The sequence below is a fragment of the Terasakiella brassicae genome (assembly GCF_014641495.1).
GTDB lineage: Bacteria > Pseudomonadota > Alphaproteobacteria > Rhodospirillales > Terasakiellaceae > Terasakiella > Terasakiella brassicae.
In genome coordinates this window covers 794-58,464 of the sequence record NZ_BMHV01000005.1, presented here as the reverse complement: position 1 = coordinate 58,464, position 57,671 = coordinate 794, and the positions used below count along the sequence as shown (strand labels likewise).

Annotated in this window: 48 protein-coding genes and 1 pseudogene (1 of these 49 cut by a window edge); 23 read left to right on the top strand and 26 right to left on the bottom strand. The window is 47.8% G+C overall.

From position 1 onward, the window contains the following. From IEW74_RS04460 to rpmG, 4 genes are all read left to right on the top strand, one after another. Positions 1–1,727, top strand: partial view of a methyl-accepting chemotaxis protein gene (locus IEW74_RS04460; protein WP_188662051.1) — the 3' portion only. Its footprint begins 607 nt before the window's first position; the window shows 1,727 of its 2,334 coding nt (coding positions 608–2,334); the start codon falls outside the window, past its left edge; its stop codon occupies positions 1,725–1,727. Positions 1,728–1,868: 141 nt separating this feature from the next. Next, a complete protein-coding gene (gene rnr / locus IEW74_RS04455; protein ID WP_188662048.1) occupies positions 1,869–4,121 on the top strand; it encodes a ribonuclease R in 2,253 nt (750 codons plus the stop codon). 55 nt (positions 4,122–4,176) lie between these two features. Next, positions 4,177–5,754, top strand: a complete 1,578-nt coding sequence (locus IEW74_RS04450) for a S41 family peptidase (protein ID WP_188662046.1) — start codon at positions 4,177–4,179, stop codon at positions 5,752–5,754. A gap of 233 nt (positions 5,755–5,987) precedes the next feature. Next, positions 5,988–6,155, top strand: coding sequence for a 50S ribosomal protein L33 (gene rpmG, locus IEW74_RS04445; RefSeq protein WP_028877909.1), 168 nt, complete (start codon positions 5,988–5,990; stop codon positions 6,153–6,155). Positions 6,156–6,252: 97 nt separating this feature from the next. Here the strand turns inward: rpmG and IEW74_RS04440 are convergent, their stop codons facing one another. Continuing rightward, positions 6,253–6,618, bottom strand: a complete 366-nt coding sequence (locus IEW74_RS04440) for a response regulator (protein ID WP_188662037.1) — start codon at positions 6,616–6,618, stop codon at positions 6,253–6,255. Positions 6,619–6,769: 151 nt separating this feature from the next. Then, positions 6,770–7,663 carry a transcriptional regulator GcvA gene (gcvA, locus tag IEW74_RS04435; RefSeq protein WP_188662035.1) on the bottom strand — a complete coding sequence of 298 codons (894 nt, stop codon included), beginning with the start codon at positions 7,661–7,663 and terminating at the stop codon, positions 6,770–6,772. 130 nt (positions 7,664–7,793) lie between these two features. Here gcvA and IEW74_RS04430 point away from each other — a divergent pair, with 130 nt between their 5' ends. The 6 genes from IEW74_RS04430 to IEW74_RS04405 all read left to right on the top strand — a co-directional run bounded on the left by IEW74_RS04430 (position 7,794) and on the right by IEW74_RS04405 (position 15,017). Next, positions 7,794–8,972, top strand: a complete 1,179-nt coding sequence (locus tag IEW74_RS04430) for an acyl-CoA dehydrogenase (protein WP_188662033.1) — start codon at positions 7,794–7,796, stop codon at positions 8,970–8,972. 13 nt (positions 8,973–8,985) lie between these two features. Then, positions 8,986–10,215, top strand: a complete 1,230-nt coding sequence (locus tag IEW74_RS04425) for a CaiB/BaiF CoA transferase family protein (protein ID WP_188662031.1) — start codon at positions 8,986–8,988, stop codon at positions 10,213–10,215. 362 nt (positions 10,216–10,577) lie between these two features. Beyond that, positions 10,578–11,681, top strand: coding sequence for an ABC transporter ATP-binding protein (locus tag IEW74_RS04420; protein ID WP_188662029.1), 1,104 nt, complete (start codon positions 10,578–10,580; stop codon positions 11,679–11,681). Positions 11,682–11,771: 90 nt separating this feature from the next. Continuing rightward, positions 11,772–12,818, top strand: coding sequence for an ABC transporter substrate-binding protein (locus IEW74_RS04415; RefSeq protein ID WP_188662027.1), 1,047 nt, complete (start codon positions 11,772–11,774; stop codon positions 12,816–12,818). Positions 12,819–12,910: 92 nt separating this feature from the next. Further along, positions 12,911–14,185 (top strand): ABC transporter permease, encoded by a 1,275-nt coding sequence (locus tag IEW74_RS04410; protein WP_188662025.1) that lies wholly within the window; start codon positions 12,911–12,913, stop codon positions 14,183–14,185. A gap of 7 nt (positions 14,186–14,192) precedes the next feature. Then, positions 14,193–15,017: an ABC transporter permease gene (locus IEW74_RS04405; RefSeq protein ID WP_188662023.1), complete on the top strand. Its 825-nt coding sequence runs from the start codon at positions 14,193–14,195 to the stop codon at positions 15,015–15,017. An 18-nt stretch (positions 15,018–15,035) separates the two neighbouring features. On the opposite strand, the gene IEW74_RS04400 is transcribed toward IEW74_RS04405, so the two are convergent. Next, positions 15,036–15,587 carry a cupin domain-containing protein gene (locus tag IEW74_RS04400; RefSeq protein WP_188662021.1) on the bottom strand — a complete coding sequence of 184 codons (552 nt, stop codon included), beginning with the start codon at positions 15,585–15,587 and terminating at the stop codon, positions 15,036–15,038. Between the two features lie 202 nt (positions 15,588–15,789). Between IEW74_RS04400 and IEW74_RS04395 the strand changes: the two genes are divergently transcribed. Together IEW74_RS04395 and gabT are read left to right on the top strand one after the other, a co-directional pair. Then, positions 15,790–17,256: an NAD-dependent succinate-semialdehyde dehydrogenase gene (locus tag IEW74_RS04395; protein ID WP_188662019.1), complete on the top strand. Its 1,467-nt coding sequence runs from the start codon at positions 15,790–15,792 to the stop codon at positions 17,254–17,256. Positions 17,257–17,284: 28 nt separating this feature from the next. Further along, positions 17,285–18,568, top strand: a complete 1,284-nt coding sequence (gene gabT / locus IEW74_RS04390; RefSeq protein ID WP_188662017.1) for a 4-aminobutyrate--2-oxoglutarate transaminase — start codon at positions 17,285–17,287, stop codon at positions 18,566–18,568. Positions 18,569–18,644: 76 nt separating this feature from the next. Here gabT and IEW74_RS04385 read toward each other — a convergent pair whose 3' ends face one another. Further along, complete coding sequence (locus IEW74_RS04385; RefSeq protein WP_188662015.1) at positions 18,645–19,925, bottom strand: mechanosensitive ion channel family protein; 1,281 nt, start codon at positions 19,923–19,925, stop codon at positions 18,645–18,647. 329 nt (positions 19,926–20,254) lie between these two features. Between IEW74_RS04385 and IEW74_RS04380 the strand changes: the two genes are divergently transcribed. After that, on the top strand, positions 20,255–21,796 hold the full coding sequence (locus IEW74_RS04380; protein ID WP_188662013.1) for a hypothetical protein: 1,542 nt from the start codon (positions 20,255–20,257) through the stop codon (positions 21,794–21,796). Here IEW74_RS04380 and IEW74_RS04375 read toward each other — a convergent pair. Further along, entirely contained in the window at positions 21,793–22,377 is a 585-nt protein-coding gene (locus tag IEW74_RS04375; protein ID WP_188662011.1) for a tetratricopeptide repeat protein, read from the bottom strand. The two genes, IEW74_RS04380 and IEW74_RS04375, sit on opposite strands and share 4 nt — an antisense overlap. Positions 22,378–22,449: 72 nt before the next feature. Here IEW74_RS04375 and IEW74_RS04370 point away from each other — a divergent pair, with 72 nt between their 5' ends. Further along, complete coding sequence (locus tag IEW74_RS04370; RefSeq protein WP_188662008.1) at positions 22,450–22,638, top strand: hypothetical protein; 189 nt, start codon at positions 22,450–22,452, stop codon at positions 22,636–22,638. Here IEW74_RS04370 and IEW74_RS04365 read toward each other — a convergent pair. The 16 genes from IEW74_RS04365 to IEW74_RS04290 form a co-directional block, all read right to left on the bottom strand. Continuing rightward, positions 22,626–23,207 (bottom strand): tetratricopeptide repeat protein, encoded by a 582-nt coding sequence (locus IEW74_RS04365; RefSeq protein WP_188662006.1) that lies wholly within the window; start codon positions 23,205–23,207, stop codon positions 22,626–22,628. The genes IEW74_RS04370 and IEW74_RS04365 overlap by 13 nt on opposite strands. Positions 23,208–23,798: 591 nt before the next feature. Further along, the gene (locus tag IEW74_RS04360) at positions 23,799–24,494 is read right to left on the bottom strand and encodes a Crp/Fnr family transcriptional regulator (protein WP_188662004.1); all 696 of its coding nucleotides are present in this window, start codon (positions 24,492–24,494) and stop codon (positions 23,799–23,801) included. Between the two features lie 168 nt (positions 24,495–24,662). Next, positions 24,663–25,526 carry a formyltetrahydrofolate deformylase gene (purU, locus tag IEW74_RS04355; RefSeq protein WP_188662002.1) on the bottom strand — a complete coding sequence of 288 codons (864 nt, stop codon included), beginning with the start codon at positions 25,524–25,526 and terminating at the stop codon, positions 24,663–24,665. 3 nt (positions 25,527–25,529) lie between these two features. Then, a complete protein-coding gene (gene ggt / locus IEW74_RS04350; protein ID WP_188662000.1) occupies positions 25,530–27,095 on the bottom strand; it encodes a gamma-glutamyltransferase in 1,566 nt (521 codons plus the stop codon). 29 nt (positions 27,096–27,124) lie between these two features. Then, the gene (locus IEW74_RS04345; protein WP_188661998.1) at positions 27,125–28,078 is read right to left on the bottom strand and encodes an L-threonylcarbamoyladenylate synthase; all 954 of its coding nucleotides are present in this window, start codon (positions 28,076–28,078) and stop codon (positions 27,125–27,127) included. A 92-nt stretch (positions 28,079–28,170) separates the two neighbouring features. Further along, positions 28,171–29,085 carry a ubiquinone anaerobic biosynthesis protein UbiV gene (ubiV, locus tag IEW74_RS04340; protein WP_188661996.1) on the bottom strand — a complete coding sequence of 305 codons (915 nt, stop codon included), beginning with the start codon at positions 29,083–29,085 and terminating at the stop codon, positions 28,171–28,173. 2 nt (positions 29,086–29,087) lie between these two features. Next, on the bottom strand, positions 29,088–30,080 hold the full coding sequence (gene ubiU, locus IEW74_RS04335) for a ubiquinone anaerobic biosynthesis protein UbiU (RefSeq protein ID WP_188661994.1): 993 nt from the start codon (positions 30,078–30,080) through the stop codon (positions 29,088–29,090). Continuing rightward, entirely contained in the window at positions 30,077–30,757 is a 681-nt protein-coding gene (ubiT, locus tag IEW74_RS04330) for a ubiquinone anaerobic biosynthesis accessory factor UbiT (protein WP_188661992.1), read from the bottom strand. Before ubiT ends, ubiU begins: the two co-directional genes overlap by 4 nt. A 348-nt stretch (positions 30,758–31,105) precedes the next feature. Beyond that, a complete protein-coding gene (cysQ, locus tag IEW74_RS04325) occupies positions 31,106–31,882 on the bottom strand; it encodes a 3'(2'),5'-bisphosphate nucleotidase CysQ (protein WP_188661990.1) in 777 nt (258 codons plus the stop codon). A gap of 30 nt (positions 31,883–31,912) precedes the next feature. Continuing rightward, entirely contained in the window at positions 31,913–33,370 is a 1,458-nt protein-coding gene (gene amrB, locus IEW74_RS04320; protein ID WP_188661987.1) for an AmmeMemoRadiSam system protein B, read from the bottom strand. Between the two features lie 68 nt (positions 33,371–33,438). After that, positions 33,439–36,774 carry a bacteriohemerythrin gene (locus tag IEW74_RS04315; RefSeq protein WP_188661985.1) on the bottom strand — a complete coding sequence of 1,112 codons (3,336 nt, stop codon included), beginning with the start codon at positions 36,772–36,774 and terminating at the stop codon, positions 33,439–33,441. Positions 36,775–36,808: 34 nt separating this feature from the next. After that, positions 36,809–38,014 carry an EAL domain-containing response regulator gene (locus IEW74_RS04310; RefSeq protein WP_188661977.1) on the bottom strand — a complete coding sequence of 402 codons (1,206 nt, stop codon included), beginning with the start codon at positions 38,012–38,014 and terminating at the stop codon, positions 36,809–36,811. A gap of 327 nt (positions 38,015–38,341) precedes the next feature. Then, positions 38,342–38,785 (bottom strand): cyanase, encoded by a 444-nt coding sequence (gene cynS / locus IEW74_RS04305; RefSeq protein WP_188661974.1) that lies wholly within the window; start codon positions 38,783–38,785, stop codon positions 38,342–38,344. A gap of 63 nt (positions 38,786–38,848) precedes the next feature. Then, positions 38,849–40,588, bottom strand: a complete 1,740-nt coding sequence (locus IEW74_RS04300; protein ID WP_188661972.1) for a bifunctional protein-serine/threonine kinase/phosphatase — start codon at positions 40,586–40,588, stop codon at positions 38,849–38,851. 56 nt (positions 40,589–40,644) lie between these two features. Further along, entirely contained in the window at positions 40,645–41,487 is an 843-nt protein-coding gene (locus IEW74_RS04295; RefSeq protein ID WP_188661970.1) for a formate/nitrite transporter family protein, read from the bottom strand. Between the two features lie 368 nt (positions 41,488–41,855). After that, positions 41,856–42,098 (bottom strand): MliC family protein, encoded by a 243-nt coding sequence (locus tag IEW74_RS04290; RefSeq protein WP_188661968.1) that lies wholly within the window; start codon positions 42,096–42,098, stop codon positions 41,856–41,858. 215 nt (positions 42,099–42,313) lie between these two features. Here IEW74_RS04290 and fliG point away from each other — a divergent pair, with 215 nt between their 5' ends. The 4 genes from fliG (at position 42,314) to IEW74_RS04270 (ending at position 46,522) form a co-directional block, all read left to right on the top strand. Continuing rightward, a complete protein-coding gene (fliG, locus tag IEW74_RS04285) occupies positions 42,314–43,333 on the top strand; it encodes a flagellar motor switch protein FliG (RefSeq protein WP_188661966.1) in 1,020 nt (339 codons plus the stop codon). A 29-nt stretch (positions 43,334–43,362) separates the two neighbouring features. Then, positions 43,363–44,427, top strand: coding sequence for an AmmeMemoRadiSam system radical SAM enzyme (gene amrS / locus IEW74_RS04280; RefSeq protein WP_188661964.1), 1,065 nt, complete (start codon positions 43,363–43,365; stop codon positions 44,425–44,427). A gap of 126 nt (positions 44,428–44,553) precedes the next feature. Then, entirely contained in the window at positions 44,554–46,059 is a 1,506-nt protein-coding gene (locus IEW74_RS04275) for a leucyl aminopeptidase (protein ID WP_188661961.1), read from the top strand. Positions 46,060–46,072: 13 nt separating this feature from the next. Continuing rightward, positions 46,073–46,522, top strand: coding sequence for a DNA polymerase III subunit chi (locus IEW74_RS04270; RefSeq protein WP_188661959.1), 450 nt, complete (start codon positions 46,073–46,075; stop codon positions 46,520–46,522). 211 nt (positions 46,523–46,733) lie between these two features. On the opposite strand, the gene IEW74_RS04265 is transcribed toward IEW74_RS04270, so the two are convergent. Beyond that, positions 46,734–47,942: a HEPN domain-containing protein gene (locus IEW74_RS04265; RefSeq protein WP_188661957.1), complete on the bottom strand. Its 1,209-nt coding sequence runs from the start codon at positions 47,940–47,942 to the stop codon at positions 46,734–46,736. Positions 47,943–48,266: 324 nt separating this feature from the next. Continuing rightward, positions 48,267–48,689 carry a nucleoside-diphosphate kinase gene (ndk, locus tag IEW74_RS04260; RefSeq protein WP_188661955.1) on the bottom strand — a complete coding sequence of 141 codons (423 nt, stop codon included), beginning with the start codon at positions 48,687–48,689 and terminating at the stop codon, positions 48,267–48,269. A 166-nt stretch (positions 48,690–48,855) separates the two neighbouring features. On the opposite strand from ndk, the gene IEW74_RS04255 reads away from it, so the two are divergent. The 5 genes from IEW74_RS04255 to IEW74_RS04235 all read left to right on the top strand — a co-directional run bounded on the left by IEW74_RS04255 (position 48,856) and on the right by IEW74_RS04235 (position 56,107). Next, positions 48,856–50,742 (top strand): ABC-F family ATP-binding cassette domain-containing protein, encoded by a 1,887-nt coding sequence (locus IEW74_RS04255; RefSeq protein WP_188661953.1) that lies wholly within the window; start codon positions 48,856–48,858, stop codon positions 50,740–50,742. 92 nt (positions 50,743–50,834) lie between these two features. Continuing rightward, positions 50,835–52,331 (top strand): CHASE2 domain-containing protein, encoded by a 1,497-nt coding sequence (locus IEW74_RS04250; protein ID WP_188661951.1) that lies wholly within the window; start codon positions 50,835–50,837, stop codon positions 52,329–52,331. 41 nt (positions 52,332–52,372) lie between these two features. Beyond that, positions 52,373–52,786 (top strand): hypothetical protein, encoded by a 414-nt coding sequence (locus IEW74_RS04245; RefSeq protein WP_188661949.1) that lies wholly within the window; start codon positions 52,373–52,375, stop codon positions 52,784–52,786. Between the two features lie 5 nt (positions 52,787–52,791). Next, positions 52,792–54,384 (top strand): M48 family metalloprotease, encoded by a 1,593-nt coding sequence (locus IEW74_RS04240; RefSeq protein WP_188661947.1) that lies wholly within the window; start codon positions 52,792–52,794, stop codon positions 54,382–54,384. A gap of 226 nt (positions 54,385–54,610) precedes the next feature. Then, positions 54,611–56,107 (top strand): IS4 family transposase, encoded by a 1,497-nt coding sequence (locus IEW74_RS04235; RefSeq protein WP_188661945.1) that lies wholly within the window; start codon positions 54,611–54,613, stop codon positions 56,105–56,107. Here the strand turns inward: IEW74_RS04235 and IEW74_RS04225 are convergent. The 3 genes and pseudogenes from IEW74_RS04225 to IEW74_RS17575 form a co-directional block, all read right to left on the bottom strand. Next, positions 56,066–56,728: pseudogene (locus IEW74_RS04225) on the bottom strand (IS982 family transposase). The gene IEW74_RS04235 and the pseudogene IEW74_RS04225 overlap by 42 nt on opposite strands. A 124-nt stretch (positions 56,729–56,852) precedes the next feature. After that, positions 56,853–57,407 (bottom strand): IS630 family transposase, encoded by a 555-nt coding sequence (locus IEW74_RS04220; RefSeq protein WP_188661940.1) that lies wholly within the window; start codon positions 57,405–57,407, stop codon positions 56,853–56,855. Next, on the bottom strand, positions 57,365–57,671 hold a 307-nt coding region (locus IEW74_RS17575), incomplete at its 5' end, for a helix-turn-helix domain-containing protein (RefSeq protein WP_188661938.1). The genes IEW74_RS17575 and IEW74_RS04220, both read right to left, overlap by 43 nt.

Below are 57,671 nucleotides of genomic sequence, written 5' to 3'. Positions count from 1 at the left end.
TTTATATTCAAGGTGAAGGTGGCTTTAAACCCTTTGCTTCTACGCTGGGTGGAACGCCGTTGAACCCATCGGTTAATCTGCAAGCTGTTCTGGAGGGCAAGGCGCAAATGGGCTTGGCGCATTATAATGAAAAAGCCCATGCGGTTTTATATGATGTGATCCGTGATTTTTCACAAAAACCTGTCGGGGTGCTGGAAATTGCAATGGATGCGTCACGTTTTCGCGATATGCGCAGTGCGGCTGAAAATCGCGCCCTTTATATTTCTTTGGCGGCCTTGGTTCTTTCTATTTTGCTTTCTATCGGGATTTCAAAAAGCATTTCCGGGCCTATTTTGCGTATGGCAAATGGCTTGCGATGTATTTCTCACAAGGATTTTGATATGGAAATTGTCGGCCATGAGCGCAGTGACGAGGTCGGGGTGATGGCACAGGCCCTGATGGAATTGCGCGAAAATGCGATAATCCATGATCAACTGGAACGGGAACGCGAAGCCCGGTTTGTGGAATTGCAAAACTGGAAGGATGAGCTTGATAAACAATCCAGGCATCAATTGCATGGGGTTGTTGAAGCGGCGATGCAGGCAAATAGGGCGATTGTTGCAATGGCATCCATGCGTAATGATATTGTCAATGTGCATACGGCCAGTGAGGCAATGGCCTCTGCCGTGGAAGAATTGGTGGCCTCCGTCAACGAAATTGCCCAGAATGGCGAAGCCATTGCCCAAGATGCCCGCCACGCCGAAACCGCATCCAATGAAGGGATGAGCGAAGCGGAAAATGCAACAGCCGCGATGGGCGATATCTATAGCGCGGTGAATAACGCTGTTGATAAGACAGCTCTGTTGGCGCAATCCTCAGAAAAAATTGGTGATATCGTCAGCCAGATTGAAGCGATTGCCGAACAAACAAACTTATTGGCCTTAAATGCGACCATCGAAGCTGCGCGGGCGGGCGATGCGGGTAAGGGATTTGCCGTTGTGGCCAGTGAAGTGAAAAATCTGGCAAATCAGACGGCAGGGGCAACCGAAGATATCAATGCCCGCATTTCGACGTTATTGGATGAAATGGATGCGATCACCAGTTCCATGAGTACGGGCAATGACGCGGTGAATAGCGGACAGAAAGTCATTGGGGAACTTTATAACCGCTTGGGGGAAATGAGCGCCAAGGTCAATAATGTGACCGGCAAGGTCGAAGAGATTGCCGGTATTTTGGCCCAGCAGACAACGGCTGCGAACGAAGTCGCCGCCGGAACCGCCCATATTGCCAAGCTTGCCGAACATAACAATATTGAAATTGATATCGTTCTGGAAGCCATTGATAAAAGCAATGCCGAACTGGATGCCCGTGTGGAAGAGTTTGCCGCAGGTGGGGATGCCTACAGTATCGTCCTTGTCGCCCAAAATGATCATATGGCGTTCAAACGCAAGATCGTAAATACGGTTATGGGGCGCCGCGATCATAAATCAAGCGATATGCATGATCATCACACGTGCCGATTGGGGCGCTGGTATGATGAAGTGACGGATGAAAGATTACTGGCGCATCCCGCATTCAAAAAATTGATCGAACCGCATAAACAGGTTCATGCCTATGGGATTAAGGCGCTTCAGGCCCATGAAAATCGTAATTTCGAAGAGGCCTTGGCCCATTTGACCCAGCTTGATCATTATTCACAGGTCGTGTTGGATATATTGGAGGAATTGTCCAAAGCGGTTGAAGAATAGCGGGGGAAGGTGTACATAGCCTGAAAGAAATCCGTCATGCCATGTGGCTTGCGCGCGTGCGTGTAAACATTATATCTTTAAAAGATAAAACTGACACGCCGCCTTTTTTGCGCCCCGACGGTTACAGGAAAGTACACCATTTTGAACGATACGCCGAGAAAACCCGTTCCGTTTCCCACGAAAAAACAAATTCTGGACTTTATCAAGGATGCCCCCGGTCAAGTGGGCAAACGTGAAATCGCGCGTGCCTTTGCCTTGAAAGGGCCTGCAAAAATCCAATTGAAAAAAGTTCTTAAGGAATTGGAACTGGATGGGAAATTGGGTCGGGGGCGCCAACGCAGTCTTGCAACACCGGATACCTTGCCGGATGTGACAGTTTTGGAAATTACCGGAATTGATACGGATGGCGAACTTCTGGCACGGCCGTTGAGTTGGCAAGGCAAAGATCAGCCACCTAAAATCTATGTATCGCAATCGGGGGGGCGCACCGCATATGGTTTGCGTGACCGTGTTTTATGCCGGATGCGCAAAATTTCGGCCAAAGAATATGAAGCACAGGTTATTCGCCAGATTTCCGAAGCGCCTTCGCGTGTTTTGGGGATTTATCAGGATGGGGGCGAAGGGGGACGTTTGATCCCGACAGACCGCCGCGCCAAATCTGAATTTATCATTGCGCGGGAAAATGCAATGGACGCAGAAAGTGGCGAACTTGTTTTATGTGAACCTTTGCCAGGTCGTGTGTTCGGTTTGAAACCGGCAAAAGTGGTGGAACGTTTGGGTGATACCAATCAACCCAAGGCGGTTTCTTTGGTGTGCATCCATGCCCATGATATCCCCACCGAATTTACAGAAGAAGCCGTTGCCCAAGCGGAAAACGCAAAAGCCGTGCCGCTGGGAAAACGTGTGGACCTGCGCAATATTCCCCTTGTCACCATTGATGGTGCAGATGCGCGCGATTTTGATGATGCGGTTTTTGCCGAACCCGATAACGACCCGAAAAATGCAGGGGGGTGGCATATCATCGTTGCGATTGCCGATGTCTCCCATTATGTGCGCGGGGGCGATGATTTGGATCGCTGTGCTTATGAACGGGGCAATTCGGTTTATTTCCCGGACCGGGTGGTGCCCATGCTGCCCGAAGCCTTGTCAAACGGCTGGTGTTCGCTCGTCCCCCATGAAGACCGAGGTTGTGTTGCGGTCCATATGTGGATTGACGCTGACGGTCATTTGTTGGGGCATAAGTTTGTTCGTGGCTTGATGCGGTCTCATGCCCGTTTTACCTATGAACAGGTTCAAATGGCGCGTGACGGCCAAACAGATGAAACAACGGCCCCTTTGATGGAAAAGGTCATTAACCCGCTTTATGGTGCGTTTGAGAGCTTCCTGCGCTATCGTGAAGAACGTCATGTGCTGGAACTGGATGTGCCGGAACGTAAAATGTCTTTTGATGAAAATGGCAAAGTGGCCTCCATCGACAAGCGCGAACGCTTGGATAGTCATAAATTGATCGAAGAATTTATGATTACCGCTAACGTTGCGGCGGCAGAAGCACTGGAAGCCAAGCGCCAACCCTGTATGTATCGTGTTCACGATGCGCCGGGGCTGGATAAGATGGAAGCTTTGCGCCAGTTCCTCGGTTCACTGGATATCAAATTGGCAAAAGGACAATCGCCAAGTCCGAAAATCTTCAACCGGATTTTGAAGCAGGTAGAGGATACCGATCAGAATACGATGGTGAATACGGTTGTTTTACGATCCCAATCACAGGCGGAATATAACCCTGAAAATATCGGTCACTTTGGTCTGGCGCTGCATCGTTATGCCCATTTTACGTCACCGATCCGGCGTTATTCAGACCTTTTGGTTCATCGTGCGCTGATTCGCGGCTATGGCCTTGGGGAGGGGGGACTGGAGGAAGGCGGACGTGATTTTGCCGATATGGGAGAACATCTTTCCAAAACCGAACGCCGGGCAGCGGCTGCCGAACGTGATGCGATGGATCGTTATACGACCCTTTTCCTTGCTGATCGTGTCGGGGCGAGTTTTGGTGCGCGTATCAATGGCGTTACGCGTTTTGGTCTGTTTGTGACTTTGGACGAAACCGGGGCTGACGGTCTGGTGCCGATCCGCAGTTTGCCACAGGATTATTACGACCACGATGAGCAATTGCATATGCTGGTCGGCAAACGCAGTGGCTTTACATTCCGGCTGGGGGAACGGGTGGAAGCCAAGCTGGTTGAAGCTGATACGATCACAGGCGGCATGGTCTTCCAGTTGGTTTTAAGCCCGGAAGACGTTGCAAAAGCAGCCAAGCTCGGTCGTGGTGGCAATGATAAAAGGGGACCACGCAAAGGACACCGCAAGACCCCCAAGCACAAAAGACGTTCCCGTTAAGGCTTATCCGTATATGTAGCTGGCGGGAAATATATTTTTTTGGCACAATAAAAAGATGAAAAAGGTATGTTCCTATAGGCTTTCGGCTTTTGTCGGCTTAATGCTGATGGCCGGATGCTCGCCCGGTTTGCACGTGTCTGATCAGGTGCAGCAGGAAGATCGTGCCAACGAAATCCGCAGCACTTTACCCCGTGATGAAGTTTCGGCCATTTTGGCATCGGGATTCTATGCGATTTCTGAACGGGCTTTATCCACTGTATCGGTGCGTGAGTTGGGCTTGGAAGGCATGCGTGGTCTGGCGACCATTGACCCGGAAATTTCGATTGTGGAAACCGATGGGGTCATCAAGGTTTTGTATGGTGATCAATGGATCAAGAGTGTGATCGAACCCTTGTCCTATGACAGTGAAAGCTGGGCGGATGCGGTTTATGAGGTCGTTCAGGCGGTCTGGCCTTATTCCAGTGATGTTGGCGCGACCAATGCAGAACGTATTTATGAGGCTGTGTTTGATGCGGCTTTGTCCAACCTTGATATCTTTTCGCGTTATGCGGGTTCCCATGAAGCCGAAGGAAACCGCGACCGCCGCGAAGGGTTTGGCGGGTTGAATATGACCTTGCAAAAAATTGATGAACGTTTCTTGGTCAACCGTGTGGATCGGGACGGCCCCGCCTATGAAGCCGGTGTACGCAAGGGCGATATGCTGATTATGGTGAATAATCAAGCCGTGATTGGACATAGCCTGCATGATGTTAATGAGATGCTGCGCGGTAAAGTGCAAACCGAAGTCACCCTGCAAATTGAACGCCCGTCAACCGGGATTACGCAGGAAGTCTTTGCATGGCGCGAACTAGTGATCGCGCAAACGGTGTGGGCGGATTACGACGATGGTGTTTTGACGCTGCGGGTTGCCCGTTTCAACGAAAAAACATTGAGCAGCCTGTCTCAGGATATCGAAGATGCGGTTCTGATGCATGGCGAAGCCCTGAAAGGCATTATCCTTGATTTACGGGGCAATCCCGGCGGATTGCTGAAACGGGCCGTACAGGTAGCGGATTTGTTTATTTCAGGCGGGCGGATTATTTCGACGAAAGGCCGTCATCCCGATAGTTTTGAAATATTTGAGGCCGACCCGCGCGATATGACCAATGGGCGACCTGTTGTTGTGTTGCTAAATGGCAAAAGTGCATCGGCTTCTGAAATTGTTGCCGCCGCCCTGCAAGATCGCCAGCGTGCGGTCATCGTTGGCAGTTCCTCTTATGGCAAGGGAACGGTTCAGTCTGTTCAACGCTTGCCCAATGATGGCGAGATAACGATCACATGGTCACGCTTGATCGCGCCCAGCGGATATAGCTTTCATGGACTGGGGGTGCGCCCCAGCGTTTGTACAAGCGGCATAAAACAAAATAAGGGCAGGGGACCTGCTTTGTCGGAAAGCAATGGTGCTGATTTACTGGTCCGTTGGCGGACCGTTGGTCTGGATGATCGTCAGGGGCGTAAAAAATTGCGCCAGACCTGTCGCCCCGATAGTAGCAAAAAAGAGATAGATATGGCGGTTGCACGTAATCTGGTTCTGGATCCCGGTCTTTATCAACGTTTTACCGGGTCTACGACGCTGGCAACACTGGCGCAGTAATATATCGGGAATCGATTTTTATTTTGTCTCGAATTTCCTGATTTGCGCGAAGATAAAAGGGAGGGGGCAAGTTAAAATTACCAGTCAAGTACAGCGGCTTTTGACGATATTGCGCCATAGAGGGCGATAGAAACTGAAATTGTCATAAAAACGTACAAAGCGTCTTGACATCGCAAAAAATGCCTGTATTGTCCGGCCCTCACAGACGCATTTTTGCTACAGGAATAAGTAAGATGGCTAAGCCGACCACCATTCAGGTTAGACTGGTAAGCACCGCTGACACGGGCTATTTCTATGTAACTAAGAAAAACCCGCGTAATATCACCGAGAAGCTGGAATTCCGCAAATACGACCCGGTGGTACGCAAGCATGTGCTGTTCAAAGAAGCGAAGATTAAATAATCCAAGCTGATTTGTACCAGAATTTATAAAAAAGGTTTCGATTATGTCGGAACCTTTTTTTTGTGTCTTTGGGGCTGGGGAATGTGTTTAGGATTGTTTATGCCAAAAAATCTGCAACGGCCTGCAAAAAACGCGGCACCGATATAGGTTTTGATAAATAGCCATCGCAACCCCCTTCAAGAATTTTTTCTTCATCGCCTTTCATGGCAAATGCCGTGACGGCAAGAATGGGAATATGTTTCAGGGTGTCATCGCTTTTTAGTTTTTGTGTAATGTCCAGACCGGAGATTTCCGGTAACTGAATATCCATGACAATAAGGTCAGGTTTATGCTGGCGAGCCAAGTCTTCAGCGTCATGCCCGCTGTATGTCTGAATGGTGTTATAGTCATGCGCTTGTAGAAGGTCATTGAACAGTTTCATGTTCATCTGGTTATCTTCAACAATCAGGATGGTTTTTGACATTCTTATGCGTAGCTCTGTTTACGGCTCATTATTTATTCGGCGAATAGGACGTTTTTATTAATATATCAGATTGCCTTAAAAGGGGAGGTGAAAAAGATAAAAAGTTAAAAATATATGTATTATCTATTTAATTACATTTTGTTAAAGTTATTCAATTTTCGGTTAAATTTATACTATCAATCCAGGCGCTAAAGGCTTTTACTTTCTCCATTTTTTTCTTTTTGGCCGTTGTGACCAGATAGTATCCGCGTTGGCTTTTAATTTCCGGCCCAAAGGGGGAGATGAGCCGACCTGAGGCCAGTTCATCTTCAATAAACATCGGTGGAACGATTGCGATACCCAGACCGGAAAGGGCCGCGCGGATCATCATGGAAAAGGTTTCAAAGGTTGGGCCGGTAATGCGTGATTTGATCGTGACATCTTGATGGGCGAGCCATTCCGGCCATGCATACATGCGGGTTTGCAGGTTCAAGAGGCTGAAATCCAGTACGTCTTTGGGTTCTAACCCCGTGCGTCCGTCCACGAGGGAGGGGGCGCAGGCAGCAACAACCGTTTCGTCAATTAGTTTTTTGATCTCGACATCCGGCCAGTTGCCATCGCCATGTTGAATCGCGATATCCACATCCTGTGTGGTGAAATCGAACGCGGTCAGTCCTGTGGTCAGGTTGAGTTGTATGTTGGGATATTTCTGGGTAAAGCGATTGAGTTTCGGGATCAACCAGCGAGACCCGAATGTCGGGAACGTCCCGACATTAAGGCGGATATCGTTTTGATCGTTGGTGATCAATTTCAAGGTTTCGCTTTCCAGTGCATTCAGATGAGTGCTGACGGCTTCGGCGTAACTGATGCCTTCTTCGGTCAATTCCAGTTTCTTTTTAATGCGGTGGAAAAGTTCAGCTTGGACAAATTCTTCAAGATTGCGCACCTGTCTGCTGACGGCACTTTGTGTGAGGTTGAGTTCTTCGGCTGCGCGTGTGAAATTGAGATGACGCGCAGAAGCGTCAAAGCAAAGCAGAGAGGTGAAAGTTGGCAGGTGTCGTCGCATCGGTTTTGAAAGCCTTTGAATATTATCATTCATAAAATGAATGAAATCATGAAAAAACATCGCTTTTATTTTAATTTATCATCATTTAAATGAATGATTAAGTGATTTAACCAATTTTGAGGAAAAGTTTATGGCCGCCAAGGTATCTTTTAAGTGGGAAGACCCGTTCCTGTTTGACGATCAACTGACAGAAGAAGAACGCATGGTACGTGACAGTGCTCGTGCATTCTGCGACGACAAATTGATGCCGCGTATTCTGGAAGCCAATCGAAACGAAACATTCGATCGTGAAATTATGAATGAATTTGGCGAACTGGGCTTGCTGGGTTGTACCATTCCTGAAGAATACGGTTGTGCGGGTATGAGCAACGTTTGTTACGGTCTGATCGGTCGTGAAGTTGAACGTGTTGATTCCGGTTATCGTTCTGCAATGAGTGTGCAGTCTTCTTTGGTGATGCACCCGATTTACGCATATGGTTGCGAAGAACAGCGCAAAAAATATCTGCCGAAACTGGCAACGGGTGAAATGGTCGGTTGTTTCGGTTTGACGGAACCGGATCATGGTTCTGACCCGGGCAGCATGAAAACACGCGCTGAAAAAGTGGATGGCGGTTACCTGTTGACGGGGAACAAGATGTGGATCACCAACTCCCCCATCGCCGATATTGCGGTTGTATGGGCAAAACTGGACGGTGTGATCCGTGGTTTTGTTGTTGAACGCGGTACGGAAGGTTTCTCAACACCGAAGATCGAAGGTAAAATGAGTCTGCGCGCATCCATCACCGGTGAAATCGTTCTCGATAACGCGTTTGTACCGGATGAAAACCTGCTGCCCAATGTCCAAGGTCTTGCCGGTCCGTTCGGTTGCTTGAATAAGGCGCGCTACGGTATTGCGTGGGGTGCGTTGGGTGCAGCGGAATATTGCTGGCATGCCGCGCGTCAATACGGTCTTGATCGCAAACAATTTAATCGTCCGTTGGCGCAGAACCAATTGTTCCAGAACAAACTTGCAACCATGCAGGTTGAAATTACCTTGGGTTTGCAAGCTGCCTTGCGTGTTGGTCGTTTGATGGATGAAGATAATTGTGCGGTCGAAAATATCTCGATCATCAAGAGTAACAATGTGAACAAGTCTTTGGAAATCGCCCGAATGGCGCGTGATATGCACGGCGGCAACGGTATTTCTGACGAGTTCCACGTCATCCGCCACATGGTGAACTTGGAAACCGTCAATACCTACGAAGGAACGTACGATATTCACCGCTTGATTTTGGGACGTGCCCAAACAGGCCTGCAAGCATTCTTTTAAGAAGAGAGCTTAGATGAGCGGACCACTTTCACATATTCGCGTTCTTGATCTGTCTCGTATTCTGGCTGGCCCTTGGGCCAGTCAGACGCTGGGCGATTTGGGGGCAGAGATTATTAAAATCGAACGCCCGCAAGTCGGGGATGATACCCGTCAATGGGGGCCACCCTATATCAAGGATGAAGACGGCAACGATACCCGCGATGCGGCTTATTATATGTCGGCAAACCGCAACAAGCGATCTGTTGCCATTGATATGGCTGCACCGGACGGGCAAGCCCTGATCCGTGATCTGGTCGCCCATTGTGATGTGGTGATTGAAAATTTCAAAGTCGGTGGCCTGAAGAAATACGGCCTCGATTATGACAGTCTTAAAAAAATAAAGCCCGATCTGGTTTATTGTTCAATTACCGGGTTTGGACAAACGGGTCCGTATGCCAATCGGGCGGGTTATGATTTTCTAATTCAGGGTATGGGCGGCTTGATGAGTGTCACCGGCCAACCTGGCAATGGGCCTGAGGCTGGTCCGGTAAAAGTCGGCGTGGCTTTGTCCGACGTAATGACCGGGCTTTATGCTGTCATTGGTGTGCAAGCCGCGCTTGCACACCGTGATCGCACAGGTGAAGGCCAACACGTCGATCTTGCGTTGCTGGATGTTCAGGTGGCAACCCTTGCCAATCAGGCGATGAATTATCTCGCCAGTGGCAATGCCCCCGGATTGATGGGGAACGCGCATCCCAATATTGTGCCGTATCAGGCGTTTGCAACATCGGATGGCCATATGATTTTGGCTGTGGGCAATGACAATCAATTTGCCAAGTTTTGCAAAGTCGCTGGTATGGCGGAACTGGCGGAAGATGAACGGTTCACCACCAATGCCTCCCGGGTTAAATATCGGGACGAGTTGGTGCCCATCTTGCGCGAACGCATAGTCAAGGATGAGCTGGACTGGTGGATTTCGCAATTGGAAACAGCCCATGTCCCATGTGGGCCGATCAATACGATTGATCGTGTATTTGCCGACCCACAAGTACAAGCGCGTGACATGAAGGTTGAGCTTGATCATCCTGTGGCGGGTAAGGTGCCGAGTGTCGGGTCCCCGTTGAAGTTTTCAAACAGTCCTGTTGAGTATCGTAATGCGCCACCGGTTTTGGCGGCAGATACCAAAGACGTGCTGAAAAGCGTTCTATCGTTGAGCGAGGATGATATTACCAAGCTGGCAGAGCGGGGAATCGTTCAACAGTAGATTTGTCGGGGCAGGCGCAAGGCGTCAGGAATCATAAAAAGGGAATGCGGGGATGGGGTGTCTCTGTATTGGTTTTAGCTTCAAAGAACGCAGAAAAGTGGGATTTGAACGATTGAAATGCAGGCTTTTACAGAACAATAAGCAGGCAAAGGCGATGGTCTTTGCCTGTTTTTTGTGCAGTAAAAAAAGATGCACAAAAAATATGACATTTTTAAGAATTGTGTATTGAAATAATAAACGTTCTGTGTTCTGATTTGCAAAATGATTAAACGGGAAGTGGAAGCCTTTTCACTTAATAAAAACAATATAACAGAAAAGGCACTGCTTTTGAGGATAAATCCGATTAAGGGGTACGTTGAGTAATGACGGCAAGCGCGAATGATCCATTGGTTCGTTTTGTAAATGTGCAAAAGACCTATGATGGTGAAAATCTGGTTGTAAAGAACCTGAACCTAGATATTAAGCGCGGCGAGTTTTTAACGCTGCTGGGGCCAAGTGGATCAGGCAAAAGTACCTGTTTGATGATGTTGGCGGGTTTTGAAACACCAACGCATGGGAACATTTTGCTGCAAGGCAATGCCATTAACAATGTGCCCCCGCATAAGCGTGATATCGGGGTTGTCTTTCAAAACTACGCCCTGTTCCCGCATATGAGTGTCGTGGAAAATGTGGCCTTTCCCCTGACGGTTCGCAAAATGAACAAGACCGATGCCAAGGCAAAGGCGCAACGTGCGCTCGACATGGTGCAACTTGGGGAATTTGGTGAACGCCGTCCCGGTCAGCTCTCCGGTGGGCAGCAACAACGTGTTGCACTGGCGCGTTCTTTGGTATTTGAACCGCAACTGGTTTTGATGGATGAACCTTTGGGTGCGTTGGATAAAAAACTGCGTGAGCAAATGCAGATCGAGATCAAGCATATCCATGAAAGCCTTGGTGTGACAATGGTGTTTGTGACCCATGATCAGGATGAAGCCTTGACCATGTCTGACCGGGTGGCGGTGTTCAATGACGGGATTATTCAACAGATTGATGATCCGGCAACGCTTTATGAATGTCCGCAAAACAGTTTTGTGGCGAACTTTATCGGGGAAACAAATACCTTGTGTGGCGAGATTGTCTCTTCTGACAATCAGGCCTGTGCTGTGCAATTACCCAATGGGGTTAAGATCACAGCGCAAAATGTCGCCGGGCATGGGGCCGGGGTGCAAACGGCTGTTTCCTTGCGCCCGGAACGGGTTCAACTGAATGATGTCAAACCCGATTTTGCCAATGTATTTGAAGCAACTGTGATTGAGACGATCTATCACGGAAACCATGTTCGTGTTGCCCTTGATGTCGGGGGGCAAAAAGATTTTCGCGCTATGGTGCGAGCCGGAAACATCCATGCGGATTTGAATCCGGGACATAAGCTCTATGTGGGCTTTTCAGCTGATGACTGTCGGGCACTAGACCCCGCATCGGCTTAATTTGGGAAGGTGGGGCGGTCGAGGGCCTTTGTTATGAATGACCGTATTCACCCTTTAATCACCCTGTCAAATGAAGAGAAAGGGAACTTCATGTCTGTAAAAAAATTGCTTTCTGTTACGATTGCTGCCGGTGCACTTGTGGCCGGTCTGTCCGTAAATGCACAAGCACGTGACCTGACCGTTGTCGGTTGGGGCGGTGCGTCGCAGGAAGTCCATCGTAATGTTTATTTCGATCCGTTTTCCAAAAAATCCGGCGTTGCTTTGACGGAAGACAGCTATAATGGCGGTTTGGCAAAGATCAAGGCAATGGTTGATACAAAATCCGTTACTTGGGATGCTTTGCTGGTTGAAGCACCAGAACTGCTGCGCGGTTGTGAGAATGGTTTGTTCGAACCGATGGCGTGGGACAAAATCGGTAAAAAAGATGATTTCATCGACGCAGCGGTTAGTGATTGCGGCGTTGGTTCTTACGTTTGGTCCATCGCATTGGCTTATGATGGCGATGTTCTGAAAGACGGCCCGAAAAGCTGGGCGGATTTCTGGGATGTAAAGAAATTCGAAGGTAAGCGCGGCATGCGTAAAGGCGCCAAGTTTAATCTGGAAATCGCTTTGATGGCGGATGGCGTTGCCCCCGGTGACGTTTATGAAGTTCTGGGAACACCGGAAGGTCAAAAACGCGCTTTTGCCAAACTGGATGCATTAAAAGAACATATCCAGTGGTGGGAAGCTGGTGCGCAGCCGCCGGAATGGCTGGCATCTGGTGATGTTGTGATGACAACAGCCTATAATGGCCGTATCACGAATGCCAATAAAGAAGGCAAAAACTTCCAGATCTCTTGGGATGGTCAAATCTATGCAGTTGATAGCTGGGCTGTCGTCAAAGGGTCGGAAAACAAAGATAAAGCCTTTGATTTTGTTGCCTTTGCATCTGCTAAAGACAACCAGGCGAAGTTCCCGGAAGGTATTCCTTACGGTGTGACCAACAAAGGTGCGATTGCAGCGTTGCCCGAAGCCCTTGGCAATCAGTTGCCGACTGCTGAAGCCAACCTGAAAAACGCCTTGGCAAACGATACAGAGTTCTGGATTGATTTTGAAGACGAACTCAACGAACGTTTCAATTCCTGGGCTGCGAAATAAGCACCCGGTGGTAAAGAGAGGGGGAGCCTCCCTCTCTCTTTACCTTTTTTGATTGAGCCAAATTGTCCACCCTAACGAAGCGGTAAAGAACAATGGATCAGGCACCTGCCTTAACAGCATCGCAATCGGATGTTTTGCCTCAGGAGGAAAATGGCCTTCCTCTTAAGGTAAAGCTCAGACGCGCTGAGCGGATGAAGAAAATTCGTGCAATGGCGCTTATTGCACCTTTGTTTATTTTCACCTTGCTCATTTTTGCCATTCCGATCGGTATTATGCTTGTGCGCTCTATCGATAACCCGGAAGTGGTTTCTTATCTGCCCAACACCAAGGTCGAGCTGGATAAATGGTCGGGTGAAGGCATGCCGCCGCAAACCTTGACGGCAATTTTTGCAACGGATCTGGTGCAGGCTTACCATGACAAGACGGCAGCCACTGTCGGCAAGCGCTTGAATTATGATGTTTCGGGCATGCGATCTTTAATTATGCGCACGGCTCGTAAATTCAAAAGCCATGTGCCCGTTGATGCGACACTGGATACATTTGTGAAAGCGGACAAACGCTGGAAACAGGAAAAATACTGGAATGCCTTGAAACGGGCATCGGGTTCCCTGACGCCGTTTTACCTGTTGAGCGCGGTTGATAAGAAGATTGATGATAAGGGTGACATTGTAAACGTATCTGAAGGTCAGGCGATTTATGTGAATATCTTCTGGCGCACCATCTGGATTGCCGGTGTCGTTACGGTTATCAGCTTGTTACTGGGTTTTCCGATTGCCTATCTGCTGGCCAATACGTCTTCAAAAGTGTCCAACACGTTAATGTTCTGTGTGTTGCTGCCGTTCTGGACATCTTTGCTGGTGCGCACAAGTGCATGGGTTGTCCTGCTGCAAAAGAACGGGATCGTAAACAGTTCTCTCATGAATTTGGGCCTGATTGATGAACCATTGACCTTGCTGTTTGCCAGACCGGGGGTATACATTGGTTTTATCCACTTGTTGCTGCCCTTTGTGATTTTGCCGCTTTACAGTGTGATGAAATCCATTTCACCGGGTTATATGCGGGCCGCAGAAAGTCTAGGCGCACATCCCGCTGTTGCGTTTGTCCGGGTGTATTTGCCGCAAACACTGCCCGGGATCGGGGCTGGTGGGGTCTTGGCCTTTATTCTGGCCATTGGTTACTATATTACGCCTGCCTTGATCGGTGGTCCCCAAGATCAGATGCTCAGCTATTTCATTGCCAACCACGCCAACAGCACGTTGAACTGGGGCTTGGCCTCGGCGTTGGGGATGATCCTGCTTGGCTCAACATTGATACTCTTTACCATCTATAACCGACTGACCGGTGCGTCCGGCGTGAAAATGGGGTGATTTAATCATGCAGTTACAACCATACGCCACAACCGGCCAGAAAATCTGGCATTATACGTTCCTGACGATTGCTGGAGGGGGGCTGTTGTTTCTGGTCCTGCCTATTCTGGTCATTATTCCGCTGTCGTTTAATTCAACCAGTTTCTTGAGCTATCCGCTCAGTGGGTTTTCTTTTCGCTGGTATGAAGAGGTCTTTACCTCTGATGTTTGGGTCAATGCCATTCAAAACAGTTTGATGATTGGTGCGGCTTCTGCCTTTTTTGCAACTGTGCTGGGGACGCTGGCGGCGATGGGTCTGACGCGAACCGATTTCAGAGGGAAAGGTGCGGTCAATGCCTTGTTGGTTTCACCAATGATCGTGCCGATTGTAATCTCTGCATTGGGGCTTTATTTCTTCTTTGCCGAGCTGGGATTGAATGCGACCTACACAGGGCTGATTTTGGCGCACACTGCCTTGGGCGCACCCTTTGTGGTTATTACCGTAACGGCGACTTTGCAAGGGTTTGACAATAATATGATCCGTGCGGCTGCCAGTCTGGGGGCCAATCCGGTCACGGTTTTCTTCACGGTTGTTTTGCCGTTGATTTTGCCGGGGGTGGTGTCCGGTGCATTGTTTGCCTTTGCCACCTCGTTTGACGAAGTTGTTGTCGTGTTGTTCAGTGCAGGACCGGAACAACGCACATTGCCGCGCCAGATGTTTGACGGCATTAAGGAAAATATCACACCGGCGATTATGGCGGCGGCAACCTTGTTGATTGTGTTTGCCTTTGCCTTGTTGACGGTTCTGGAATATCTGCGTCGTCGTTCGGAAAAACTGAACGGAGCGTCTTAAGGAAAGGGAGCCTGCAAATCAGATGTAGGGCGGTGTACAGGCGCTGATAACCTCACAGGGTTCATTGCTTGTATTATGAAAACGGTGGGGGACGGTGCTGTCAAACAGATAGGACTCCCCTTTACGTAAAACCCGTTTTTGATCACCGACCGTCAGTTCGACACAGCCGCTGATCACAATCCCGCCTTCGGTGGAATTATGACGCAGCATGGTTTTACCGGTATCGGCACCGGGTTCGTAGGTTTCACAAAGAATTTGCAGGTTGTAGCGTTTGGCATCGCCGACTTGTAAGAAAGAAAGATTCTTGCTGGTGCTGAGTTCGCGCAGTTCGTCAGGTTTGAAAAAGACTTTGTCGTTCGGGTGCGCTTCGGTGGCAAAAAAGTCGGATAAATCCATTGGAATGCCTTCCAGGATTTTACGCAACATGGAGACGGAAGGGCTGTTTTGGTTTTTTTCGATCAGGGAAATTGTCCCGTTTGTTACACCGGCACGGCGTGCCAGTTCCCGTTGGGAAAGCTTGTGTTCGCTGCGGACTTGGCGCAAGCGTTGCCCAAGATCGAAATCATCCATAGTCTATCTTCTCCTGTTTAGCCTTTCGCTTGTTAAACGGTAGCGTTTTGAACAAGTTGTTCGATTATAAAAGGAAAATAATAAACAAATAAAGCCTCTTGTTTAAAAAAATAAACGTGCTACTGTGGTGTTTAATATTTAACTAATTTGTGTCTAGTTTGAGTAGAAAAAATAAACGGCACACCTTGTAATGGAGATGCAAATGAAATTGGCGGATCAAGGTTTATTCAAGACCGATGGTTATATCGATGGTGCGTGGGTGCAGAGCGTGCAGGCACAGACATTTGATGTTTTAAACCCTGCAACCGGGGACAAGCTGGCGAGTGTGGCCGATATGGGGGCTGTGGAAACACGTCAGGCCATTGAAGCCGCTGATCGTGCATTTGGTCCGTGGAAGTCCTTGATCGCCAAAGAACGCGCCAATATTTTGCGTAAATGGTTCGACCTGATTTTGGAAAATCAGGAAGACCTCGCCCAGCTTATGACGGCCGAACAGGGAAAACCCTTGGCTGAAGCCCGTGGTGAAGTCATTTATGGGGCATCCTTTGTGGAATGGTTTGCCGAAGAAGGCAAACGGATGTACGGCGATGTGATCCCGTCTCATGGTGCAGACAAACGCATCACGGTTTTAAAACAACCGATCGGTGTTGTTGCGGCCATTACACCGTGGAACTTCCCCAATGCGATGATTACACGCAAGGTGGCGCCCGCCTTGGCGGCAGGTTGCACCGTTGTGGTCAAACCGGGCGAAGATACACCGCTTTCTGCATTGGCTTTGGCCGAACTGGCTGAACGCGCGGGCATGCCAAAGGGGGTCTTTAACGTTGTCACAGGGTGCAAAGCCAATGCGGCAGCAATCGGTGGGGAAATGACATCGAACCCGATTGTGAAAAAACTGTCTTTCACAGGCTCTACACCGGTTGGCAAATTGTTGATGAAACAATGTGCAGATCAGGTCAAGAAGGTTTCTTTGGAATTGGGCGGTAATGCACCGTTCATCGTCTTTGATGATGCCGATCTGGATGCGGCTGTTGCCGGGGCGATGGCGTCCAAATATCGCAATGCAGGCCAAACCTGTGTCTGTGCAAACCGTCTTTATGTTCAGGCCGGTGTCTATGATGCCTTTGCCGCCAAACTGGCTGAAGCCGTTGAAAAAATGCAGGTCGGCAACGGTGTGGATGCTGGGGTGACCCAAGGTCCGTTGATCAACGAAGCAGCTGTTACAAAGGTGGAAGGTCTGGTCCGAGACGCACAGGAAAAAGGCGCGACGGTTGTGACTGGCGGGGCGCGTCATGCCTTGGGCGGGACGTTCTTCCAACCAACTATTTTGACAGGCGTCACAGGCGATATGCGCATTGCCAGCGAAGAGATTTTCGGCCCCGTGGCCCCGCTTTATAAATTTGAAAGCGAAGAAGAAGTCATCCGCGCGGCAAACGATACACCTTATGGACTGGCCGCTTATTTTTACGCCCGTGATATCGGGCGTGTTTGGCGTGTTTCTGAAGGTTTGGAATATGGCATTGTCGGAATCAACGAAGGCATTATCTCAACCGAAGCTGCCCCGTTTGGTGGTGTAAAAGAATCCGGTATCGGTCGGGAAGGCTCCAAATACGGTCTCGATGATTTTATCGAAGTTAAATACCTGTGTCTCGGCGGGATTGACCGCTGATCTTTGGGAATGGAAAGGAAATAAAAATATGTCTCTCTCATCTGATTTGAAAGATCGTCGCCTTAAGGCTATCCCGCAAGGGGTCGGCAATTTGACCTCTATTTTCACACAACGTGCAGATAACGCGGAATTGTGGGATGTGGAAGGTAAACGCTATGTCGATTTTGCCAGCGGGATTGCTGTGTTGAATACAGGTCATTGTAACCCCAAAGTCATGGCAGCTGCCAAAGAACAGATGGACCGTTTTACCCATACCTGTTTCCATGTTGCCATGTATGACAAGTATGTCGAGTTGGCAGAAAAATTAAATGAAATTACACCGGGTGATCATGCCAAGAAATCCATGTTGGTTTCAACGGGTGCCGAAGCTGTGGAAAATGCGATTAAAATAGCGCGTTCTTATACTGGGCGTCCGGCGGTTATCGCGTTTAATGGTGCGTTTCACGGTCGCACCTTGTTGGGAATGGGACTGACCGGTAAGGTGACACCTTATAAAAAAGGTTTTGCACCCTTCCCGACAGAACTCTATCACGCACCATTCCCCGGCGGATATCGTGGTTGCGATATTGAAGAAGCCATTGCGGGTCTGGAAGAATTGTTCCGTTCCGACATTGACCCCGCTCGTGTCGCGGCTTTCATTATTGAACCCGTTCAGGGCGAAGGTGGTTTCAATCCTGTTCCGGCAGAATTTATGCAGGCCTTGCGTAAAATTGCCGATGAACATGGCATTTTGTTGATTTGTGACGAAATTCAGACAGGCTTTGCCCGTACAGGCAAAATGTTTGCTACAGAATATGCGGGCATTATCCCTGATATGATGACCTTGGCAAAAAGTCTGGCCGGTGGTTTCCCGCTGTCTGCGGTTGTTGGTCGTGCCGATGTGATGGATGCGGTTCATCCCGGTGGCCTTGGCGGTACCTATGCGGGTTTCCCCCCGGCATGTGCGGCAGCGTTGGCTGCGATTGAGGTAATCGAGGAAGAAAAACTGTGCGAACGTGCCGTGGCTCTTGGTGATAAAATTCAAGGCCGTTTCAAGGCAATGGCAGAAGCCAAGTTTGACTGCATCGGTGATGTGCGTGGTCTGGGCGCAATGGTCGCGATGGAGCTGGTCAAAGACCGTGCGGCAAAAACACCGGATGCCGATCTAACCAAAGCCCTGCTGGCAGAAGCGGAAAAACGCGGTTTGATCCTGCTGTCCTGCGGGACATACGGCAACGTGGTTCGCGTTCTTGTTCCTTTGACCGTTAGCGATGCGATCTTGGAAGAAGGATTGAATATTTTAGAAGAATCTTTGGTAGCAGCCCTCTCCTAGAAACTCCCGTGCTGCTAAAACTTGCCTGCAACGGACCACCCGTTGCAGGCATTTTTTTGTTTAAAGGAAAGGCATGTTACTCAACTCGCGCGGGGACGTTTTCCAACGCCTGTATGCCAAAGCCGATCTTTTGTAAATCCCGACCACTGGGCTGTTGATAAGCTTGCAGGCCGAATTCGGGCAGAACCGCATAAAGATGGTCGATAATATCGGACTGGATATCTTCGTAAGAGGCCCATGCGGTTGTGTTCGTGAAACAATAAATCTCCAGCGGCAAACCATCCGATCCCGGTGCCAGTTGGCGGACCAGCATGGTCATGTCGTTTCTGATTTTATCGTGACTTTCCAGATAGCGCAGAACATAGGCCCGAAAGGTGCCCACATTGGTCAGGCGGCGGGTGTTGACCGGATCGTGATTGTTTTCACCGAGTTTGGCATTCCATTGGGTGAGTTCTTTGTCTTTATTGTCCAGATACTCAGATAGCAAAGTGAATTTCCTGAGGTGGTCTTTTTCATCCTCTTTCAGGAAATGAATGCTGTTTTGATCCAGATATAAGGCCCGCTTAATACGCCGCCCACCGGACTCCTGCATGCCGCGCCAGTTTTTAAACGGTTCGCTGACAAGGCGGCGTGTCGGCAGGGTGGTAATGGTTTTATCCCAGTTTTGAACTTTGACCGTATGTAAGGCCACGTCAATGACATTGCCATCGGCGCGCAGTTCGGGCATTTCAATCCAATCGCCGACGCGCACCATATCGCTGGATGAGATTTGAACGCTGGCAACCAAGGATAACAACGTATCCTGAAAGACCAACATCAAAACTGCGGCCATTGCACCCAAACCGGACAGAAGGATCAAGGGCGATTTGTCGATCAAGGCTGCGACAATGAGAATGGCAGCAATCACGTAAATGGCGATTTTGATGACCTGCAAATACCCTTTTATCGGTTTGTTGGCAGCGTCAGGGCGGCGTTGGTAAAGCGCGTTGGCAACGACCAAAGCCTCCCCCAGTGCCAAGGCGATGGTCAGGATAATAAAGGCCGAGGCCACATTGCGCACAATGATATTAAGCTGATCAGGGATATCCGGGATGAGGGAAATCCCCATAATGACAATCAGGGCCGGAACCACATTGGCCAATCGCGCAATGACATTATGTTCCATAATATCGCGATCATGCCCGTATTTGGTCAGGCTCAAAATCTTAAAGATGACCCGCAGCAACAGGCGCTTGACCACAAAATTGGCAAAGGTTGCAAGGACCGTCAAAAAAACCAAGGCCGCAAAATTGGCGACATAATGGTTTTCACGATACAGCTGGATGAGTTGGTCGATTGATGTCGTGATATGTTCCATAGAGACTCTTGTACGAGATCATACAATATATTTCAACTTTAACAGGGATATACCCTGATTATGACATAAGCCGATCAAATCATAAAAGAAAGCCCCTAAGGGTAGAGGTCCGTGCAAGAAAGCGTAATTGCAGCATGTTCTCTTTTTGTTCTTGACTTATTTGGTGAGTTCAGGTTAATATAGCTTCAGTCAACGGGAGAAGTGCGATCAAAGCGTTTCTTCCGTTTTCTATTTGTTGCACAGCCATGTTTCGATCAATTCGAGACGTGGCTTTTTTTATGTCTGCCCCAAAGCGGCTTGCAACTTTTACAACCACGTGAGGATATATAATGTTTAGTTTTTTCAATGAGATGTCTGAATTCTTTTCCATCGGTGATGGTTATACACCTGATAGCCCAGAGACATCGCCGGATGCGATTAATACCGATAACGCGCTTTCCAGTTTAGGATATTTTGGTCAAAATGGGGAAAGTGAGTTTGCATTGCCCAACCGGGTTAAAGCGTTTCAGGATGCCAATGGGTTAAAGCCGGATGGTGTGATCAATGCAGGTGGTCCAACGGAAAAAGCGTTATCGGATGCCTTGAAACAAAGGACATCGGCCCCGGCCTCTTTACCGAAAAAAGCGGATGATTCTTTGCCGTCAAATGTGACCGTGAAAAAGACGGGCGATCAATCTTTTCAGGCCAGTGCTTCTTTTGGGGCAAAGCCTAAAAGTACCCCGGTAACAGAATTGGGGGAGGCATCGGAAAAGACACCGCAGTTGCCAAAAATATCGAAGGCTCAGACCGATAAAATGTGGCAACAGGTTGGCGAAAATCAAAAGGCAAAAACAACACAGCATGCCTTGCAGAATTTAATGAACCACCCACTTTATCAAAAAAAGGACAAGGCGTATTTAAAGCATGTGCAGGGGGAATTTGAACGGGCTTATCCCGGTGATGTGGAATATGACACGAGCGGGCAAATGCGACCGATTAAACCCGTGATCAAACCGCAGGAGGTTCGTGCATTTCATCAGCCCAAGGCAGGGGAGGCGCATGAGTGGGAAGAAAATAACCCGGAACGGACATGGGACCTGCAAAGCGAACAACGTGATCGGGAAGAATATAAACGTAAAAATCCAGAGTCCCCAGTTCCGGATTTGTCATTTCAGGAGATGCAAAACCTTTTGGAACATGATGCAGATGCTTTTAATCGGTTACCTCAAGCAGATCGTGCGGCCTATCATGCCTATATGAAAAAAATACATATCAACCGCCGCCCCGACCAGAAACCGCATGAACGCGCCGAAGTGACGCGCAATGCCATCGTTGCCGGGCGTGAAGGCGGCGCAGGCTCCTATGTTGGGGAAGCCGTCACCCAACCGTTTTTAGAGGCCGGTGCACAAGTGGGGGTAGGGCTGGATCTTTTGATGGGGAACGAGCCGGATTACGAGGCCTTTGAAAAAAAAATGAAAGAAATCCGCGATCGGGTCCCGGCAGGGTATCAAGGGGCAGAAGGTATTCGATCGACACAAAAGATCGGGAAAGGCCTTGTAAAGGCCGGGTCCTTTTTACCGCCGCTAGCCCCTGTGGTCTCCCTTCAATCTGCGGGGGAGACGGCAAGCCAGCTTGCCAAGGCAGGGGTGTCGTTAAAAGGACAACGCATTGGCGCTGCCCTTACCGGACTGACCAGTATGTTTGGTAAAGGCGTAACGAAAGGCGGATTGAAAAAGGTAAACGAAATGCTGGTTAAACGTTTCGGAACAGATCTGAAAAAAATGACCCCGCAACAGCTTCAGATGATCGGTGATGCGGCTCTGAATGAGGCATGGTCGATTGGCCCGAAGGGGATTGTGGAGAGTGTATTGAAAAAAGGAGAATATCGTTAATTATCACAACTATGATTGCCAAGTTTCAGTAAATAAACCTTTGTGAAAACACAGGTAATTTCTAGAAAAGAAACGGGCGAAATATCTTGCTCTTTGTCAAAAAGCCAAAGATTGACCCGGGCTGTTGTACTATTTTGTGCAGCAGCCTTTTTTGTCCAATAGATTGCCTTTTCTTCATTGGTTTTAAGGTACCACGTGCCAAGAGAGAGTTGTGCGCCAATGTGTGATTGTTCTGCAGCTTTAGTAAGCCAATAAATAAAATTTTTGGCACTTTTATTTCTGCCTCCTTCATCATCAAAACAAAGGCCAAAATTATTTTGTGCGGAGCTATAGCCTAAATGTGCCGCTTTTTCATACCAATCACATGCGACTTTTCTATTGTGAGGATAAGCTTTTCCCCAACTATAAAGTAAACCAATCGCATTCATCGCTTTCGCATTGCCTTTTTCTGCCAGAGCATGAAAAATGGATTTTGCTTTTTCATAATCCCCGTCATCATAGGCCGTATATCCGTCCTCGACACTTTGCGCAAACGCGGGGCTGGCAAGCAGCAGGCTGAACAAAAACAAAACAACTTTCATAAACTGTCCCTTAAAGCGAGGTTCTCAGATCACTATGACAGGCTTTGAGCTGTTTTTCATGAGAAAACCTGTTTGGATGGATTAAAGAAGGTCAACGAAATGCTGGTTAAACGCTTCGGAACCGACATGAAAAAAATGACCCCACAACAGCTTCAGATGATCGGTGATGCGGCTCTGAATGAGGCATGGTCGATTGGCCCGAAGGGGATTGTGGAGAGGACTTATGAACGTGATGATATGGAGAGAGATTATTCACAATAATTTGTCTGTTTTTTCAACATGATATTCATGGTGTAAACGCAAGCAATCTGTCTAAATGTCGGTTCGGGGCCAATATAGTCGTAACCCATTTCCCACATGGAAACGAGGGCATAAATACTGCCTGAAACAACGGCTTTTTGGCCCCATTCTTTTGAGAGATCTTGATTTGTGTCTGCATAAAACATCATAAGAGCAATTTGTGAAGGTTTATGGCCTTTATGGGCTGCCTTTGTAAGCCATTCTAATTGCTTTTTTACACTACGTTTGCGGCCGCCATCTACTTCGAAACATCTAGCAAAATTATATTTTGCACTAAGAAAATCCTTATTGGCGGCTTTTTCATACCAGTCACATGCGATTTTTCTATTATGGGGATAAGCTTTTCCCCAACTATAGAGTAAACCGATTGCATTCATTGCTTTCGCGTCGCCTTGTTCTGCCAAAGCATGAAAAATGGATTTTGCTTTTTCATAATCTCCGTCATCATAGGCCGCATATCCATCCTCGACACTTTGTGAAAATGCGGGGCTGACAAGCAGCAGGCTGAACAAAAACAAAACGATTTTCATAAACGATCCCTTAACGCGTGGTTCTCAAGTCACTATGACAGGCTTTGAGCCGTTTTTCATGGAGAATTGTGGGGTGTGTTTTTTATTTCATCTCCAATAAATTTTAAAGTCCTTGAGCCCACAGTAGTAAGTTTCCATAAAAAAAGCCCCGCAAACAAATGCTTGCGGGGTTAAGTATACTCTTGAGGGATAACGAATGGACTGGTGTAGGTAATAGCCGCGTTAACATCACAGATGTGACGCACCAGTCCCGGCTATGAAGAAGATAATGCCTGCATCCTTTGCGCGTGGCTGTGACGGGTATCACAGGAGGGGTGTTTTTCATAAAAATGTCAGGAAAACAGCGCAAAAAAAAGCCACACAAGGGGAAGTGTGGCTTAAAGTCTCGGGAATGAAAAAGTTCTCTTGGAAACAAGCTTGCAGCTGCTCTCGTAATGTCCTTGGGTGGAGGACGTTTGCTGCATTCTATGTCTCTTTGATACATATAAGAATGCCTTAACGAAGTTTAAAGGTCTGTGATAGGGGTCACAGATTGAAAAAAACTTTAAATTATCGCTTAAATGGGAAGCACGAGTTGTGGTTTTCAGGGGATCAGTCGCCGCGCACGTCTTCGACCATTTGGCTGAGGGCAGCGATGTTGGTGACTTTCAGGCCGTTTTTCTTACGTTCAACAAAGCCTTTGCGCGCGAGATCGTTCATCACACGAGCAACGGTTTCGCGGGTCGAGCTGACGCGCGATCCGATATCGCCATGTATGGGCATGGGGGAAATAAAGGCCTCATCGTCATCGACCATATTTTCACGGGCTTGGCGTAAAATTTCAGCATGGACCCGGTTGGCGGCCCCCAATGTGGACAAGTCCATAATACGTTCGTTGGAAATCCGAATGATATGGGCCATGTTTTTTAAAACACGCGCAGCCACAACGGGGTGTCCGGTCAGCAGTTCCATAAACCGCGATTGCGGCATGGCCGCGAGCAAAGAGCGTTCAACGGCCATAACACTGGCAGAACGGGGCAGGCTGTCGATAGCGGCCATTTCACCAAATTGTTTGCCCTCGGTAAAATCATCCAAGGTGATTTCCTTACCACCAACGGTATAGATGATAATGCGCACGCGACCTTGTACGATGAAAAACACATCGGTGCTTTCCGCCTGCCGGTCGATGATCTGTTCTTGGGCGTCGAACCATTTCCAACGGCATTGTTTGTTCAATGCCTCGACAATATCTTCAGATAAACCCTCAAGCAGATTTATGTTAGCCAGTGTGTTCTGAACGTTCACCATGACGAACCTTTGTTTTTTATATGTTTTTATTGTGCCGGGATTTACGCAACAGCGCAACAGGGGATTGAATCGGAAGCGAATCAAAAAAAGATTCGGTTCCGATTCAAATCAACTTCATATGAAGTTATTCAGCTTAATATAATGATGGATTAAAATTATTAGGGTGGCTTATTTAAAAACGACTGTTTTCATGCCATTCATCAAAATACGATGTTCTACATGGGCACGCACGGCACGTGAAAGAACGCCGTTTTCGATGTCGCGCCCCACCGCTTTTAACTTTTCCGGTGTGAAGGTATGGTCAACGCGTTCGACCGCCTGTTCAATAATCGGTCCTTCGTCCAGATCACCGGTGACGTAATGGGCGGTTGCTCCGATCAGTTTGACACCGCGTTCATGGGCCTGACGGTACGGGTTTGCCCCTTTGAAGCTGGGTAAGAATGAATGGTGGATGTTGATGCAACGCCCGCGTAGTTTTTCACACATGCGCGGCGATAAAATTTGCATATAGCGCGCTAGAACAACCAGATCAATTTCCAGATTTTGGATCAAATCCCAGACGGCTTCTTCCTGTTCATCCTTGGTGTCTTTGGTGACGGGCATGTGATAAAACGGGATGTCATGCCATTGCGCCAATTCTTCCAGGTCGGGGTGGTTGGACACAATCGCCGGGATGTCGGCATTTAATTCCCCGGTGCGATAACGATATAACAGATCGTTGAGACAGTGATCGAACTTGGAAACAAGAACCAACAACCGTTGTTTGCGGTTGGCGTCATGGATGCCCCAGACCATTTGAAAACGTTCTGCCACGCGTGAGAAATTTTTCGCCAGCTCAAACGCATCGGGGGTATAGGGGCCGGGGGTAAAGACAGTCCGCATGAAAAAACGATCGGATACGGAATCGCCAAAATGGGCAGACTCGTTAATAAAGGCGTCTTGATCGGCGAGAAAGCCGGAAACCTGTGCCACAATGCCGGTATGGTCGGGACAGGAAATGGTCAGAATATATTTTTTATTTTGCGCATTCATAACTTACATGCTCTCATCAATAATAATGGCCGCCCCGCCGCGCCGGGAATCCCCGACACCGTCGAAACGGCCCGTTTCCAAGTTGGCCCGTACAGAATGTACGCCACCAAAAAAGAGGTTTTGTTTTTCCCAGACTTTATAGTGTGGAACGTGATCGCCCAAGTCTTTTAAGGCGAAAGGATCAAATCCGGGTTCGATATTCAATAATCCGCGTTCATAATGCAGGCGTGGGGCAGTGACCGCCTGTTCCAGTGACATGTTAAATTCCAGAAGATTGACCAGAACCTGCAAGACGGCCGTGCGGATCCGGTTGGACCCACCGGAGCCCAACGCAACATTGATCCCATCATCGCGCAACAAAAGCGTTGGCGACATCATGGAGGCCATACGCACATCTTGCGGCCATTGGTTAAACCCATGCGGATTGATATCTTCTTCGCCCAGCATATTGTTCAACATCACGCCGGTACCGGGCAGGATATGACCGCACCCTTCCCCATTGGAAACGGTCAGGGAGGCGGCATTGCCGAATTTGTCAATGGCACTTATATGCGTGGTACCGCGTAGCGCACTGGGGCGACCCAGAATATGTTGGCGATAGGTTTGCAAGAAACTTTGATCCAGCATTTCAAGCTGGGCCTGATCGGCACCGTCAGCGAGGGCCGCATCCAGCCGCGCCTTGTTGGTCAGGGCCATGATTTGACTGAGACGTTCAATATGATCTTTGGAGCCAAAGGCAAGATCACGTAGACCCGCAGTCTTGATCAGTTCCAGGGCAAAGGCGATGAGCAATCCGCCGGTGGATGGCGCTGGATTGGTGTAGAAATGGGAGCGATTGTAATCCACGCGTAGCGGTTTGCGTTTGTAAACTCGATAATCGCGCAGGTCGCCAAGGCTCAGATGCCCGCCATGATCCCAACAGTCGGTTTCAATCAATTTGGCAATATCACCTTGATAAAATAGATCACTGCCTTCTTTGGCGAGGCTTTCCAAAAAGGTGGCGCTGTCCGGGTTATATTGGATCTCGCCTTCACGCAGCAAATGTCCGCTGTGATTGGGACTGCCGTAAAGGGTTTTGCTGTCATCAGATGCCATGAAGATTGCTTCGACAATATCAAAAATGCTGGCTTGCATGGCGTTGACCTGAACGCCGTTTCGCGCCAGATCAATGGCCGGGGCAAGCACCACGTCTATAGGCAGGCTGCCCAGATCTTTGTGGGCGTCAAATAATCCTTTGACCACGCCGGGGGTGGCAATGGAGCCGCGCCCGATATGGAATTCCTGTGTGACGGTGCCGAAATCGGCAAGAATGGGATAGAAATCAGGGTTGTCTTTGCGCTTTTTTGGGGTCTGCGTGAAAAAATCATACAAAACGGGATCGCTGTCATGGGCATGTGCCAGCAAAAAACCACCACCGCCAAAAGAAGATAAGACAGGCTCGGTGATGCAGGAGGCACACATGCAGGCAAGAATGGCGTCAAAGGCATTGCCGCCTTCTTCCAGCATCAAGGCGCCAGCCTTGGCGGTTTGTGGATGTCCTGCGGCAATCGCGCCGTTTGTTTTCCCCATGTGGTTTTCCCCTCAACCCCTGTTTTGAATTATCTGGGTGCTGCTGCTCTTTTTAACCGATCATTTATGGCAAGACCAAGGCCGTCTTGGGGAATGGGTGAAACCGCCATGCGTGTAAAGCCATCGCGATCCAGTTCCCGCATCATGGCAAAGAGATTAGCCGCCGCTTCGTTAAGATTGCCTGAAGGGCTGAGATTTAACGTGGCTTTTTCACAATCAGGGCCGAATCCTAACAGAATTTCACCGTCTTCAATCTCGTTTACATTCAGGCGCATGGGCAGGGTTGGGGCATAATGACTGGTCAGCATACCGGGGGATTTGGGGGCATCTGGGGCATCATCGGGAAAAATCAACGGGCCGACAATTTGTTCCAGTTCTTCCACGGAAATACCACCGGGGCGCAAGAAACCGACTTGTTGCCCACAGGCGTCAACCACGGTGGATTCCAGACCAACGGCACAAGGCCCGCCATCTAAAATCATATCGACCTTACCCGGCAAGGATTGGGCAACGTGGCTGGCTTGGGTTGGTGAAATTTGACCGGATCGGTTGGCACTTGGTGCCGCAATGGGTTTACCTGATGCCTTTAACAATTCAGTGGCAATTGGATGATTGGGCATACGAATGGCAACCGTATCCAGTCCTGCACTGACCAACAGAGACAGGCCGCTGTCTTTTTTGCGTGGTAAAACCAGTGTTAAGGCACCGGGCCAAAAAGCATGTGCCAGTTTTTCCCCCTGTTCGGTGAACTCGACCAACTTGCGCGCTGTTTCCATATCCGGCACATGGACAATCAGGGGGTTAAAGCTCGGACGTTCCTTGGCGGCAAAAATAGAGGCCACCGCACTTTCCGAGGTTGCATCCGCGCCCAGTCCATAAACTGTTTCTGTTGGAAAAGCCACCAACCCGCCTGCACGAATAATGCAGCCGGCTTTGACAATCATATCAGCAGTTGGTTTGAATATACGATCAGCTTCACTCATAACCCCGCCTCAATAGCGCGAAGACGGCGAAAAGGGAAGGGAAAAGACGACGACTCTGAAACCGTCTTTTCCCGTCCCAGTGACAAGTCGCCTTAAAGGCCGAAGTCCGCAATGGCACCTTTGGCCTTGGCGCCTTCGGTGGCGTAGTAGAAGCCGTTGGCGAACGGGATACCGTCCATAAGACCATCGAGCTTTTCGGTGGCTTCGATCGGTTCCAGTTTGTTGTCCAGAACATCGCGGTAGATTTTGGCGACTTCAACCATATCGGTATCATGTGGAGATAGTCGGAAATGGTTGATGCCCATATTTTGCAGGTCATCCAGTTCGCCGACCAGATTAGCGCAGGTATAAGACATGGTTTGAATGCCGTTGACCGCCAAAAACGGATCACCATCCAATGTATCCAAATCCATACCGTCCGGGTCTTTGTCACAGACATATTGGCAGGAATCTTTGGCTAAACCGTGGGAACGGGCATGATAACAGCGTGCAGACAAGGCCAAGGGCAAGCGCCCGAAAATCTGAACTTCCAAATCTGCTGTTGCAACCTTTGCAAGGGCGCTGAGGGAATGTCGAGACAGTTCACCGGGCAGCGAGATATGTTTTGCGCCCTGTTGTTCCATGACTTTCAACGTGCCTTCGTTATAGATATTGATGAAGGGGCCAAGGGCGTGGTCTGTACCGGAAAGTTGTGCGCAGGCCGACAGGTCGTTGGCCTCGATCATCATGCCTTCCATCTCGCACATTTCGCGCACGAGGGCCATTTCGCGTTTGGTCATCACAAGGGCGAGGGTGGAGAAAATCACCCGTTTGCCCGCATTCATCAAACGTTCGGCCACTTCGGGAATTTCCGGCGCAAAAAACGGTTGACGTTTGGAACAGACGACTTCACCCAAAAAGACGGTATCAACCGGGGCTTCGTCGGCAACGCGGAAGTAAAAATCTTTCAGTTTCTCAGGCGCCCAGTTGAACAGGCAGGGGCCCATATTTAAATGTGTTGTGGTCATTTTTATTGCCATCTCTTGTTATAAGCGCCGGTGGTTTCGCGTTGTCCTTCGGTGATGCGTTCCAGTCCCAAGGGTGGAACGGCTTCGCCGTTGGCGGCGGCATCTGCGGCTTTGCGGAAAGCTGCGACCACTTGTGCGATATAGGCTTTGCCGCGTTGGCGGCCTTCGATCTTCAGGGCGGTGACGCCGGCTTCCATCAATTCGGGCAGATATTGCGCGGCGTTCAAACTGGTCGGATCTTCAAACAGGTAAGAAGCCTTGTCCTGCGTAACGAAGCGCCCTTTGCACAAGGTCGGATATCCGGCGGCTTCAGACTCTTTAAAACTGTTGATGGTGAAGTCCCCCAGTTTGGAGACCATTTTATTGCCTTTGTCCTCATAACGCACATGGCTGGCGGGTGAACAAACGCCGTTCATGTTCGGGGATTGTCCGGTGGCGTAAGACGACAGCGAACAACGCCCTTCGGCCATAACGCACAAACCACCAAAAACGAAAACTTCGGTTTCCACATCGATTTCACGGTTCAGGGCTGCAATTTCCGGCACGGTCAGGACGCGGGGCAAAACAACGCGTTTTACATCAAATGTGTTTTTATAATAGTTGATCGCATCCGGGTTGGAGGCGGACGCCTGTACGGATAAATGGCGGCGGGTATCCGGGCGTTTTTCTGCGGCATAGGCCAATAAGCCAAGATCGGCCATGATCAGGGCATGCGCACCGAGGTCGGCAGCATCTTCCACCGCCTTGTGCCAAGGATCGGGGTTGCCTGCTTCGGGATAGGTGTTGAGGGCCACAAGAACTTTGGAGCCATGCGAGCGGGCGTATTCTATGCCTTCGCCCAGTTCTTCGCGTGAAAAGTTCAACCCCGGAAAGTTTCGGGCATTGGTGGCATCGCGAAAGCCGCAATAGACGGTGTCTGCACCGGCATCGACGGCAGCGCGTAAGGCCGCCGGTGTACCTGCCGGGCAGACGAGTTCAAGTTTTTCGGTCTTCATGCTGTTTTTCCAGAGCGACGACGCACCTGTTTTTTCAGGGCGTTTACAGTTGTTTCAAGTTCTTCGATGGTGGCAGCCTGCGCATCGCACTTGCGTTGTAAAGGGGCGAGTGTCGCACGGCTTAAGGTTTCCAGATCGCGGGTGAAGCGTTTGAAAATATTACCGGCGGCTTGCGCGGCTAAATCGGCAGGTTTTGCCAAGGGGCCGAAAAAGGCGAGCAGATCGTTATGAACATCAATATCGGCACCATCAACCGCGTTGCGCAAGGCAAGGACAGCCTCGGTATCGCCTTCAACGACCAGATCGCGCGAGAAGAAAAGTGCATCACCGTCAATGCGGCCTTCTAGCAGTTCGATCAATAACAAAAGCGGACCGCGAATGGCGGCTTGGGTGTAAAGTTCGCGTTCGTCCGTGTCGCTATCAACGATTTCAAGGGTGGGGTCTTCTGCCAATGTATCCATAACAAAGGAAAAGGGCAGGTCCACCGGGTCGATTAAAAATCGTGGGGAATTGACCGATTTCAGACGGTCAAATACATCCGGGTGCTGGCGGTGCATCTGTTTGATCGCTGCGTTAAAGGCAGGTTGCAGCAATTTATGCGGCAGGGGTCGTGCAGCAATTCCGGCCAAAAGAACCGGAGATAACGGCGCAACAGGACCCTTTTTGTGTGACGTCATCAGGGGGGCCTCAATTTTGCGAGATAATCTTTGGGATGTCTTACCCTATGTTCCCTGATTAAAAATTGACCTGAGGCAAGTGGCGTTCATATTTGAAGGGAATAAACGGAAAAGGGCCGGTCAGGCAATTGCCACCGGCCCTAAATTCTCATATCTGCATTCTTGCGAAAAACCGCCCGCGGTTGCGACCTTCGCTGCAGTCACCGTACAGGAAATACGGCGGCTAAATCATGGCCCTGTAAGTGTCGGGTCACTACAAAGAACATTCTCTGTATGCCTTGTATACTGCCGTTTTTTTAGTTTTTTAACAAGACTTGAACTTAAAAAAATAATGCCTATAGCAGGCCATTATTCTTTGCCTTTGGCAATGAAGAAACCGTTTTTAAAACCGGGTTTTCCATACAAAAATTCATCTCCGTCAGGGGTGACGACCGATCCACCGGCCCCTAAGACAACAGCATGCCCGGCACCTGTATCCCATTCCATTGTCGGGCCGAAACGCGGATAAAGATCGGCCGTTCCTTCTGCAACCTGACAGAATTTGATGGAGGAACCGGACGAAACTTCCTTTGCAACCGTATAATCTTTTAAAAATTCATCGACTTCGGGGGTCTTGTGGGACCGACTGACAACAGCAACGATGCCTTCCTTTGGCGCGGAGCGAACAGAAATTGGTTTTACCTCGCCATCCGAATTGCGCACAAAGGCCCCATATTCCAGCGCGCCCCAGAACATACGATTCAGTGCGGGTGCGTGAACAACACCGAAAATCGGGCGGCGGTTTTGATCGATCAAGGCAATGTTCACGGTGAATTCATCCTGTTTGTTGATGAATTGTTTGGTGCCATCGACCGGATCGACCAGCCAGAACATTTTACCTTCGATGTCAGGGGAGCTTCCAGCGCTGAAGGCTTCTTCGGCAACAACAGGGACATCGGGTGCCAGTTGTTGCAAGACCGGGGTGATAATGGCTTCGGCCTTGCGGTCGGCCTCTGTCACCGGTGATTCATCTTTTTTCGAATAAATTTCAAAATCGCTATGATAAATTTCCATCGTCGCATCGCCTGCGACACGCGCAATGTGGAGCAATTCGTCAATTGCCGCTTGATTTAGTGTGAAACTCACAAAAATAACTCCAAGAAATAGGGTGTTTGTTTATTTGACGTTGTCTTGCCACAATTTTTCCGGCGCGTCCAATGATTCAGAATGAATGCTTTCTGTAATAAAATGCGATGCTGTAAAATCATCAGACCAATGATTTCCGGGCAGACCTGCTTTCATTTTAAGATGGGTTAAAAATTGTTTCTTATCCGGCAGTTTTTCCCAAACGGAGGGTAAAAACAAAGCGCGTTTGCCAGCGGCCTGTATGATAAGACCATCAATGTTGGGGCGCAATTGTTCCAGAAGATCGGCTTCGTTCTGGATTTCCATCGGGAATGCCGGGGATAGAATGGAAATATGAAGACTGAGATCTTTCAACTCGTCTGCACTGAGGGGATGAAAGCGGGGATCCTGAAAGGCTGCCTTATAAGCATTATCGGCGATGTCTTTGGCCAAGGGCGCATGGGCTTGTAAAGAACCGATACAGCCGCGCAAATTGCCACCGTTTTTTTCCAGCGTGACGAAACTTGCGCCGGGTTCTTTCAAACTGGCAGGGAAGCTTTCAAGATCAAGTTTAACGGGTTCGTGATGGGTCAAACCCCGTTTGATGGAGGCCGCAGCAAGTTGTAACAATGTGGCCCCGTGTCGGTTTAAAATAGCCTTGGTTCGAAATGCGAAGGCATCGTAATCACTGATTTGATGCCCCCCGCTTAATGCCCATGCCCCATAGCCGACCACCCGGTCCTTTGACCCAGCTGTATCGCCGGAGTTACGCACATCCAATGTAATGATATCCATATGGCGCATTTTGGCAATTTCCAGCAAACCTTTTAAAGGAACACGTCCACAAGCCTGATTATTGTCGATATGGGCGGTGTCAAAGTTTTCAATGGCTTGTACGGTTCGATTGTCCAGACTTTGACAGGCATTGTAATCAAGGTAATGCGAAAGATCGGTACTGATGACAATCAGCGTTTCCGGCCCGCCCCAGACGGCTTCCAAAACATCGGCAACTTCGGTGGGGGAGGCTTGCCCGACGACGAGGGGCAGCAAGGTAAAGTCAGCGAGGATGGATTGCAGAAACGGCAGATGAACTTCAAGGCTATGTTCATCTTGATGGGTTGGGTCGAAGGTAAAAACCTGCGGCATCTTTTCGACTTTTTCGCGCAAACCTTCATCCAGTTTTATGCGACCTAAGGGAGTCTCAAAATATGTTGCGCTGGACAAAGCCAATCCGCCGATGGGGACACGGTGGCATGGACCAAGCAGTACGACCCGTGTGATCGTATGCCTGTGTGCCAATAAACGGTAGTAGGCACTGGCTGCGACAGGCCCGCTATAAACATATCCGGCATGGGGAACAATTAAGGCTTTGGGGGGCTCAAGGCTTGAGCCGTTGTTTCCTTGAACAGATTGGGCTTTGGTCAAAAAATCTTTGATCGTCTGGCGTAAAATAACAGGGTCGTCGGGGTAAAAAGTGCCCGCGACGGCTGCGGCGCGAACCGTTTCCATTGGGCTTTCCTTTATGTATTGTCTCTTTTACCCCATACTATAGGAAATCGTTTTTCTTTTCCATGTTCCTAATCGTCAGAGGGTCTTGTGGATATGAAGGAACCGATATCCTGATCCATGCCCATAATATGGTCGATGAGCCAGTTTTTAAGGAAATGTAAAAGCTCGTCACCATTTTTTGTGTTGTAATGATCTTGAACTTTGTTGAGTTCGGCCATAACGAAACTGGCTAAAAGCTTGTGAACTTGTTTGTGGTTCTTCAGGTGGGGATAGCCGATTTCTTCCATGTAATTTTCTTCACGCTGGAAATGATATTTGGTGTAATGGGCCAGTTCATCCAGAATGGAATGGAAGATTTTCTCATCCTCTTTATATAGGCAAGCCTGATAGAGACGGTTGAGAATGGCAACCAGCATTTTGTGGTCGTCATCAATCAGGGGAATGCCGGTGTCTAGATATTCTGACCATTCTATCAGGGTTTCGGCATCAAGAACCCGGCGCACGGCTTGCAATAGGGCCGCTTGGGTATAGGGTTTGGACAAGAGGTTTTGATAAAGCTGTTTTGCAAAAATATTGCCTTCGATTAAATCTTGACCCGCTTGTGCCGTATAGCCTGATGTCAGCTGTATTTTTGTACGGGGGCTAACCTGTTGTGTCATAATGGCAAGGTCGAAACCGTTAATTTTGCCGGGCATAATGACATCTGAAAATAGAAGGTCGATATCGTCGCTTTGTTTCAAAATAGTGATGGCTTCGCTTGCAGAATGGGTTGTCGTGACGCGATAGCCTGCATGTTCGAGGTTGGTTTTTGCCAGTTCCAGCAATTCTGTTTCATCGTCGACAAGAAGGATATGTTCGTTGCCGCCGGGTAGTTCTGTTTGTTGCGCCGGCTTGCACAGTGCTTTGGGTTTATCTTTTGTGGCGCGTGGCAGAAAAATTTTGAAGGATGTCCCGACACCTTCTTCAGAATAGACCCGGATATAACCACGCGAGCGATGCACAAAACCAAAGACCATCGCAAGGCCCATTCCTGTGCCGTGTCCTTTTTCTTTTGTACTGAAGAAAGGTTCGAAAATTTTATCCTGAATATCAGCCGGGATACCGCATCCATTATCGGATATGGTGATTTGCACATAAGTATCTTGCGTGTTTTCCTGTTTAAAAACGCTGTCGATATTGGTGGTTTCAATCAGTAATTCACCATCATGAGAGATCGCATGTTTGGCATTAACCGCCAAATTAACCAGACAATCTTCGAAATCACCGGGGTCAATATCGACGAGATGGATATCGTCGGATAACTGCAATTTCAATTTAATCGACTTGGACAGGGAATGTTCCAGCAAGGGGGAAATTTCAGTGATGATGTCATTGACGTTCACCGTTTGAATGGAGGTTGGCGACTGACGGGTAAAGCCTAACAATTGTTTTGTCAGTTTGGCGCCACGATTGGATGCTTTCAGGGCTGTTTCTACTTTTTTACGGGCATTGTCATTGTCGTTGACCAATCGGAGCAAAAGCTCCAGATTGCCGCTGATAATGGCCAGCAGGTTGTTGAAATCATGTGCGAGCCCACCGGCAAGCTGTCCGACAGCTTCCAGTTTCTGTTGTTTTTTAATGACGTCTTCCAAACGCAATTGTTCTGTGATGTCGTCCTGTATAGCCAGAAAATGTGTGATCTTTCCTTTATCATCCCGAATAGGGGAGATGACGGTTTCTTCGATAAAGGGTGTTCCGTCTTTTTTATGATTTTCAATCCGCCCTTGCCAGACGTTACCGCTGAGGATTGTTTTCCAGATATCGCCGTCTTTGAGTTTGCTTGCATGGCTTTGAGAGAAGAAATTGGGTTTTTCCCCAATGATTTCGTCGTTCCTGTAGCCTGTGATTTGGGTGAAGTAGGGGTTGGCATATTCGATGATGCCATCGGCATCGCTGATCAGGATGATGCTGCGGCTTTGTTCGATCGCCATTTTTAGCTTGCGTAATTCGGCTTCTCGCTTGCGGCGTTGGGTGATGTCTGTGCGCACACCGACAACACCGCCGTCTTTTGTTTTTTGTTCACTAATGGAAAGCCATCTACCATCCTGTAGTAATTGTTCAACCGGCCCTCTTGGATTGAGGTGCAATTCCATTCGTTCAGCCAGCCACTCTTCTTCACGACCAACAGCCCTTGGAAAACTCCCGTTTTTTAAACCGGAACGCAGGATGGCTTCCAGAGTCTGCCCCACATGTATGGTGCCGACATGGTTTTCATAGAACCCCTGAAAAACAGAGTTGAAAATCACAAGTCGGTCTTCCTTGTCGAAAAGGGCAAATCCTTCGGTCATCGACTCGATTGCGGTCACAAGCTGTTGACGTAAAGTTTCTTTTTCCTGTTCGTTTTTTTTGCGTTCTGTAATGTCATGAATAATTGCACTGAAATACTTTTGCCCTTTGGATTGCCAGCTTCCCAGTGAAAGTTCAATGGGAAATTCATGCCCGTCCTTATGCAACGCTTCGAGTTCGATTGTATGGCCAATTAATGTATGATCTTTGTTAAAATAGGCATGATGCAAGCTTTCATCATGCGTGTCGCGATAACGTTCCGGCATCAACATCGTGACGGGTTGTCCGATGGCTTCTTCATGGGTATAGCCGAATGTCCGTTCGGCAGCCGGATTCCATGCCTCAATCAGTCCGTGTTTTCCTGAGGCAACCACAACGGATATTTCCGCAGAATGGGTGATGGAGCGAAAACGTTCTTCGGCCTCGGCAATATTGTCAACCTGTCCTTGTAACCTGTTGAGCATGCGTTGGAAGACAAATACACCAGATAAAATCAGAACACTAAGCAGAACGGCCAAATTGAGCCATTGATAGGTTCGCAGCTTGGCGGTTTTTTCTTCTTGATCGGCCTGATGGATGCTGACAACCCGGTCCAGTTTCGGCAGCAATGTCTCACATAAAAGCGATATTTGGCTGATCAGTTTTGGATCAATGGATGAATTGCGTTCCGACTGCACCATCATGCGATCTATGTTGGTGAACAGCCGCAAGATATGCTGATCAATCTGATGGGGTGCGTGATTATAAAGGGCCGAGAGTTCAGACGGGGCATTTTTCAATATTGAATTTTGCCGCAAGTAGTCATGCGAACTTTTAAACAGATCGACGGCTTGATTAAGTTCGCGTTTGATTTCTTGTATTTCGATGGGGCTGGTTGTCTGTGACAGGCGGTTGCTGTAAAGATCAATGCGTTGCGACAACATGCGTTGACGCCCGGCAATGTTGATGATTTCAGCCCCTTTGCCCTGGCTGACAACCACAACTTCGAGCAAAACGGCACCAAAAATTGCCAAGGAACCGATGATCGCCAAAACCAGAAGGTATTGTTTTTGTAGTCCCGAGGTTAGTTTTGACGACATTTCGGTTCCTCACATTATATCTATTTTTGTATATCTATTTTTGTTTGTTTTTCTGCCATTGATGGGCCCACTGCTGAAAGTCGTCGCGGGCAAGTGGAGGTGAAAAATAATATCCCTGAAGCAGGTCACTTCCCAATTCTTTCAGAAAATTGAGTGTTTCAAGGTCTTCAACCCCTTCGGAAACGATCGACATGGATAAGGTATGTGCCAGATTTGTGGTTGATTGCACGATGGACTTGGCACTTTCTTCCGTCATCACATTCATAACAAAGGAACGGTCAATTTTGACTTCGTTAAAAGGGATGTCGCGCAACTGTTTCATGGATGAATAGCCCGTTCCGAAATCATCAATCGACAGCTTAAAGCCCTTCATGCGCAGGCGGGTCAGGACATCAAGATAGGTTTTTCCTTCTTCCAGAACGGCATTTTCTGTAATTTCGATGGTCAGAAAATTAGTTGAAATACCGTATTTAAGGGCTTGGGCAAACAGAAGGTCGGGTAAATCCAGATTGGAGAGGGAATGGGCGGAAAAATTGATCGAGCAACCTATATTGATCCCGCAAGTCTGCCAGTGCGTCAATGTTTCCAGAACCTGTTCAAACATACAGAGTGTAAGATCGTTGATCAGGTTGTTATCTTCGGCAAAGGAGATGAACTGAAAAGGAGGAACAAGGCCTTTTTCAGGATGATGCCATCGGGCCAGAGCTTCGCAGGCGACAAGCGTATCGTCATGGGTTGAAATTTGCGGTTGGAAAAAGGGTTGAATCTGCTTGTTGTCAATGGCCGCACGCATTTCTTCGACAGTTGGAAAGGTTTGATCCTGTTTGTCGTATTTGACAGTGGACGATACTGCTTTTCTCTCAATGGAACGCAAGGTAACGCGTGATAGAATATCTTCCAAAGACGTGATCTTAATGGGTTTACTGAGGGACCCGAGAACATTAAGGCCGTGGTCACGTGCCAACCTGTTTGCGGTTGAAATAATGCTTTCATCCATCCCGCTGACGACGATGATATCGGCATTACATTGATTGTGGCCCAAAAAACGCATGAGTTCGATACCATCCATATCGGGCATGGACAGGTCCATTACGATACAATCCAGATCATTGGAATAAAGCAATGGGAAATCAAGCGATTTATGCGTTTTTGCTGTGGAAAAACCCATACCGTCTGCAACATCACAAATGAATTCACAGATGTCCGGTTCGTCATCAATAACAAGCAGTTTTTTAATCATCAATTAGCCTTGAACAATTTATGTTCTTATATTTTGAGCGCGTTATATGTTTCTCATTTTAATTTTAAGTTTGTTATTTATCTTATTTTTGCTCTTAGAGCTTTGTATGTTCTACTCTAAAGTATATTACATTTCATGGGAGCAAAAGTATATATTACAATGTTTTACTATATCACTTTGTAGACAAGTGTAGAAACAAGTTCGTTGACCTTGATCAGTATATCCTTTTTTTTGTGTTAAATTTAGAAGATGCACTTAAAAAGTAAGGGCGTTTTGGTGTTAACACGAGCTTGTGAAGATGGTTCCACAAGCTCGCTCTCTTTTGTGTTAATAACGTTTGTAGGGTAGGAATTTGCCGTTCAAAGTGACGACGACACGGTCGCCTGCCGGGTTTTCTTCTTTTGCAATATCCATTGAAAAATCAATGGCTGACATGATGCCATCGCCAAATTGTTCTTCAATCAAGGCTTTCATTGCCGGGCCGTAGACCTGAATAAGTTCATAAAAACGATAGAGCAACGCGTCTGTGGGAACCTCTTGCCCCAATGCCCCGCGATAAGGGGGAACCGTCAGCCATTTGGCTTCTGCATCGCTGAGGTCGAAAATACGGGCGGCAATGGCGGCTTCGTGTTCATTCATTGCCATTTGACCCAGCAGGCCGCAGGTCACCCATTCTTTGGATTGACCGATTTCTTCGGCGACATGTGCCCAAGTCAGGTCTTTGGCTAGTTTGGCGGCAACTATTTTTTCGGTAACGAGTGCGCGTGACATCAATTTACTCCTTATGATGTGTGGGATAAAGGGCTCTGATGTGTTTTCATGTTGTTGCCTGTGTCAGAGTTTAAATATCAACAAGAAGAAACAGCACAGAGCGAAGAAAAGGGTCAATGTTTGCCAAAAAAGAACGGGGTTCCTTTCCATTAAAGGCATGGCAGTACGCCGTTTGAAATCGGCACCTGGTTTTTCCAAATCACTGAGGAATTCGGAAAACGATTGATAACGTCTGTTCACATCGGGATGGACAGCTTTACTTAACGCCGCCTCGATCCAATCCGGTAAGGGCGATTGCGAGGCTAACGTCGATCTGAAACGAAGCTTATGCAGGTCTTTGCGGTTCCTGACGTGCGATGTTTTGGCCCCATAGGGCAGGTGCCCGGTCAACAGCTCATAGGTAATAACGCCAAGGGAATACAAGTCTGAACTTTGTGTCCCGCCATAACCCAGAAAATATTCCGGGGCGCTATATTGTACGGTGCCTAAAATATCGTGATCGATATATAATGGGGAGACTTCCTGTACACCGGCAACGCGTGTAGACCCGAAATCAATAATTTTCACCGTGCCTTGATGATCGATCATAATGTTTTCAGGGCGTAAATCCTGATGAAGCATTTCGCGACGATGAAATGCTCTTAACCCTTGAACAATCTGGCCAACAATGTTGCGGACCTCCTGTATAGGGGGGAGGGGATGATCGTTCATCCATTGACGCAGGGTTTGGCCATCGATGAAGGGGGTAATGGTATAAAGGGCGCTCCGTTTCTCCGGCGCGGGGGCAGCGCCTAAAACATGCGGATTTTGGATGCGTCTTGAAATCCATTCTTCCATCACGAAACGCCGTAAGTAATCGGAACTTTCCTGTAAATCGACGGAAGGGAACTTTAAAACGACAGGTGTATGCTGTTCGCTATGCGCTAGAAAAATATGACTGCGTGCGGATGACACAATGGGGCGAATAATTTCAAAACCGTCGATCATGTCACCGGCTTTGGGCAGGGCAATGAGTGGCAGGTTCAGGGTCTCATCCAGCAAGCCTGCGCCGTCACGTTCTTCGGCTAAACGATCAATACGAACAATTTGCAGGGTGAGGTTGTCATCGCTTCCGGTTTCTAAAGATTTTTTGACAATCGTTTCAGCGGCATTCTGTAAGGTTGCACTCGAACGAATGGTTTCTATAACGTCTTGGGGGCGCCAAAATTCGTGAACGCCATCGGTGGTCAGTAAAAAGATATCACCAATGCGCAGCCGATGTTCGCTATAGTCAATTTCGACCTGTGCCCCGGAACCGACAGAGCGCCCCAGATAGCTTTCAGTTTCTGAAACGTCGACGCGATGATCTTCTGTCAGGGGCTCAAGGGAATTGTGATTTAAGCGCCAAATCCGGCTGTCCCCAACGTGAAAAATATGGGCGTGGTGACCTTTTAAAATAAGGCAGGCTAAGGTGCAGACACGCCCCCGATTCATATCGTGAATGCGGGCATGCCTGTTTTGGGAATAAAGCCATGAATTTGTTGCCAGAATAACGCGGGAGGCAGAGGTTTTGACCGTCCATGCATCGGATGTGCAATAGTAATCCGACATTAACGATTTGACGATGGTTTCACTTGCTTCGGCGGAAACCGGACTGCTGCTGATGCCATCGGCAAGTGCCAACGTAATACCTTTCAGGGCAAGTTCCTGACCTTCGGGAATGAGGGTACCGTGAAAATCCTGATTGGTTGGTTTGCGCCCCGCCGTTGAATACTGCCCGATACTGACGGATAAGTATGGTTTGACGGATGTTCCTTTGGGCATGGCAGACCTTTTAAAAAATGAAGCCCGACGAAAAAGCCGGGCTTCGCGATAAGAGTTTATTCAGCGGGTGCTTTCACAGAAGAGGTGGCGCCTGCATTGCGTTTTGGGGACGTTTTGTAGTGTGTGGCGTAGATCATGCCGCCAACAAAGGTAACACCGCCGACAAGGTTGCCAAGGACGGTTGGAATTTCGTTCCAGAACAAATAATCCATGATGGTGAAGTTACCACCTAACAGCAAACCGGACGGAAACAGAAACATGTTGACGATGGAATGTTCGAAACCAAGGTAGAAGAACACCAAAATCGGCATCCACATGGCGATTACCTTACCGGAAACGGAGGTGGACATCATCGCCGCGACAACGCCGGTGGACACCATCCAGTTACACATAACTGCGCGCACAAACAAGGTCAGCATCCCTGCAAAACCGTGTTCGGCATAGCCAACAGTCCGAGCCTCGCCAATGATGCCAATTTTCTGACCAACGGCATTGGGGGCTTCGCTAAAACCGGTTGTGAAGATGATAGCCATGAAAACGGCAACGGTGAAGGCACCCGCAAAATTACCGATAAAAACAAGCCCCCAGTTGCGCAAGACACCGCCAACGGTTACTCCGGGGCGTTTGTCGAGTAGGGCAAGCGGACATAGGGTGAAAACACCTGTTAAAAGATCAAAGCCGAGCAGGTAAAGTGTGCAAAACCCAACAGGGAAAAGCAAAGCCCCGATCAGAAACTGTCCGGTGTTTACGGCGATAGTGACGGCAAAAGCGGCGGCAAGCGCGAGAATGGCGCCGGCCATATAGGCACGAATCAGTGTGTCTTTCGTTGACATAAAAATCTTTGATTCGCCTGCATCGACCATTTTGGTCGCAAACTCGGCAGGTGCGATATAAGACATGGTTAAGATCCTCTAATAATAATTGAAACCAGTCTGTTAAAAAGAGGCTTGCTGCTTCTCGCCAATGAAGAGGGAAATGATTAAAAAGGCATGTGAAGACAACGCACTCTTTCAACAAAAAAACGCCGCATGACAACAACTCCCCAAAAGCCGGGAAGAAGGTCAGCGACGTTGCTGTTATTCATTAAGAATGTCCTTTTGGCGCCGTTGCCAAAATTCAAACTCTTCTATTCAGGAACCATGCCAAGCGTGAAAAGCCCAGATAAACTGCATGGTTTGGGGGAAACGTAGAGAAGATCAAGCATGTTGCGCCGCACAAAATGTGATCGAATTTTAAGGTCTGTGCGTAAAAACTAGGCATTTGTCCTTTATGGAATGCTTGGGTGGCAAAGACGGACGGTGCCGTTTTTATCTGTCCAACGCAACTGAGCGTGATGTTCCCATATTTCGTGTTGATCATTGGCATAACGTGCGCCGGAGGCTGCGCGAACGTGGACTAAAGATATTTTTTGCGTCTTGCCGATTTGAAGCAGAGCCTTATCGTCTTGCCATTGAACGGTGATTTCCGTCAAATCGTCACACTTGTATGAGGTCAGATTGGGTTGGGCCATTGTGCAGGCCCCTGACAACAATATCAGACTTACGATTAATAGGTGTTTATGAAGTTTGAACATCGAATTTATCTCGTTTTGGGTTTGCTTTTAGCATACTGGAAAACTTATAGGATTTTATTGAAATAGGGAGTATATATGACTGAAATACATTGTTTTTAAAAATGGGTTTTAGAACATGGTATTGAAACTCTAAAATCTTTGATTGAAATATAATGGCAAGAGTTAAAGATGATTATCGTAGCCTGACCGGACAAGAAAAAGCAGCGATTTTCATGCTTTCTCTGGGTGAAGAGCATTCCGGTAAATTATTTGAGATGATGGACAACGAAGAAATTCGCGAACTCTCTCAAGTTATGGCGAGTTTAGGCTCGGTCAGCTCGACGGTAATCGAACGTTTGTTTGTTGAATTTGCCGATCAACTTTCGTCTGCCGGGTCATTGGTCGGGACATTTGACAGCACAGAACGTCTCTTACGCAAAGCCCTGCCCAAAGATCGTGTCGCCGGGATTATGGAAGAAATTCGCGGTCCGGCCGGTCGGACCATGTGGGACAAGCTGGATAACGTTCACGAAGCCGTTCTTGCCAATTATTTTAAAAACGAATATCCGCAAACCATTGCCGTTGTGCTGTCCAAGATCAGACCGGACCATGCCGCGCGTGTTTTATCGCTTTTGCCTGAAAACTATGCGATGGAAGTGATCATGCGTTTGCTGCGTATGGAAGCGGTGCAAAAAGAAGTTCTCGATAGCGTTGAAAAAACATTGCGTTCAGAATTTATGACCAACCTTGCCCGTACACAACGCCGTGACACGCACGAATTGATGGCGGATATCTTTAACAATCTGGATCGCAATACCGAAAACCGCTTTATTACCTCTTTGGAAGAACGCAACCGTGAATCAGCAGAACGCATCAAGGCCTTGATGTTTACCTTTGACGATCTTGTACGTGTCGATAAAGCCGGTATTCAGGTGTTGTTGCGCACGGTTGAAAAAGACAAACTGGCGATGGCCTTGAAAGGCGGGGCGGACTCCGTCAAAGACCTGTTCTTTGAAAATATGTCGGAACGCGCCGGTAAAATGATGAAAGAAGATATGGAGGCAATGGGGCCTGTACGTCTGCGCGATGTGGATGAAGCACAGGCTGAAATTGTTGTGATTGCCAAACAACTGGCAGATTCCGGTGAAATCGTCATTTCCACAGGCGGCGACGAAGACGAAATGATCTTCTAACCTCTCTATTTCCGTTATATACTACCTGAATGGTTCATCACGCACGATACTGGCACCAGCTTGAAGATGGTCGCATTCAATGCGATTTGTGCCCGCGCGATTGTAAAATAAAGCCGGGGCAACGCGGCTTGTGTTTTGTGCGTGCGAACGAAGGTGGGCAGATGGTCTTGACCACCTATGGTCGGTCCAGCGGGTTTTGCATTGATCCGATTGAAAAGAAACCGCTTAACCATTTTTATCCCGGCACACCCGTTTTATCTTTTGGAACGGCGGGGTGTAATCTGACATGCAAGTTTTGCCAGAATTGGGATATTTCTAAATCGCGTGAATTTGATAAGCTACAAGCTGAGGCGACACCGGAGATGATTGCGCGCGCCTGTGTGCAAGCCAAATGCAAATCGGTGGCGTTTACCTATAACGATCCGGTGATTTTTTTAGAATATGCTGTCGATGTGGCAAAGGCGTGCCGCGCACAGGGCATTAAGACGGTGGCGGTGACTGCCGGATATATTCATGCAGAGGCCCGCAAAGAGTTTTTCGCCCATATGGATGCGGTGAATGTGGATTTAAAATCGTTTCGCGAAGATTTTTACCATACATTGTGCAGTGCTCATTTAAACGATGTTCTTGAAACGCTGGTCTATCTGAAACATCAAACAAATGTTTGGTTTGAAATCACCGATCTTTTGATCCCCGGTGAAAATGACGGTGCAGATGAAATTGATGACATGACCAAATGGGTGGTGCGTGAACTGGGTGTGAACGTGCCCATGCATTTCAGCGCCTTTCATCCGGACTGGAAAATGCAGGATAAACCGCGCACCCCGGCGCAAACCTTGATACGGGCGCGTGAAATTGCGCTTGCCAACGGGGTGCGCTATGCCTATACGGGCAATGTTCACCATGAAGAAGGCGATACGACCTATTGCCATAACTGTGGCGCGGTTTTGATCAAACGGGATTGGTACGAATTGTCCGAATGGCACCTGGATCACGATGGTCATTGTCTGTCGTGCGGCACAAAATGTGCAGGGTGCTTTGATGGGCCTGCCGGGTCGTGGGGGCGAAAACGTGTCCCTTTACGGTTTAAATAGGTTCAATTTCACTCTATTTTTTCGTATTTCTTTTATGGAAATATATAAACTTATATTTTTTATGGTTTTCCTCGGTCAAACTTCCGGCTAACCTGTGCAAAACAAATGCAATGAAGTGAGGATTTTATGAAAATTTCGTTCACGAAACCGGGTTTGCCGGAGACGGGTGTTCTTGTGGTTATTGGCTTTGAGGGCGGGGATCTGTCGGAAAGTGCCGCTGCGATTGATAAGCAGGTCGATGGTGCGCTTTCCCGTGCGGCGAAAATTGCAAAATTCAAAGGGAAGCTGGGCGAAGTTGTTTCTGTACTGGCCCCCGGCGGGACAAAGCTGGAACGCGTCCTTTTGATTGGTGCAGGCAAACCCAAGGCACTGGACCTGTTGGGTGCAGAAAAACTTGGCGGGACGATCTATCACGTGTTGGGTGGACAACAACCGCGCACTGTCAGCATTGCCTTTGATGCGGTTGAAGAGGCCGATGCCCGCGTTTGGGAACATGCGGCCCATATCGCCTATGGGGCGTTGCTGCGATCTTATCGTTTCGATAAATACCGCACCAAGGAAGAAGACGATAAAAAACCGTCAATCCGTGCCTTGAAAATTATGACGCCAAGTGGCGGACGTGCGCGCAATGCCTTTGAAGACCTTGAAAAAATTGCCGAAGGGATTTTCCTGACCCGTGATCTGGTGTCCGAACCCGCCAATGTTTTATACCCGGATAGCTTTGCCGATATCTGCCGCGAATTGGTTGAATTGGGTGTCGAGGTCAATGTGTTGGGCGAAGCGGAAATGGCCAAGCTGGGTATGAATGCGCTGTTGGGTGTTGGCCAAGGCAGTCGTCGCGAATCCCGTCTGGTCACCATGCGCTGGAACGGGTTGCAAAACGGCGGACGCAAAGCCAAATCTGTGCAGCTTGCCTTGGTGGGGAAAGGCGTGACGTTCGATACCGGCGGGATCTGTATTAAACCGGGGCCGGGTATGGAAGACATGAAATGGGACATGGGCGGGGCAGGTGCTGTCACCGGTGCCATGAAAGCCTTGGCAGGGCGCAAAGCCAACGTCAATGTGGTCGGGGTGATCGGTCTGGTGGAAAATATGCCCGATGGCAACGCGCAACGTCCCGGTGATGTGGTGACCTCTATGGATGGTCAAACGATCGAAGTCATCAACACGGATGCAGAAGGCCGCCTTGTGCTGGCGGATGCCTTGACCTATACCCAGCAGGAATTTGAACCGAAGACCATCATCAATCTGGCAACCTTGACCGGGGCGATTTTGGTGTCGTTGGGCCAAGAACGCGCAGGTGTGTTTGCCAATGATGACGATCTTGCAGAAAAACTGAAAAAAGCCGGTGATGAAACCGGGGAAAAAGTCTGGCCTTTCCCGATGGATAGCGCCTATGACGAGTTGATCAATTCTCAAATCGCCGATATGAAAAATGTCGGTGGACGTTTTGGTGGCTCGATCACAGCGGCAAAATTTCTGCAACGTTTTGTCAAGGACACCACATGGGCGCATATCGATATTGCCGGTATGGCCTGGTCAACAAAAGACCGTCCGACCGTGCCGCGTGGCGGTACGGGCTATGGGGTGCGCTTGCTGGATAAGCTGGTTGCAAAATACTTTGAAGGATAAGGTCTGAAGGCTCGTGACGGATATTGCGTTTTACCACCTGACAAAGTTCTCTTTGGAACAGGCTTTGCCCAAACTGCTGGAAAAAACCCTGCAGGTGGGAAAACGCGCCATCGTGCAAGTGGGCTCCAGTGAACGGGCCGAAGCATTGGCCAACGATCTTTGGACCTATCAACCGGACAGTTGGTTACCGCATGGGACCACAAAAGATGGACATGCAGACCGACAGCCGATCTGGATTACCCCGGATGCGGAAAACCCGAACGAGGCGACTTTTCTTTTCCTGTGTGACGGGGCGGACCGAACCGATTTACCCAACTTTGAACGTTGCTTTGTCGTCTTTGACGGACGAAGCGATCAAGCCGTCCAAAATGCGCGTGTGCAATGGAAGGCCTACAAAGAGGCCGAACACACCTTGACCTACTGGCAACAAACCGACAACGGCGGCTGGGAGAAAAAGGCTTAAGTGGGGAAAGTTTTAAAGGCTTTGCCTGTCAAGGAAAACAAAATGCCAGAATTACTTTCACCCTCAATCGGGGATCTATGTCTATGTATAAAGGAATTGTATCTTTACTAAAACGGGTAACTCTTCTTGTTTGCCAGAAGGACTGTTAGATTAGATCGAAATTAATGCCCCTTATTGCTCAACGTACGTAGTAATGTAACCTTTCCATGACTTAAGCTGCTGCTTTGGATACTGTTTCAACTAAGAAGTTAAACTCGTCTTCAAGGTTCTCAGCAGTATTGAAACCAATTGATTGATAGTATTGAATAGCTTGAAATAACACTGATCGACATAACCCTTCATATTCATGAGCCGTAGCCCATTTAATTGTTCCATATTTAATCCGCCCATGAATTACACCTGATCGAGCGTCATACATTTGATTAAATTTCTTCTTTAAATTTCGATATTCTTGAGGATTTTTAAAAGCAATCAAAGAACTACTTCTTTCTTTGAATGTTCGCGTCTTCGCACTATCGTGAGGTTTTGTAAATACCAGTGTTTCTATTGCAGATGTAAGTTTAATAATTTTGACACCTGCATCTTTTTCTCGAATGCCTTCTCCGTACCAGTGCAAAGCGTCTATATATCTACGCATCAAATCAGTAACATTATTTTTGACTTGCTCAGACACGATATCTCCTACAGCTTGCAAGTATAAATTGAAGCCATGCTGAGTAATTTCTGAAAACCAATTTTCAGATAAGTGATGGCCTTTCCAAGAAATTTGGGTAGATGCATTGAACTCCTTACCCTTTTCCTTAATAAGTCGATGAGTTTTGATAGGCGAGTGTATAAGGTTTTGGAAACTTAATCCTTCAGAGCCTTGTGAAGAAAAAACAGCAGACAAAGCTTCTAGAGAAATTTCCAGGGCCTTTTTTGCTCGTTCTTCTGATATTTGAGCACTGCATTCTTCAATATCTACTGAAGCTATCCATTTGAATTTACTGTAGTATTTTCTAGCCTCATCAAAGTATTTATCCTTATTATCATGTTTCTCAGATGAGATAAATTCTTGCCACTTCTTTTGAGAAGTGAAGGTTACGGGGCCAATACTAAACTCCATTTGCCGACTATCTGATGCTAATGAGCAAGGAAAATAATGAGTTAGTGTTTTTAAATCATTAACTGCCTTTTTTCGAACCCTTTGTAAAAGTTTGGTTACTGTATCTTTATCTGGAATAGCTTTATTATAAATAATTCTGGCAATTTCTGGCCTTAGATACTCTGCAAATTCATTTATAGTCATCTTCCCCTTAAGCTTTGGGGTGTTTTGTAGGCTTTTTTCAGCTAACGCATACAACCTCTCTCTTACACTTTTAGGTGCAGAATAACTCCCTCCAGTTGGAGCAGGAAAAAGCATGCGGTCAATTAATGACACATTCTTATCCCCCAGAGGGTCATAGTTAAGCGTTTCTGAAACAAGAAATTGGATATCTTGATGATATGAGGACATATGCTTTATTTACACAGGATGACTAAATTAATAAACCTTCTAAACATATATTCAAAAAGGAATAATTAGTAAACAATTCCGCTATCAGTTCTGCCACAGTTCGGGGGAAGTTCGGGGGACAGTTACCGGTCTGTTGCTTTTGGGCCGGTTTTTCTAGACAAGCGTGAGCGTTAATCCAACACAAAAAAAGCGGTGCTTTCCATGTAGGAAGCACCGCTTTTTATTCGTTTGCGATCTGAGGATGTCAGATTAGCCGACGATTTCGCACTCGGAGAAGAAGTATTTGATTTCTTCTGCAGCCGTTTCCGGAGCGTCGGAACCGTGGACGGAGTTTTCTTGAACGTCGATGGCGAAATCTTTGCGGATTGTGCCTTCTTCTGCGTTTGCCGGGTTTGTTGCGCCCATGATTTCGCGGTTAGCGAGGATGGCGTTTTCGCCTTCCAGAACCTGTACAACAACCGGTTCGGAGATCATGTATTCAACCAGTTCACCGAAGAAAGAACGCTCTTTATGCACAGCGTAGAAGCCTTCAGCTTGTTTTTGAGTCAGTTGGATGCGCTTGGAAGCAACGACGCGCAGGCCTTTTTCTTCAAAACGAGCGACGATTTGACCCGTCAGGTTGCGGCGAGTTGCGTCCGGTTTGATGATGGACAGTGTACGTTCGATAGCCATAATAGGGAAACCCCTTTGTCTGTAAAATCTCTGTGAAGTCACCGGGACGGATACCCAGCGACAAAGTGGGCGCCTTATACAGCGTCAAAACGCAATTTGCAACTGCACAATTATGTTTTTCATCTTTCATGGTGAAATGCCCAAAAAATGTGCTAAAAGCGCGACTATGTTACATATAAATGATCTGACATACCGCATTGGCGGGCGCATCCTGTTTGAACAGGCAACTGTTGTCGTTCCGGCAGGTCACAAGGTAGGCCTTGTCGGCAAAAACGGCACGGGCAAATCCACTTTGTTTAAACTAATTCTAGAAGAGCTTGCACCGGATGATGGAAGCCTGAGCGTACAAAAACGCGCCCGCGTGGGACGAGTCGCACAGGAAGCCCCAACGGGCAGTGATTCTTTGCTCAATACCGTGTTGAAGGCTGATGGGGAACGTGAAAGCCTGTTGGCAGAGGCCGACACCTGCACCGACCCGCACCGGATCGGTGAAATCCACGCCCGACTTGCTGATATTGATGCCCATAGCGCCCCGGCACGCGCGGCAACGATCCTGAATGGTCTGGGCTTTGACCACGAGGCGCAGTTGCGCCCCTGCAGTGATTTTTCCGGCGGTTGGCAGATGCGTGTGGCATTGGCTGCCGCCCTGTTTGCCCAACCTGATTTGTTACTGCTGGATGAACCGACCAACCACCTGGACCTTGAAGCCGTCATGTGGCTGGAAGATTATTTAAAAAGGTATCCCGGCACCATTTTAGTGATCAGCCACGAACGTGCTTTGTTAAATACAGTGGTGGACGAAATTATTCATCTGGAACATTGCAAGCTCACGCGCTATGGCGGCAATTATGATACGTTTGAAAAAACACGCCGGGAAAAACTCGCCTTGCAAGCCAAGGCACAGTCCAAGCAACTGGCCCAGCGCAAACACTTGCAAAGCTTCGTTGATCGTTTCCGTGCCAAGGCCAGCAAGGCCAAGCAGGCGCAAAGCCGCGTGAAAATGCTGGAAAAGATGGAACCGATTGCATCGGTACTGGAAGAAAAGACCTATACCTTTGATTTCCCGGACCCGGAACCGCTGTCTTCGCCCTTAATCGCGATGGAAGAGGTCGATGTCGGGTATGAAGAAAATAAACCGATCCTGAAGAAACTGTCTTTACGCATTGATATGGATGACCGTATCGCCCTTTTAGGGGCCAACGGCAATGGTAAATCCACATTGGTTAAACTGCTGGCCAACCGCCTTGCACCAATGGAAGGGAGCTTGCGCAAATCCAGTAAGTTAAAAGTTGGCTATTTCGCTCAACATCAAACCGATGAACTGAACGTACAAAAAACACCGTTTGACCATATGGCCGCCTTGATGCCGGATGCGGTGGAGTCCAAAGTGCGTGCACAACTGGGGCGTTTTGGGTTTGAAGGCAATAAAGCCGATAGTAAAATTGAAAAACTGTCCGGTGGTGAAAAAGCTCGCCTGCTGTTTGCCCTGATGAGCTTTGAAGCCCCGCACATTATGTTTCTGGATGAACCGACCAACCATTTGGATGTGGATTCACGTGAGGCCCTTGTGCAAGCCATCAATACCTATGACGGGGCCGTTGTGATTGTTTCGCATGATCCGCACTTGCTGGAATTGACCTGTGATCGTCTGTGGATTGTGGAAAAAGGCGATTGCAAAGACTTTGATGGGGATTTGGCGGAATATAAACGCCAATTGATCGAAGCGCGTCGCGGCGACAAGAAAAACAACGCGAACACTGATCAAAACAGCGCGGCCAATCAAAAAAAGGCCAGTCGCCAAGATCGTGCCGCCCAACGCGCCGCCCAGGCCCCTTTGCGCAAAAAAGCCAAAGAGGCGGAAAAACGCGTCGAAAAGTACACGCAGGAAAAAGAAAAACTGGAAGCCAAACTCGCTGAGCCCAAGGTTTACGAAGGGCCGAGCGATAAGCTGCAAGCCTTGCAAATCAAGCTTGGCGAGATCAACAATCAGCTGGAAGAAGCCGAAATGGAATGGTTGGAAGCTGCGGAAGCGTTGGAAGAGGCTAACGCTTGAATTTCTAACAATTTCGCGTTGCATTAAGGGGGCATCGCCTCTACAATCCGGGTCGTTGTATCGGGCAATACAATCGAAGGGGCATGTGGGGCGTGGCATCTAATCCTATTTTTTTTGTCAGATGGTTTTATAGCGGTCAAAAATATATTCAAAAGGAAGCAACGCGCTGGACCATAATCAGAGGTTTTCTTGTTGCCCTTGGAGCATTTCTTATATCAATTCTTGATCCGGTTGGGCTGACCAGTGCAACAGACCAACAGTCTATTTCTGCATATAACCGGATTACATCGCCATTCTATAATAACGAGAAAAGTGGTGAAATATCTATCTTATTGATTGATGAAAGTACGATTAACGCTGCGAAAGCGAATAATCACGAGATTGGTTACCTCAACTATCCGCCGACTTTACGCCAATATGCAGATATTTTGTACAATGTCGCCAAACTGCGCCCAAAAGCTATTTTTATAGATATGTTGCTTTTGGATCCTCGTGGGGACAGCCAAGAACAAGTGCATCTTGAAAACACTTTGAAGAGAATAAAACGTGCTGGGGTTGACGTTTATTTTCCCAATCCAAACCTGCATACCCGCACACGGAATGGTCAGGATTGCACGTCACAGAGCTTAAAGAATATCGGCAATATCGATCAAATCTCAACAGCTTCACCTTTTGTCAGGTTTGAAGGTTATGATCGTTATTATCCCCTTGTTGGGTATCAGGCATGCAATAATGAAATTGGTTATTCACCGGCGCTTAGACTCTATTATGACCAATGTCAGAAAGAAGGGAATTGTACGTCCTCAATTTTGGAAAGTGCCTCTCAGGTCTTTTCAGACCCTATGGATATTCAATGGGGGAATGGATTAGCACAGTTAAATGTAAAATACCCTTTTTATAACCAAGATTGTCAGGAGCATCCGGCAGACTTTAAAGGGAGGCTCGCCCGGTCAATACGTTATTTGGCAGAAGCAATACTAAATAAATTTCTGTCGGTTTCTTCTCAAAAAGGCTGTTTTTTCCATTCCCTCATTCCAATGTTGGATTTTCTGAAATTTCAAAAATCATCCGACCTGACTAAGAAAAAGATCGCTGGCGAGTTTGTCGCCAATAAGGTCGTCATGATCGGGGCTTCTCTCATTGGAAATGAAGATTTAACGCAGTCACCAACGATTGCACAGGTCCCCGGTGTCGTCGCTCACGCTATGGCCTACGATAATTTGCGTACCTATGGAACAGAATATTATCGCCCTGCTGAAAAGCTATTTTGGCATATAGATGCGACCACTCTGGTTGAATTTTGTTTAACAATTTTTATTATTATTGTTGAGGCATTGATTATTAAATCGATCGTGTCAAATACCAAGCAATCCCCATATAAGCTGCTTCTTAAAATGGCTTTTTTAAGCCTGCTTGTCTTCTTAACTATTTTTTCGGCAGAAATCGCTTTTGTCAGTTGTTGGAATTTTGAACCTGTGAACTGGCTGGGGGTTTCCATGCTTGCGCTCACCTTTATTGGTGTTTTGACCGTTAATGCCCTTAAGAGCATATTCTCGCTTAGGTTTAATGAACCGAATCAAACTAAATGAAAGAGCGGCATGCTCTTTTACCGAATAAAATGAGGTTAAAAATGAAAAAAATACTCTTGATCGGACTGCTTCTCTTGTCTGCGTCCTTTTTAGGAGGACACTCAAGCTTTGCTGCAGATGTTCAACTCGTGAATGTTATTGCATATGACTCTATAGACAATACTGTTGACCTATATAGTGATCCGATGTCCGGGGAATTTGTTACGGTGAAAACAAGTGAGCTCTTACCGCTTCCTTTTGAAGTCGTCCGTCACCCTCAGAAGCCTCATATGCTGCAGTATAGTGACAAGTTTTGGTTGCCTGAATCATTCGTCCAAACCGATGAAAAAACCATTGTCGTAACGGATATGAATTGCCTGATCAAACAACTGAAAGAACGCCCTAAATTGGCGGTCGCACGTTCCTCAGATTATGGGCAACTTGTCTCACGCGGACTAGGGAACTGCAAGGATTAAGAAAAATGGAAAAGATAAAGCAGTTTAAACCCTTGTTAGGTGCCGGTCTCTGTCTGGTATCCTTGTCCGCATGTCAAACAACGGGCCAGACAAATCCAATTTACGACAAAATTCCCGGTAAGATGCAAGCCTCGGTTAAGGAAAGGCAAAACCCTGAATTAGAAGAAAATTTTTTAACAAAATTTCTAGATGGGATTGATTTTAAAGGGGATCTGGCTAAAAAAGATTACAAGTTCTCAAAGGATGTGAAGGCTCTTAAACAAAAAGAGAAAAGCTTAGGGCTTACAGGTAATAGGCAAGATTTTGAAAAAGCTGTTTTAAGACTTCATGATGAAAGCTCTCTTGTCGGTCCAGGTTATGACTATTTAAAAAAATATATCAATAGAGTCGCCAACAAGTTGCTGCAACATTATTCCGAAGCACATATTGATCCGCCTGTAACTTTTTTGATTACGGATAAAAATTATTATACGGCGAGGATGTCAACGTTTAACTTGCTGACCCTTCCAACCGGCACGCTTTTAAACATTGCGAGTGAGGATGAACTCGCTGCGATCTTGGCGCATGAAATGTCTCATTCAATTTTCCGCCACATGAATTCCGAGGTTTGGGAAAAATTAGCGGCTAAAGGTGTGCGCTCTGGTCTTTACACACTAGGTGCATTGATTTCGAATAAGCTAGGTGTGGATGCCACAGCCACCGGAATCGTCACCAGTTTAATTGACGATCCGGTCAGCGATTATTATACGAACGTACTGGCATATGAACACAAACGTGAAGATGAGCTTGAAGCGGACCTTCTGGCAGTTGATATGCTTTATAATGCAGGCTACAACTGGAACAGTGTCTTAACCTATATCAAAAAAGTCTCTGCCCAGACACCACACAATGAAGCTGAAGAGACAGCAAAAGGATGGTTCCATTCCTATGCCTTTAGCCATCCGAGCGGGAAAGTCCGCTACCAGAATGCAAAATATTATATTCAAAAAGAATACCGTCGCGAAATGATCAACCTCCCTCGTCTCAAAATAGATGCCTATCAGAGACATGTCTTCCAAGGTGTCGGTTTTAAAGCCATTGAACGCCGCCTCTATTTTAACCAAGCGCGCTTAGCCTTTGAAAAGAAAGACCTGAAAACAGCTGAACAAAAAATCCGCCTTTCTTTACGAGGGAAAGTAAACGATCCCGACTCTACAATTCGTCTCCTGTTTTATAAAATAAGGAAAGCGCAGGGTAAAAATAACAAAGCTATTAAAAATCTGGAAATTGCCGCAAATGGACCAGAGCCCACTTACGAGGTTTTTGACATTTTGCTGCGGGAATACGAAAATATAAAAATGTGGGATAAAGCGATTGTTGCGCATAAGCTTGCCAAACGCAAATTTCCAATTTCAGAGACAAGCTATATGGCTACATTGATTAAATATCAAGTTATGGCCCGCAAAGATAAGGATGCTCTTTACACGTTGCAGGCCTGTGAAAATAATCGTCAAAATACGAAGGAAAATAAGAGAATGTTTCACACTTGCCAGTTCTCGTTTAACGATGCGATGGCAGAACGTGAAGGTCGTAAAAACATGACAGCTTCAGAGACTTAAAAAAAACGGTTTTGCGATTTCTGAAATTTCAGGTTAATTCGCAAACTTGATATCTTTTACATAGCCAAGGCTCGAAGCCGCACTATCGTCACTGTCAGCGGAAATAGCAATTTGAAAAGGGGGGGGGGGGCACGAATTCCGAGGTCAGCCCCGAATGGCACTAAGTTAAGACCTTTTCGTAGTGAATTAAAGATGCATTTTTCTTTAGAAAATGCGATACTTTTCCATGAAAAACAGCAGCTTATATCTTCCGGGATTGCACTGGTCGACATTACGCCGTAAGCCCCGTTCAACGCTTCAGAAAATGGCTGATGAAGCAGATCGCATTCGAAAGCATTCCCAGTCTCAACTCGGTGATTGCTTTTCCCGGTTTATTCCGATGAAGGAATTGGATCATGATGTAAACGGCCCCTTCTCCCGGCGACGATTATATAGCAAGGCCAATACGTTCTGGGCGTTCTTTTCCCAAATTCTGGATGCGGATGGCGGCTGTCAGGAAGTGGTTCGAAAAATTCAGGCATTTGCAGGTGAACGGTCTCTAAAAGTCCCGTCAGCCTCCACATCGGCTTATTGTCAGGCCCGTCATAAGCTTGATGAAAGCATGATGGAAAAAATCCTGAATCACACATCAAAAACCTTGCATGAGCGAAGTCAGAAACAGGGATGGAAAGGCCGTCGGGTCATTGTCGTCGATGGCACAGGTATCAGTATGGTGGACACGCCTGAGAACCAACAAACCTGGCCTCAACCTAAAGGTCAGCAGCCCGGTTGCGGTTTTCCCCAAGGACGGATTTGTGCCTGCTTTTGCCTTCATACAGGTGCCTTGTTAAGCTATCGCCTCGGAGATAGAAAAAAGTCTGAACTTCCCATGCTCCGTCAACAATGGGGAACGTTTAACAAAGGCGACATATTCCTTGGAGACAAAGGGTTTTGCAGCTATTACGATGTCTGGAAGCTGCAGCAATTCGGGGTGGATTCCATTCTTACCTTGGCCCGCCGCACTCCTGTAGAAGCAGCTTCTGCCGTTAAGATTCTAGGCGAAAATGATCTGCTCATCCAATGGCCCAAACCCTTGTGGAGCAAGCAACATAGTTATGGGCGAGCCGAATGGGAGGCCTTGCCCGATGTTTTGACGTTGCGCCAAATCAAGGTCGATGTGAACGCACCGGGCTACAGGACGAAATCCTTTTATCTGGTCACCACCATGACTGACCCTGAGGCTTATCCGGCATCTGAACTGGCAGAACTTTATTATCAACGCTGGGATGTGGAATTGTTCTTTCGCGATATCAAAACCACCATGGGCATGGATGTGCTGCGCTGTAAAACGCCATCCATGGTTCGCAAGGAAATCCTGATGCATTTTATCGCTTATAATGCCATTGGGTTACTTATGTTTGAGGCGGCACAAATGGCAAAACAACACCCTCGGCGATTGAGCTTTAAAGCCACCATTCAAGCTCTGAGGCAATGGGAGCCTGTCTTAAACCGGCAAGGGCTGAAAGTGTTGGAACGCCACCGTTTAATGGCCTTGCTCCATGACGCGATTGCATCTCTAATCGTGCCAGAACGACTGGGCAGGCGTGAACCCAGATGCGTCAAACGAAGGCCTAAAAACTTTCAATGCTTAACCGCCCCGAGACATGAAATGATAGAGTGCCTTCACCGTACTAAAATAACGTCAATTCGGGATAAGGAATGTTGTCGGCAAGCCTTTCAGTGAACATGCAGGTTTCCTCGGTTTCAAAACATATGCAGCCAATCCTGCAAGCAGATTGATGAAGAAATGATCTGTTTTCCTGTGTCTTGAATGTTCAATCTGGCAAATTTCTTTCAGTTGTCCGATAACAGCTTCGACAATTGCCCGCTTGGACAGGAATTATTTCTGGAAAGAAGTATGATTGGCTGGTTTCATTTTCTTTCGGTGTTTTGTAATGAACTCAACCCCTTGTTCTGACAAATCTTGCGTCAACTTTTTGGAGATGTAGCCTTTGTCACCTGCGGCTAAGCCTTTCAGGCTCTTGAATAATCCGGGAACAGGCTTGCGATCATCGACATTGCCCGGTGTCAGGTGAAATGACATCAACTCACCGCGATTGTTGATAACCAGATGAAGTTTGAAGCCGTAAAACCAGCCCATGGAAGACTTTCCCCGTTGGGCCAGATCGACAAATGTTTTGTGACTGTTGATGCGTTGAGTGCGGCACACGCTCAAAGTCGTGCTATCAACAAAATACAGTCCTGTTGGTAAGGCTGTTTTCGATTTGAGAAACGCACAAAAAGCAGGAAATACACGCTTGCAGAAATCGTCGATCTCACAGAAAATCTCTTCGATGGGAACCATGGATACCTCCATTGTAGGCCGTTTTTGTAGCTATAAATAGCCTACTCTCATCACCTTATACTTGTGAGTCAATAACTTAATAAATCCCTTATCCCGAATCCGCGTTAATACCAAAATGCACCTGCTATGACCGATAGAGCCATTCCCTGTTCCCAATGGACATAATTCTCCACGGTTGATCACTCAAGCGGTTCCATGCATCACAGCAAATATTGACAATGTCGTCATAGGATTTGAAGATCCTATTTGAAAGCCAATTTTGTCGCATGAATTGCCAAATATTTTCCACAGGGTTAAGCTCTGGTGACTTGGGTGGCAAAGGCACGATCGTAATGTTATCAGGCACTTTCAATTTACTTGAAGTGTGCCATGCCGCTTGATCCATAATGATTATGGCATGGGCATTCTCATCCACTGCCAAAGAGATTTCTTCAAGATGAACTTCCATGGCAAACGTATTACACTTGGGCATAATGATCCCGGCGGCTTTACCGTGTTCGGGGCAAATCGCCCCAAAAATATAGGCCGAACGGGTTCGCAAATCCTGTAAGGCTTCGGGCCGTGTCCCTCGTTTGGCCCAACGCCGTGTAATCTTGTTTTTTTGACCGATACGGGCCTCGTCCTGAAACCAGACTTCTATGGTTTTCCCTTGAGCTTTTTGCTCTTTGATTTCTGCCATTCTGGTTGTGAAGTTTTTTTGAAACCCTCCATGGCTTCTAGATTGCGTGTCCGATGACACGGGCGAGCCGAAAGTTTACGATAGCCCATTTTACGCAACTCTCGACCCAACACTGTTGTCGAAATAGAAATACGAAACTCTTCCCAAACCCATTGGGTTAAATCGCATAACCGCCAGCGTGTCACATTATGAATAGCGGGGATTGGCCCTTGATCCACAATATCTTTTAAAGCTTTACGGTGTTTATCATTTAACAAAGGAGGA

Coding starts and splice junctions, on each gene's coding strand:
- IEW74_RS04450 (WP_188662046.1), top strand. CDS start 4,177: ATGAAAAAGGTATGTTCCTATAGGCTTTCGGCTTTTGTCGGCTTAATG.
- rpmG (WP_028877909.1), top strand. CDS start 5,988: ATGGCTAAGCCGACCACCATTCAGGTTAGACTGGTAAGCACCGCTGAC.
- IEW74_RS04440 (WP_188662037.1), bottom strand. CDS start 6,618: ATGTCAAAAACCATCCTGATTGTTGAAGATAACCAGATGAACATGAAA.
- gcvA (WP_188662035.1), bottom strand. CDS start 7,663: ATGCGACGACACCTGCCAACTTTCACCTCTCTGCTTTGCTTTGACGCT.
- IEW74_RS04430 (WP_188662033.1), top strand. CDS start 7,794: ATGGCCGCCAAGGTATCTTTTAAGTGGGAAGACCCGTTCCTGTTTGAC.
- IEW74_RS04425 (WP_188662031.1), top strand. CDS start 8,986: ATGAGCGGACCACTTTCACATATTCGCGTTCTTGATCTGTCTCGTATT.
- IEW74_RS04420 (WP_188662029.1), top strand. CDS start 10,578: ATGACGGCAAGCGCGAATGATCCATTGGTTCGTTTTGTAAATGTGCAA.
- IEW74_RS04415 (WP_188662027.1), top strand. CDS start 11,772: ATGTCTGTAAAAAAATTGCTTTCTGTTACGATTGCTGCCGGTGCACTT.
- IEW74_RS04410 (WP_188662025.1), top strand. CDS start 12,911: ATGGATCAGGCACCTGCCTTAACAGCATCGCAATCGGATGTTTTGCCT.
- IEW74_RS04405 (WP_188662023.1), top strand. CDS start 14,193: ATGCAGTTACAACCATACGCCACAACCGGCCAGAAAATCTGGCATTAT.
- IEW74_RS04400 (WP_188662021.1), bottom strand. CDS start 15,587: ATGGATGATTTCGATCTTGGGCAACGCTTGCGCCAAGTCCGCAGCGAA.
- IEW74_RS04395 (WP_188662019.1), top strand. CDS start 15,790: ATGAAATTGGCGGATCAAGGTTTATTCAAGACCGATGGTTATATCGAT.
- gabT (WP_188662017.1), top strand. CDS start 17,285: ATGTCTCTCTCATCTGATTTGAAAGATCGTCGCCTTAAGGCTATCCCG.
- IEW74_RS04385 (WP_188662015.1), bottom strand. CDS start 19,925: ATGGAACATATCACGACATCAATCGACCAACTCATCCAGCTGTATCGT.
- IEW74_RS04380 (WP_188662013.1), top strand. CDS start 20,255: ATGTTTAGTTTTTTCAATGAGATGTCTGAATTCTTTTCCATCGGTGAT.
- IEW74_RS04375 (WP_188662011.1), bottom strand. CDS start 22,377: ATGAAAGTTGTTTTGTTTTTGTTCAGCCTGCTGCTTGCCAGCCCCGCG.
- IEW74_RS04365 (WP_188662006.1), bottom strand. CDS start 23,207: ATGAAAATCGTTTTGTTTTTGTTCAGCCTGCTGCTTGTCAGCCCCGCA.
- IEW74_RS04360 (WP_188662004.1), bottom strand. CDS start 24,494: ATGGTGAACGTTCAGAACACACTGGCTAACATAAATCTGCTTGAGGGT.
- purU (WP_188662002.1), bottom strand. CDS start 25,526: ATGAATGCGCAAAATAAAAAATATATTCTGACCATTTCCTGTCCCGAC.
- ggt (WP_188662000.1), bottom strand. CDS start 27,095: ATGGGGAAAACAAACGGCGCGATTGCCGCAGGACATCCACAAACCGCC.
- IEW74_RS04345 (WP_188661998.1), bottom strand. CDS start 28,078: ATGAGTGAAGCTGATCGTATATTCAAACCAACTGCTGATATGATTGTC.
- ubiV (WP_188661996.1), bottom strand. CDS start 29,085: ATGACCACAACACATTTAAATATGGGCCCCTGCCTGTTCAACTGGGCG.
- ubiU (WP_188661994.1), bottom strand. CDS start 30,080: ATGAAGACCGAAAAACTTGAACTCGTCTGCCCGGCAGGTACACCGGCG.
- ubiT (WP_188661992.1), bottom strand. CDS start 30,757: ATGACGTCACACAAAAAGGGTCCTGTTGCGCCGTTATCTCCGGTTCTT.
- amrB (WP_188661987.1), bottom strand. CDS start 33,370: ATGGAAACGGTTCGCGCCGCAGCCGTCGCGGGCACTTTTTACCCCGAC.
- IEW74_RS04315 (WP_188661985.1), bottom strand. CDS start 36,774: ATGTCGTCAAAACTAACCTCGGGACTACAAAAACAATACCTTCTGGTT.
- IEW74_RS04310 (WP_188661977.1), bottom strand. CDS start 38,014: ATGATTAAAAAACTGCTTGTTATTGATGACGAACCGGACATCTGTGAA.
- cynS (WP_188661974.1), bottom strand. CDS start 38,785: ATGTCACGCGCACTCGTTACCGAAAAAATAGTTGCCGCCAAACTAGCC.
- IEW74_RS04300 (WP_188661972.1), bottom strand. CDS start 40,588: ATGCCCAAAGGAACATCCGTCAAACCATACTTATCCGTCAGTATCGGG.
- IEW74_RS04295 (WP_188661970.1), bottom strand. CDS start 41,487: ATGTCTTATATCGCACCTGCCGAGTTTGCGACCAAAATGGTCGATGCA.
- IEW74_RS04290 (WP_188661968.1), bottom strand. CDS start 42,098: ATGGCCCAACCCAATCTGACCTCATACAAGTGTGACGATTTGACGGAA.
- fliG (WP_188661966.1), top strand. CDS start 42,314: ATGGCAAGAGTTAAAGATGATTATCGTAGCCTGACCGGACAAGAAAAA.
- amrS (WP_188661964.1), top strand. CDS start 43,363: ATGGTTCATCACGCACGATACTGGCACCAGCTTGAAGATGGTCGCATT.
- IEW74_RS04275 (WP_188661961.1), top strand. CDS start 44,554: ATGAAAATTTCGTTCACGAAACCGGGTTTGCCGGAGACGGGTGTTCTT.
- ndk (WP_188661955.1), bottom strand. CDS start 48,689: ATGGCTATCGAACGTACACTGTCCATCATCAAACCGGACGCAACTCGC.
- IEW74_RS04255 (WP_188661953.1), top strand. CDS start 48,856: ATGTTACATATAAATGATCTGACATACCGCATTGGCGGGCGCATCCTG.
- IEW74_RS04245 (WP_188661949.1), top strand. CDS start 52,373: ATGAAAAAAATACTCTTGATCGGACTGCTTCTCTTGTCTGCGTCCTTT.
- IEW74_RS04240 (WP_188661947.1), top strand. CDS start 52,792: ATGGAAAAGATAAAGCAGTTTAAACCCTTGTTAGGTGCCGGTCTCTGT.
- IEW74_RS04235 (WP_188661945.1), top strand. CDS start 54,611: ATGAAAAACAGCAGCTTATATCTTCCGGGATTGCACTGGTCGACATTA.
- IEW74_RS04220 (WP_188661940.1), bottom strand. CDS start 57,407: ATGGCAGAAATCAAAGAGCAAAAAGCTCAAGGGAAAACCATAGAAGTC.